The sequence below is a fragment of the Streptomyces sp. NPDC088261 genome, assembly GCF_044740805.1.
Taxonomy (GTDB): Bacteria; Actinomycetota; Actinomycetes; order Streptomycetales; family Streptomycetaceae; genus Streptomyces.
Genome location: NZ_JBIURL010000013.1, coordinates 115514 through 172808 on the forward strand (window position 1 = coordinate 115514; position 57295 = coordinate 172808).

At 71.9% G+C, this 57295-nt stretch carries 47 protein-coding genes, 1 pseudogene and 1 riboswitch; of the genes and pseudogenes, 23 read left to right on the top strand and 25 right to left on the bottom strand.

What is annotated here, in order from left to right; all coding sequences use genetic code 11:
* Positions 1–135: 135 nt before the first annotated feature.
* The 3 genes from ACIODU_RS24105 to otsB all read left to right on the top strand — a co-directional run bounded on the left by ACIODU_RS24105 (position 136) and on the right by otsB (position 3338).
* Positions 136–1362 (top strand): ABC transporter substrate-binding protein, encoded by a 1227-nt coding sequence (locus tag ACIODU_RS24105; RefSeq protein WP_401769899.1) that lies wholly within the window; start codon positions 136–138, stop codon positions 1360–1362.
* Position 1363: 1 nt separating this feature from the next.
* Positions 1364–1651 (top strand): DUF3263 domain-containing protein, encoded by a 288-nt coding sequence (locus tag ACIODU_RS24110; RefSeq protein WP_401769847.1) that lies wholly within the window; start codon positions 1364–1366, stop codon positions 1649–1651.
* Positions 1652–2459: 808 nt separating this feature from the next.
* On the top strand, positions 2460–3338 hold the full coding sequence (gene otsB, locus ACIODU_RS24115; protein WP_401769848.1) for a trehalose-phosphatase: 879 nt from the start codon (positions 2460–2462) through the stop codon (positions 3336–3338).
* Between the two features lie 83 nt (positions 3339–3421).
* On the opposite strand, the gene ACIODU_RS24120 is transcribed toward otsB, so the two are convergent.
* The 3 genes from ACIODU_RS24120 to ACIODU_RS24130 all read right to left on the bottom strand — a co-directional run bounded on the left by ACIODU_RS24120 (position 3422) and on the right by ACIODU_RS24130 (position 6074).
* Complete coding sequence (locus tag ACIODU_RS24120) at positions 3422–4834, bottom strand: trehalose-6-phosphate synthase (RefSeq protein WP_401769849.1); 1413 nt, start codon at positions 4832–4834, stop codon at positions 3422–3424.
* Between the two features lie 62 nt (positions 4835–4896).
* On the bottom strand, positions 4897–5046 hold the full coding sequence (locus ACIODU_RS24125; RefSeq protein WP_401769850.1) for a hypothetical protein: 150 nt from the start codon (positions 5044–5046) through the stop codon (positions 4897–4899).
* Positions 5047–5084: 38 nt separating this feature from the next.
* Positions 5085–6074, bottom strand: a complete 990-nt coding sequence (locus ACIODU_RS24130; RefSeq protein WP_401769851.1) for a glucosyl-3-phosphoglycerate synthase — start codon at positions 6072–6074, stop codon at positions 5085–5087.
* 166 nt (positions 6075–6240) lie between these two features.
* A riboswitch (SAM riboswitch) is annotated at positions 6241–6368 on the top strand.
* 15 nt (positions 6369–6383) lie between these two features.
* On the opposite strand from ACIODU_RS24130, the gene thrC reads away from it, so the two are divergent.
* From thrC to groL, 4 genes are all read left to right on the top strand, one after another.
* On the top strand, positions 6384–7679 hold the full coding sequence (gene thrC / locus ACIODU_RS24135) for a threonine synthase (protein WP_401769852.1): 1296 nt from the start codon (positions 6384–6386) through the stop codon (positions 7677–7679).
* Between the two features lie 48 nt (positions 7680–7727).
* Positions 7728–8006 (top strand): ubiquitin-like small modifier protein 1, encoded by a 279-nt coding sequence (locus ACIODU_RS24140; RefSeq protein WP_356431534.1) that lies wholly within the window; start codon positions 7728–7730, stop codon positions 8004–8006.
* Positions 8007–8369: 363 nt separating this feature from the next.
* A complete protein-coding gene (locus ACIODU_RS24145; RefSeq protein WP_005315736.1) occupies positions 8370–8573 on the top strand; it encodes a cold-shock protein in 204 nt (67 codons plus the stop codon).
* Between the two features lie 309 nt (positions 8574–8882).
* Entirely contained in the window at positions 8883–10508 is a 1626-nt protein-coding gene (groL, locus tag ACIODU_RS24150; RefSeq protein ID WP_356431536.1) for a chaperonin GroEL, read from the top strand.
* 109 nt (positions 10509–10617) lie between these two features.
* Here the strand turns inward: groL and ACIODU_RS24155 are convergent, their stop codons facing one another.
* The 4 genes from ACIODU_RS24155 to ACIODU_RS24170 all read right to left on the bottom strand — a co-directional run bounded on the left by ACIODU_RS24155 (position 10618) and on the right by ACIODU_RS24170 (position 16049).
* Positions 10618–11199, bottom strand: coding sequence for a Uma2 family endonuclease (locus ACIODU_RS24155; RefSeq protein WP_401769853.1), 582 nt, complete (start codon positions 11197–11199; stop codon positions 10618–10620).
* Between the two features lie 194 nt (positions 11200–11393).
* Positions 11394–13973 (bottom strand): SpoIIE family protein phosphatase, encoded by a 2580-nt coding sequence (locus tag ACIODU_RS24160; protein ID WP_401769854.1) that lies wholly within the window; start codon positions 13971–13973, stop codon positions 11394–11396.
* A 154-nt stretch (positions 13974–14127) separates the two neighbouring features.
* Entirely contained in the window at positions 14128–15069 is a 942-nt protein-coding gene (gene murQ / locus ACIODU_RS24165; protein WP_356431541.1) for an N-acetylmuramic acid 6-phosphate etherase, read from the bottom strand.
* 47 nt (positions 15070–15116) lie between these two features.
* Positions 15117–16049, bottom strand: a complete 933-nt coding sequence (locus ACIODU_RS24170) for a MurR/RpiR family transcriptional regulator (protein ID WP_401769855.1) — start codon at positions 16047–16049, stop codon at positions 15117–15119.
* A gap of 58 nt (positions 16050–16107) precedes the next feature.
* Here ACIODU_RS24170 and ACIODU_RS24175 point away from each other — a divergent pair, with 58 nt between their 5' ends.
* Together ACIODU_RS24175 and ACIODU_RS24180 are read left to right on the top strand one after the other, a co-directional pair.
* Positions 16108–16581, top strand: a complete 474-nt coding sequence (locus ACIODU_RS24175; protein WP_401769856.1) for a hypothetical protein — start codon at positions 16108–16110, stop codon at positions 16579–16581.
* Positions 16578–16847 (top strand): DUF4031 domain-containing protein, encoded by a 270-nt coding sequence (locus tag ACIODU_RS24180; protein WP_356431545.1) that lies wholly within the window; start codon positions 16578–16580, stop codon positions 16845–16847. The genes ACIODU_RS24175 and ACIODU_RS24180 overlap by 4 nt, the downstream gene beginning before the upstream one ends.
* Positions 16848–17809: 962 nt before the next feature.
* On the opposite strand, the gene ACIODU_RS24185 is transcribed toward ACIODU_RS24180, so the two are convergent.
* From ACIODU_RS24185 to ACIODU_RS24200, 4 genes are all read right to left on the bottom strand, one after another.
* Positions 17810–18874: a thaumatin family protein gene (locus ACIODU_RS24185; RefSeq protein WP_401769857.1), complete on the bottom strand. Its 1065-nt coding sequence runs from the start codon at positions 18872–18874 to the stop codon at positions 17810–17812.
* Positions 18875–18984: 110 nt separating this feature from the next.
* Positions 18985–20202 carry a Cmx/CmrA family chloramphenicol efflux MFS transporter gene (locus tag ACIODU_RS24190; RefSeq protein ID WP_356431581.1) on the bottom strand — a complete coding sequence of 406 codons (1218 nt, stop codon included), beginning with the start codon at positions 20200–20202 and terminating at the stop codon, positions 18985–18987.
* A 69-nt stretch (positions 20203–20271) separates the two neighbouring features.
* Positions 20272–20943 carry a hypothetical protein gene (locus ACIODU_RS24195; protein WP_401769858.1) on the bottom strand — a complete coding sequence of 224 codons (672 nt, stop codon included), beginning with the start codon at positions 20941–20943 and terminating at the stop codon, positions 20272–20274.
* 38 nt (positions 20944–20981) lie between these two features.
* Positions 20982–23279, bottom strand: coding sequence for a heavy metal translocating P-type ATPase (locus tag ACIODU_RS24200; protein ID WP_401769859.1), 2298 nt, complete (start codon positions 23277–23279; stop codon positions 20982–20984).
* 375 nt (positions 23280–23654) lie between these two features.
* Here ACIODU_RS24200 and ACIODU_RS24205 point away from each other — a divergent pair, with 375 nt between their 5' ends.
* Positions 23655–24359, top strand: a complete 705-nt coding sequence (locus tag ACIODU_RS24205) for a copper homeostasis protein CutC (protein ID WP_401769860.1) — start codon at positions 23655–23657, stop codon at positions 24357–24359.
* Between the two features lie 1084 nt (positions 24360–25443).
* On the opposite strand, the gene ACIODU_RS24210 is transcribed toward ACIODU_RS24205, so the two are convergent.
* Entirely contained in the window at positions 25444–27474 is a 2031-nt protein-coding gene (locus ACIODU_RS24210; protein ID WP_401769900.1) for a HelD family protein, read from the bottom strand.
* A 567-nt stretch (positions 27475–28041) separates the two neighbouring features.
* Between ACIODU_RS24210 and ACIODU_RS24215 the strand changes: the two genes are divergently transcribed.
* Positions 28042–28245 carry a hypothetical protein gene (locus tag ACIODU_RS24215; protein ID WP_356431556.1) on the top strand — a complete coding sequence of 68 codons (204 nt, stop codon included), beginning with the start codon at positions 28042–28044 and terminating at the stop codon, positions 28243–28245.
* 19 nt (positions 28246–28264) lie between these two features.
* Here ACIODU_RS24215 and ACIODU_RS24220 read toward each other — a convergent pair whose 3' ends face one another.
* On the bottom strand, positions 28265–29908 hold the full coding sequence (locus ACIODU_RS24220; RefSeq protein ID WP_356431558.1) for a DNA repair helicase XPB: 1644 nt from the start codon (positions 29906–29908) through the stop codon (positions 28265–28267).
* A 166-nt stretch (positions 29909–30074) separates the two neighbouring features.
* Between ACIODU_RS24220 and ACIODU_RS24225 the strand changes: the two genes are divergently transcribed.
* Complete coding sequence (locus tag ACIODU_RS24225) at positions 30075–30776, top strand: VanZ family protein (RefSeq protein WP_356431559.1); 702 nt, start codon at positions 30075–30077, stop codon at positions 30774–30776.
* A 134-nt stretch (positions 30777–30910) separates the two neighbouring features.
* On the opposite strand, the gene ACIODU_RS24230 is transcribed toward ACIODU_RS24225, so the two are convergent.
* Complete coding sequence (locus tag ACIODU_RS24230; RefSeq protein ID WP_401769861.1) at positions 30911–33466, bottom strand: helicase-associated domain-containing protein; 2556 nt, start codon at positions 33464–33466, stop codon at positions 30911–30913.
* Between the two features lie 395 nt (positions 33467–33861).
* Between ACIODU_RS24230 and ACIODU_RS24235 the strand changes: the two genes are divergently transcribed.
* Positions 33862–34980 (top strand): hypothetical protein, encoded by a 1119-nt coding sequence (locus tag ACIODU_RS24235; RefSeq protein ID WP_401769862.1) that lies wholly within the window; start codon positions 33862–33864, stop codon positions 34978–34980.
* Between the two features lie 102 nt (positions 34981–35082).
* On the opposite strand, the gene ACIODU_RS24240 is transcribed toward ACIODU_RS24235, so the two are convergent.
* Genes ACIODU_RS24240 through ACIODU_RS24250 form a run of 3 tightly spaced genes read right to left on the bottom strand, consistent with a single transcriptional unit; the run spans position 35083 to position 38110 of the window.
* Complete coding sequence (locus ACIODU_RS24240; protein WP_401769863.1) at positions 35083–35997, bottom strand: ABC transporter ATP-binding protein; 915 nt, start codon at positions 35995–35997, stop codon at positions 35083–35085.
* Positions 35994–37076, bottom strand: coding sequence for a FecCD family ABC transporter permease (locus ACIODU_RS24245; RefSeq protein WP_401769864.1), 1083 nt, complete (start codon positions 37074–37076; stop codon positions 35994–35996). Before ACIODU_RS24245 ends, ACIODU_RS24240 begins: the two co-directional genes overlap by 4 nt.
* A complete protein-coding gene (locus ACIODU_RS24250) occupies positions 37073–38110 on the bottom strand; it encodes a FecCD family ABC transporter permease (RefSeq protein ID WP_401769865.1) in 1038 nt (345 codons plus the stop codon). Before ACIODU_RS24250 ends, ACIODU_RS24245 begins: the two co-directional genes overlap by 4 nt.
* A gap of 126 nt (positions 38111–38236) precedes the next feature.
* Between ACIODU_RS24250 and ACIODU_RS24255 the strand changes: the two genes are divergently transcribed.
* Positions 38237–38944, top strand: a complete 708-nt coding sequence (locus ACIODU_RS24255; protein WP_401769866.1) for an HAD family hydrolase — start codon at positions 38237–38239, stop codon at positions 38942–38944.
* Here ACIODU_RS24255 and ACIODU_RS24260 read toward each other — a convergent pair.
* A complete protein-coding gene (locus ACIODU_RS24260) occupies positions 38887–39201 on the bottom strand; it encodes a hypothetical protein (protein WP_356431569.1) in 315 nt (104 codons plus the stop codon). The genes ACIODU_RS24255 and ACIODU_RS24260 overlap by 58 nt on opposite strands.
* A gap of 177 nt (positions 39202–39378) precedes the next feature.
* On the opposite strand from ACIODU_RS24260, the gene ACIODU_RS24265 reads away from it, so the two are divergent.
* On the top strand, positions 39379–39762 hold the full coding sequence (locus ACIODU_RS24265) for a cold-shock protein (protein WP_161312687.1): 384 nt from the start codon (positions 39379–39381) through the stop codon (positions 39760–39762).
* A 34-nt stretch (positions 39763–39796) separates the two neighbouring features.
* Here ACIODU_RS24265 and ACIODU_RS24270 read toward each other — a convergent pair whose 3' ends face one another.
* From ACIODU_RS24270 to ACIODU_RS24285, 4 genes are all read right to left on the bottom strand, one after another.
* Positions 39797–40726 (bottom strand): 1,4-dihydroxy-6-naphthoate synthase, encoded by a 930-nt coding sequence (locus tag ACIODU_RS24270; RefSeq protein WP_401769867.1) that lies wholly within the window; start codon positions 40724–40726, stop codon positions 39797–39799.
* Positions 40723–41475, bottom strand: a complete 753-nt coding sequence (locus ACIODU_RS24275; RefSeq protein WP_356431571.1) for a futalosine hydrolase — start codon at positions 41473–41475, stop codon at positions 40723–40725. The genes ACIODU_RS24270 and ACIODU_RS24275 overlap by 4 nt, the downstream gene beginning before the upstream one ends.
* Positions 41476–41556: 81 nt before the next feature.
* Positions 41557–42045 (bottom strand): DUF2771 domain-containing protein, encoded by a 489-nt coding sequence (locus tag ACIODU_RS24280; RefSeq protein WP_401769868.1) that lies wholly within the window; start codon positions 42043–42045, stop codon positions 41557–41559.
* 136 nt (positions 42046–42181) lie between these two features.
* Positions 42182–43534: an MFS transporter gene (locus tag ACIODU_RS24285; RefSeq protein WP_356431575.1), complete on the bottom strand. Its 1353-nt coding sequence runs from the start codon at positions 43532–43534 to the stop codon at positions 42182–42184.
* Between the two features lie 554 nt (positions 43535–44088).
* Here ACIODU_RS24285 and ACIODU_RS24290 point away from each other — a divergent pair.
* From ACIODU_RS24290 to ACIODU_RS24325, 8 genes and pseudogenes are all read left to right on the top strand, one after another.
* Positions 44089–45036 (top strand): DUF3027 domain-containing protein, encoded by a 948-nt coding sequence (locus tag ACIODU_RS24290; RefSeq protein WP_401769869.1) that lies wholly within the window; start codon positions 44089–44091, stop codon positions 45034–45036.
* A gap of 951 nt (positions 45037–45987) precedes the next feature.
* Complete coding sequence (locus tag ACIODU_RS24295) at positions 45988–46839, top strand: helix-turn-helix transcriptional regulator (RefSeq protein ID WP_356432914.1); 852 nt, start codon at positions 45988–45990, stop codon at positions 46837–46839.
* Between the two features lie 6 nt (positions 46840–46845).
* Complete coding sequence (locus tag ACIODU_RS24300; protein WP_401769870.1) at positions 46846–47043, top strand: DUF397 domain-containing protein; 198 nt, start codon at positions 46846–46848, stop codon at positions 47041–47043.
* A 36-nt stretch (positions 47044–47079) separates the two neighbouring features.
* Positions 47080–47613 (top strand): annotated as a pseudogene (locus ACIODU_RS24305) (UTRA domain-containing protein); the annotation flags it as partial.
* Between the two features lie 156 nt (positions 47614–47769).
* A complete protein-coding gene (locus tag ACIODU_RS24310) occupies positions 47770–50916 on the top strand; it encodes a sacsin N-terminal ATP-binding-like domain-containing protein (protein WP_401769871.1) in 3147 nt (1048 codons plus the stop codon).
* A 127-nt stretch (positions 50917–51043) separates the two neighbouring features.
* The gene (locus ACIODU_RS24315; protein ID WP_401769872.1) at positions 51044–51940 is read left to right on the top strand and encodes a calcium-binding protein; all 897 of its coding nucleotides are present in this window, start codon (positions 51044–51046) and stop codon (positions 51938–51940) included.
* A gap of 137 nt (positions 51941–52077) precedes the next feature.
* Positions 52078–52950, top strand: a complete 873-nt coding sequence (locus tag ACIODU_RS24320) for a DUF5707 domain-containing protein (RefSeq protein WP_401769873.1) — start codon at positions 52078–52080, stop codon at positions 52948–52950.
* Positions 52951–53094: 144 nt separating this feature from the next.
* The gene (locus tag ACIODU_RS24325; RefSeq protein ID WP_401769874.1) at positions 53095–53961 is read left to right on the top strand and encodes a DUF5707 domain-containing protein; all 867 of its coding nucleotides are present in this window, start codon (positions 53095–53097) and stop codon (positions 53959–53961) included.
* Between the two features lie 87 nt (positions 53962–54048).
* On the opposite strand, the gene ACIODU_RS24330 is transcribed toward ACIODU_RS24325, so the two are convergent.
* The 3 genes from ACIODU_RS24330 to ACIODU_RS24340 all read right to left on the bottom strand — a co-directional run bounded on the left by ACIODU_RS24330 (position 54049) and on the right by ACIODU_RS24340 (position 57260).
* Entirely contained in the window at positions 54049–56541 is a 2493-nt protein-coding gene (locus ACIODU_RS24330; RefSeq protein ID WP_401769875.1) for an HAD-IC family P-type ATPase, read from the bottom strand.
* Between the two features lie 161 nt (positions 56542–56702).
* Entirely contained in the window at positions 56703–56975 is a 273-nt protein-coding gene (locus tag ACIODU_RS24335) for a DUF2530 domain-containing protein (protein ID WP_356432927.1), read from the bottom strand.
* A 102-nt stretch (positions 56976–57077) separates the two neighbouring features.
* Positions 57078–57260 carry a ribbon-helix-helix protein, CopG family gene (locus ACIODU_RS24340; protein ID WP_161309965.1) on the bottom strand — a complete coding sequence of 61 codons (183 nt, stop codon included), beginning with the start codon at positions 57258–57260 and terminating at the stop codon, positions 57078–57080.
* Positions 57261–57295: the final 35 nt, after the last annotated feature.

Sequence of the window (57295 nt, forward strand, 5' to 3'; positions counted from 1 at the left end):
GGATAGGGGAAAATCACTGCCTTGTAACAGGGCGCCACAGGGGACCGACTGGGACCTTACGTACACCGGAAGAACAAGGGTGGGGACAGAGCTGTGCAGCAGCGCTACCTGGCAGTGACCGCGGCGATAGCCGCGATGGGCATGACAATGGCGCTGGCGGGTTGCGGTGCTACCGGGTCGTCGGGCGACGTCACCCTCAAACTCGTCGCCGCCGATTACGGGAACAGCCCGGCCAACAGCTCAGAGAAGTACTGGTCCGCGCTGGCCAAGGACTTCGAGACCAAGAACCCCGGGATCAAGATCGACGTCGATGTCCGCTCCTGGAAGACGGTCGACGCGGACGTCGCCTCGATGGTCAAGCGGGGAGAGGCCCCCGACATCGCGCAGATCGGGGCCTACGCCGACTACGTCAAGCAGGACGCCCTCTACAGCGCCGACGAACTCCTCAACATCCCCACCCAGGCGAACTTCCTGACGCAGCTGTCCGACGCGGGGAAGGTCAACCGCGTCCAGTACGGGCTGCCGTTCGTCGCGTCCACGCGGCTGCTGTTCTACAACGAGAAGCTCTTTGACGAGGCCGGTCTGAGCGCTCCGAAGACCTGGGCCGACCTCGAGTCGGACGCCAAGGCGCTGAAGGAGAAGGGCGTCACCACGCCGTTCGCGCTGCCGCTGGGCACCGAGGAGGCGCAGGCCGAGACGATGATGTGGCTGCTGAGCGGCGGGGGCGGCTACACGGAGACCGCCGACGACTCGTACAGCATCGACTCGGCGCAGAACGTGGCCACCTTCAGGTGGCTCCAGAAGAACATGGTCGAGGCCGGGCTGACCGGTCCCGTGGCGCCGGAGAAGCTGGACCGCGCGGCCGCGTTCACGGCGTTCAACGCGGGCAAGGTCGGCATGCTGAACGGGCACCCGACGCTGATGCAGGAGGCCGAGAAGGCCGGCATCAAGGTCGGGATGGTGCCGCTGCCGGGCATCAACGGCACGTCGAAGTCGTCCATGGGTGTCGCCGACTGGATGATGGCGTTCAAGCAGCCCGGCCACCGCGAGGCGGCGGGCAAGTTCCTGGACTTCGTGTTCAGCGACAAGAACGTGCTGGACTTCGTGGGGCAGTACGACCTCCTGCCCGTCACCTACAGCGCGAACGAGGCGATGGCCGCGGATCCGGAGTACGCGGCGCTGAGCAAGTTCCAGGAGGCGCTGCCGACGTCGCAGCTGCCGCCCGTGGGCAAGACGTCGTGGGCGAAGGTCAGCGAGAGCATCAAGAAGAACATCGGCAAGGCCGTCGAGCCGGGCGTGAACCCGTCCACGGTGCTGGGCGAGATCGCGCGGGACGCGGTCACGGCGGAGGCCGCGGAGTAGCGTGCCGGATCCCGAGCCCGAAGAGGCCGCGCCGCCGTCGGCGCCGCCGCCGGTGCCGCCCGCGTCCGATCTCTCCGAACGGGACAGGGCGGTGCTGGCGATGGAGCGGCGCGGGTGGCCGGGGCCGGGCGCGAAGGAGCGGGCGATCCGGGAGGACCTGGGTCTCTCGCCGACCCGGTACTACCAGGTCCTGAGCGCCCTGCTGGACGACCCTCGGGCCCTGGCCCATGACCCGATCACGGTGAATCGCCTACGCCGAGTCAGAACGGCGCGCCGGGACCGGCGTTGACGACGACTTGTCCTCGCGCCGGACGGGCGTCTGCGCGGCGGTGGTGGGCGCGCCTTACCGATGTCCTCAATCGCCGGACGGGCTGGGTTTGTCGTGGTGCCGGGGGGCGGGGCCTGCGGAGGCACGTATGTCCGGACTGCATGTTTTACGGCGCGTGCAAGGTCTTGTCTTGTTAACGGTAGTCATGCGCCACAAAACACGCTTTACGTCCGGACACACGCACCTCCTCCGACCCCACCCCCCTCACGCCGAGGGTGAACTGAACGACCCCGCCCGCCCCCGGGGGTGGTTGTGGCCCGGCACGCGGGCGCGGCTCACTGATGTCCTCAAACGCCGGACGGGCTGGGGGTGCGTACGGCCGGGGTGGGTCTTGGCGCCCGGTGCCGGGTGCGGTTACCGATGTCCTCAATCGCCGGACGGGCTTAAAGACCCGGAGCGGGCCGGGTAGTGACGCGGGCCTGGAAGGGGGACGGGCAGGGGTCGTGTCCGGAACGTAAAGCGTGTTTTGTGTCGCATGGCTACCGTCAAACAAAACAAGGGCGCGCACGCGACGTAAAACATGCAGTGCAGGACACGACCCCTGACCGGCCCCCGGCAACCGACCCGCAGACAACGAACCCGCCCGCAGCGGGCACCACCAAGCCCGTCCGGCGATTGAGGACATCAGTAAGCCGCGCCCGCGCTCCGGGCAGACGCCACAAACAGAGCCCGTCCGGCGCTTGAGGACAATCAGGAAGCCGCGCCGCCCACCGGGCCGCAGACGCCCGTCCGGCGCGAGGACAAATCAGTAACCGATAAGGTCGGAGACATGGGCAGCCCCCCGACCCCCCTGCCAAGTCCCTCCACCCCCGCCGGCACCCACGGCCTCACCGCACTCCTCGCGCACCCCGCCACCGCCACCATCGCGCTCGACTTCGACGGCACCCTCGCCGAAATCGTTCCCGACCCCGAACAGGCCCGCGCCCACCCCCGCGCCGTCCCCGCCCTCGCGGCCCTCGCGCCGCACGTCGCCTCGATCGTCGTGATCACCGGGCGGCCGGCCGAACTCGCCGTGAAGTTCGGCGGCTTCGCGGGCGTGCCGGGCCTCGACCACCTCGTGGTCCTCGGCCACTACGGGGCCGAACGCTGGGACGCCGCCACCGGCGCCGTACGCGCCCCCGCCCCGCACCCGGGCGTGGCGGCGGCCCGCGCCGAACTCCCCGCCCTCCTCGACGCAGCCGGACACGCCGCCGCGCAAGGATCCGCGCAAGGCACCGCGCAGGGCACGTGGATCGAGGACAAGGGCCAGGCGTTCGCGGTCCACACCCGCCGGGCCACCGACCCCCAGGCCGCCTTCGACACCCTGCGCACCCCCCTCGCCGCCCTGGCGACCCGTCACGGCCTGGTCCTGGAACCGGGCCGCATGGTCCTGGAACTGCGCCCGCCCGGCGTGGACAAGGGCGTGGCGCTGACGAAGTACGTACAGGAATCAGGCGCCGAGACCGTCCTGTACGCGGGCGACGACCTGGGCGACCTCCCCGCCTACGCGGCGGTCGACACCCTCCGCGCGAACGGCCACCCGGGCCTCCTGGTGTGCAGCGGCACCGAGGTCCCCGAACTGTCCACCCGAGCCGACCTCACCCTCCCGGGCCCCGCCGCCGTCGCCGACTTCCTGGCAGCCCTGGCGCAGGCCGTGTCCCGGACCTGACCCGGCCGGCCGGACAGAGCGCGTCCCCGCCCGGGCACGCCTGACACCGCGCCCCCGCCCGGACACGCCCGACCCCCGCGCCCTCAGGCGCGCAGCGCCTCCAGTTGGTCCAGGAACCACTGGGACGGGGGGAGGGCCGTGGCGGCCGCCGTCAGGCGTTTGGTGCGTTCCGCCCGGTCTTCCTGGGGCATCGTCAGGGCCTCGTGGAGCGCTGTCGCCGTCGCCGTGATGTCGTACGGGTTCACCACCAGCGCGTCCTCGCCCAGCTCCTCGTACGCGCCCGCCTCGCGGGACAGGACCAGGACGCAGCCGTTCTCGGAGACCACCGGGATCTCCTTCGCGACCAGGTTCATGCCGTCGCGGATCGGGTTGACCAGGGCCACGTCCGCCAGGCGGTATGCCGCCAGGGAGCGGGCGAAGTCGTCCTTGACGTGCAGGACGACCGGGAGCCAGCCGTCCGTGCCGAAGTCCTCGTTGATCGCGTCCGCCACGCGCTGGACCTCGGCCGTGTAGTCGCGGTAGACCGACAGGTCCTGGCGGGAGGGGTACGCGAAGGCCACGTGGACCACCCGTTCGCGCCACTCCGGGTGGTCGGTCAGCAGCTGGCGGTACGCGAGCAGGCCGCGGACGATGTTCTTGGACAGTTCCGTACGGTCCACCCGGACGATCGTCCGCCGGTCCGTCCCGCCGATCTCCTCGCGCAGGGACACGATCCGCTCGTCCACGTCGGGGCGGTGCGCCCGCTCGCGCAGGAAGTCCGCGTCCGCGCCCAGGCCGTGCACGCCGATCCTGGTGTTGCCGGTGCCGCCCAGCAGCTCCGTACAGCAGGCCGTGAAGGCGTCCGCCCAGCGGTGGGTCAGGAACGCCGCGCGGTCCGCGCCCAGGATGCCCCGGAGCAGCTGGCGCGCGATGTCGTCGGGGAGCAGCCGGAAGTAGTCCACCGGCGCCCAGGGGGTGTGCGAGAAGTGGCCGATCCGCAGGTCGGGACGGAGGGCGCGGAGCATGCCGGGGACCAGCGCCAGGTGGTAGTCCTGGATCAGGACGGACGCGCCGTCGCCCGCCTCGTCCGCCAGAGCCTCGGCGAACGCGCGGTTGTACGCCTCGTACGACGCCCACTGCGCCCGGAACTCCGCGCCGAAGGACGGTTCCAGCGGGGTCTGGTAGAGCAGGTGGTGGACGAACCAGAGCGTGGAGTTGGCCACCCCGTTGTACGCGTCCGCGTAGACGTCGGGGGCGATGCCCAGCATCCGTACCCGCTGCCCGCCCGTGTCCTCCGGGTCCAGCCGGCCGCCGGTACGCCGTACCGCCTCGCGGTCGCCGTCGCCGAGCGCCGCGCACACCCACACCGCGTCCGTGTCGGGGCCGATGGCGGAGAGGCCGGAGACCAGCCCGCCGCCGCCGCGCCGGGCCTCCAGCGCTCCGTCGTCGCGGAGTGTGTACGAGACGGGGCCGCGGTTGGACGCGACGAGGACCTGGGCGGCCTGCTCGGAAACCATGTGCCGAAATCTAGCCCGTACGGGAAACGCTCAAACGTACGGAGAGCGACCGCGCGGGGGAATCAGTCGCCCCCGCGTCCCCGTACCGCCGCCAGCGCCACCACGCCCGCCCCCGTCAGCGCGACCGCCATCCCGCCCAGCAGCCACAGCCGCTCGGCCGTGACGCCGCCGTGTGCCGCCGCGAGGAACCACAAGCCCAGAGGAGTCTCCATAAGCCTGCAATATAGGTAAATAGGACTAGAAGGGTGCGTTACGCCGCGCGGCCGGCCGTGTACTCCGCGATCTCCCGCATCGGCGGCCGCTCCACCGTGTCCACGGCGTACGTACGCGGTTCAAAGCCGCTCTCGCCCCGCTCGAACTGCGTCAGCTCGGGCCGTACCAGCTGCGCGCCCGGATGGGCCCCGAGCTGCGCCCCCAGCTGCGCCCGCGGCATACGCAGCTGCGCCGTCCGGTAGATCGCCGCCGCCATCCGCCCCAGCGCCCGGTCGTCCTGGTGCCGGTGCAGCCGCGTGCCCACGTCCACCTGGCCCAGCGCGTCCAGCCCCACACAGTGCAGCGCGTCCACCAGCAGCCCCAGCTCCACCCCGTACCCGACCGGGAACGGCAACCGCTCCAGCAGGCTCCGCCGGGCCGCGTACTCCCCGCCGAGCGGCTGCACGAACCCCGCCAGGCGCGGCCAGTGCAGGTTCAGCAGCGGACGCGCCACCAGCTCCGTCACCCGCCCGCCCTGGCCCGCGGAGGCCCCCGGCGCCGTCAGCGGCCTGTCGTACATCGCCTTCACCAGCTGCACGTCAGGCTCCGTCAGCAGCGGCCCCACGATCCCCGTCACGAAGTCCGCCGAGAACTCGCGCAGATCCGCGTCCACGAAACACACCACGTCCCCGCCCGTCACCAGCAGCGACCGCCACAGCACCTCGCCCTTCCCGGGCAGCGCCGGCAGCCTCGGCAGGATGTCGTCCCGGCGCACCACCCGCGCGCCCGCTTCCTCCGCCACCTTCGCCGTCGCGTCGGACGAACCGGAATCAATCACCACCAGTTCATCCACCAGCGGCGCCTTCCCCATCAGCTCGCGCCGGATCACCGAGACGATCCCGCCGACCGTCTCCTCCTCGTCCAGCGCGGGCAGCACCACGCTGACGGTCGTGCCACGCGCGGCCTTCGCCGCCAGGAGCCGGTCGGGCGTACGGTCGGCCACGGACCAGGAACGCCTGGTCAGCCAGCGTTCCACCTCTTCCAGCACGGTCGGTTCTCCCTGAAAGTGATCCATCTCGCGGTACGGACCCCTCTCTCCACGGTCCGCTCCTTCGGTTACAGTCTTGAACAACGCGAATGACCACCGCATGTCGGGGGTCGTCCGCCGGACAAACGCTCGGATCGCGGGACCGACCCCGGATCCGATGCCATACCGCTCATCCAGAGGGGCAGAGGGAACGGCCCGTTGAAGCCCCGGCAACCCTCCCGCCGACCGCGAGGTCATGGTGGGGAAGGTGCCAATTCCGTCTTGCGGCGAAGTACGTCGTGAGGAAGATGAGGAAAGGGCCTCGCCTCCATGTCTGTGCAGACCGTCCCCACGCCCGGTGTCACCCCCGGTGCCGTCGACCTCGGACCCGCCGCCGCCCTCTCGTGCCGCGAATGCGGCGAGCGCTTCGACCTCGGCCCGATCTTCGCCTGCGCGTCCTGTTTCGGGCCGCTCGAAGTGGCGTACGACCTGCCGAGCGGCACCCCTGACGAGCTGAAGAAGCGCATCGCCGAGGGCCCCGACAACATCTGGCGCTACGCGCCGCTGCTGCCCGTCCCGGCCGACGTGGCGTCCAAGCCCAACATCAACCCCGGCTTCACCAAGCTCGTCAAGGCCGACAACCTCGCCCGTGAACTGGGTGTCACCGGCGGCCTGTACGTGAAGGACGACTCCGGCAACCCGACGCACTCCTTCAAGGACCGCGTCGTCGCCATCGCCGTCGAGGCCGCCCGTGCCTTCGGCTTCACGACGCTCTCCTGCTCCTCCACCGGCAACCTGGCCGGCGCCGTCGGCGCCGCCGCCGCCCGGGCCGGCTTCCGCTCCTGCGTGTTCATCCCGAGCGACCTGGAGCAGGGCAAGGTCGTCATGGCCGCGGTGTACGGCGGTGAACTCGTCGGCATCGAGGGCAACTACGACGACGTCAACCGCTTCTGCTCCGAACTGATCGGCGACCCGCTCGGCGAGGGCTGGGGCTTCGTGAACGTCAACCTCCGCCCGTACTACGGCGAGGGCTCCAAGACACTCGCGTACGAGATCTGCGAACAGCTCGGCTGGGAGCTGCCCGACCAGCTCGTCATCCCCATCGCCTCGGGATCGCAGCTCACGAAGATCGACAAGGGCCTCCAGGAACTCATCAGGCTGGGCCTCGTGGCGGACAAGCCGTACAAGATCTTCGGCGCCCAGGCCGAGGGCTGCTCCCCGGTCTCCACCGCCTTCAAGGCGGGCCACGACGTCGTACGGCCCCAGAAGCCGAACACCATCGCCAAGTCCCTGGCGATCGGCAACCCGGCCGACGGCCCGTACGTCCTCGACATCGCCCGCCGCACCGGCGGCGCGGTGGACGACGTGACCGACGAGCAGATCGTGGACGCGATCAAGCTGCTGGCCCGCACCGAGGGGATCTTCGCGGAGACCGCGGGCGGGGTGACCGTCGGCGTGACGAAGAAACTCATCGACGCCGGCCTGCTCGACCCGGCGCTGACGACGGTCGTGCTCAACACGGGCGACGGCCTCAAGACGCTGGACGCCGTGGCCCCGACCACCGGGCCCACCGCCACGATCCGCCCGAGCCTCGACGCGTTCCGCGCCGCCGGCCTGGCCCACTGAGCGCCGCGCCCCCGCGTCCCGCCCATCACTGAAGGAAGGCACCCCACCATGAGCGTCAAGGTCCGCATCCCCACCATCCTCCGTACGTACACCGGTGGCGAGGCCGAGGTTCCGGCGGAGGGCGAGACCCTCTCCGAGGTCATCCAGTCGCTGGAGGCCAGCCACCCCGGCATCGCCGCGCGCGTCCTGGACGACGAGGGCAAGCTGCGCCGCTTCGTCAACGTGTACGTGAACGACGACGACGTCCGGTTCGAGCAGGGCCTCCAGACGGCGACCCCCGCGGGCGCCGGCATCTCGATCATCCCGGCGGTCGCGGGCGGCTGCTGACGCCGGATCACGGGGACGCCCCGGCATACGCGCACGGCCCCCTCCGGCCTGGACGGCCCCCTCCGCACAGGAAGCGGAGGGGGCCATTCTTTATGGTTGAGCGCGGTAGAGTTGGGAACCCCCCCTCGCGGCCGGTGCCGAGCGCATACGAGAACGCGACAACCTGGGGTCGAACTCCCGGTGACTTTTGCGGGCACATGTGTGGTTTGCCCGGCCCGACTTGCCCCGGAACGCAGTCAATCCGTCGCTATGTGTGTTCGGTCGTGCCCAGATTTCTCGTCCGATTGACCTGTTGCAGAGGGCAGTTGGGCAGATACATTCAGCCGCGGTCGAAGCGTTCCGGCAGTAATAGGGGAGTAAGGCATGGCTCAGGGCACCGTCAAATGGTTCAACGCGGAGAAGGGCTACGGCTTCATCGCGGTCGACGGTGGTGCGGATGTTTTCGTCCACTACAGCGCGATCCAGATGGACGGCTACCGCACCCTTGAAGAAGGTCAGCGAGTCGAGTTCGAGATCTCGCAGGGCCAGAAGGGTCCGCAGGCGGACATGGTCAAGCTCGCCGTCTGATCCCGGCGCGATCGGCCACCGACGCACTCGCGCCGAGGGGCCCGTATCCCATACAGGGATACGGGCCCCTCGTGCGTGTACGGCACCCCCGCGCGAGGGGGCCGGGCCGGAGGAGGAGCTTGCACTCTCGGGGGTCGAGTGCTAATCATTGGCGTTAGCACTCTGCAAGTGAGAGTGACAACTTATGGACCGGGTCAGTGAGGCCCGGAGGGACCGGTGGAGCAAGGAACCGCCGGACTCTCAGGCCGTCCGTCGCGGGCGCGGGCGCGGTCCGGAGCAATCCACCCCAGTCCGGGAGGACCACTTCACATGGCCAAGATCATCGCGTTCGACGAGGAGGCACGGCGCGGTCTCGAGCGCGGGATGAACCAGCTCGCCGACGCCGTCAAGGTCACCCTTGGTCCCAAGGGTCGCAACGTCGTCCTCGAGAAGAAGTGGGGCGCCCCCACGATCACCAACGATGGTGTTTCCATCGCCAAGGAGATCGAGCTCGAGGACCCGTACGAGAAGATCGGCGCAGAGCTGGTCAAGGAAGTCGCCAAGAAGACGGACGACGTCGCCGGTGACGGTACGACCACCGCGACCGTCCTCGCCCAGGCACTCGTCCGCGAGGGCCTGCGCAACGTGGCGGCCGGCGCCAACCCGATGGCCCTCAAGCGCGGGATCGAGAAGGCCGTCGAGGCCGTCTCCGGTGCCCTGCTGGAGCAGGCCAAGGACGTGGAGACCAAGGAGCAGATCGCTTCGACGGCCTCCATCTCCGCCGCCGACACCCAGATCGGCGAGCTCATCGCCGAGGCGATGGACAAGGTCGGCAAGGAAGGCGTCATCACCGTCGAGGAGTCGCAGACCTTCGGTCTGGAGCTTGAGCTCACCGAGGGCATGCGCTTCGACAAGGGCTACATCTCGGCGTACTTCGCCACCGACATGGAGCGCATGGAGTCGTCCCTGGACGACCCGTACATCCTGATCGTCAACTCCAAGATCGGCAACGTGAAGGACCTCCTTCCGCTGCTGGAGAAGGTCATGCAGTCGGGCAAGCCCCTGCTGATCATCGCGGAGGACGTCGAGGGCGAGGCGCTGTCGACCCTGGTCGTCAACAAGATCCGCGGCACCTTCAAGTCCGTCGCCGTCAAGGCCCCGGGCTTCGGTGACCGCCGCAAGGCGATGCTGAACGACATCGCCATCCTCACCGGCGGCACGGTCATCTCCGAAGAGGTCGGCCTCAAGCTGGAGAACGCCGGTCTCGACCTGCTGGGCCGCGCCCGCAAGGTCGTCATCACCAAGGACGAGACCACCATCGTCGACGGTGCGGGCGAGAGCGACCAGGTCGCCGGCCGCGTGAACCAGATCCGCGCCGAGATCGAGAACAGCGACTCGGACTACGACCGCGAGAAGCTCCAGGAGCGCCTCGCGAAGCTGGCCGGCGGCGTGGCCGTCATCAAGGCCGGCGCCGCGACCGAGGTCGAGCTCAAGGAGCGCAAGCACCGCATCGAGGACGCGGTGCGCAACGCCAAGGCCGCCGTCGAGGAGGGCATCGTCGCCGGTGGTGGCGTGGCTCTGCTCCAGGCTTCCTCGGTGTTCGAGAAGCTGGAACTCGAAGGTGACGAGGCGACGGGCGCGAACATCGTCAAGCTCGCGCTGGAGGCTCCGCTCAAGCAGATCGCCGTCAACGGTGGTCTCGAAGGCGGCGTCATCGTCGAGAAGGTCCGCAACCTGCCGATCGGTCACGGCCTCAACGCCGCGACCGGCGAGTACGTGGACATGATCGCCGAGGGCATCATCGACCCCGCGAAGGTCACCCGTTCCGCTCTCCAGAACGCGGCCTCCATCGCGGCGCTGTTCCTCACCACCGAGGCCGTCATCGCCGACAAGCCGGAGAAGGCCGCCGCGGGCGGCGCGCCGGGCGGCATGCCGGGCGGCGACATGGACTTCTGAGCCCGCCGCCGTACGCCCGTACGGCACCGGCTCGGAGCGTTCCAGAACCGAGGGCGGTACCCCTTCCGGGGGGTACCGCCCTCGGGCGTTTCCGGAGCGGGGGTCCGGGTCAGCGGGTGTAGTCCTTGAGCTTTTCCGTCTCCAGGGTGAGGGCGACCGGGTCGGGCAGCTTCACGGTGGCACCGTACGGAAAGGACGTACGGGTCTGGTACTCGCCCTCGCGGGGGTCGGTGTAGACCACGACCTTCTCCGCGTTCCGGTCGATGAGGAGGTAGACGGGGATGTCGGCCGCCGCGTAGCCGTCCCGCTTGTGGACGTGGTCGCGCAGGCCGGTGTCGTAGTCGTGCGAGGTGACCTCGACCGTCATGAGGACACCGTCGGGATCGGCCCACTCGCCTTCCTGCCGCACGAAATGGTCGAGCGGCGCGAGCGCCCCGTCCGCCCGGGCCCGGCCCTTGCGGTAGCTCTCCACCTTCAGGCCCTGCTCCGGATACAGGCGCAGGTCGGGACGCTGTTGGAGGCAACGCTCCAGCAGCCACATGACGATGGCCCCGTGGAGCTGGTCGGGCAACGGCTTGACCTCGAGTTTTCCGTCGATGAATTGGAGCGTGACGCTCTCCGGGGCATTGCGGGCGAGTTCCTCGAAGTCGTCGATGGACATCTGCGGCTCTGCCTCGGGGCTGGTGGTCATGGCGTCGCCTCCTCCCCTCCATGGTGCCCCGGTCCGGTGTCGGCGGATGGACTGAAGTGTCATACGGGCGTCCTTTCAGGTGGGCGGTTTTTCACACGCTAGAGCGAGATCGCTGTGCGCGGCAATCCGATCACGGTGGGTGAACGTCCGTCCGATTCGGGACTCAACTGCCCAGGTGCGAAGGGCCTCTACCGCTACGGCCCCGCCGCGCCGAGCGGCAGTTCCAGTTCCGCCCAGACGATCTTGCCGCCCGGGGCCGTGCGGGTGCCCCAGCGGTGGGAGAGTTTGGCGACCAGGAACAGGCCCCAGCCCTTCTCGTCCTCCGCGCGGGCGTGGCGCAGGCGCGGGGAGCGGTCGTCGGAGTCGAAGACCTCGCAGACCAGGGCGCCGTGACGGATCAGGCGGAGGCGGATGGGGCCGGCGCCGTACCGGACGGCGTTCGTGACCAGTTCGCTGACGATGAGTTCCACGGTGGCCGCCAGCTGGTCCAGACCCCACGACGAGAGCTTCGCGACGGCCAGAGCGCGGGCATTCGCCACCAGCGCGGGGTCGGTGGGCAGCACCCAGGTGACCACGTGGTCCGGGGGCAGTGAGCGGGTACGGGCCAGCAGCAGCGCCACGTCGTCCTGCGACGCGGCCGTCGACACCATCGTGCCGACCACCTCCGCGCAGACCTCCTCCAGCGGACGGCCCGCCCCACCGGTCCTGGCCAGGGCCGCGCCCAGCCGCCCCAGCCCGACGTCGATGTCCGCCTCGCGGGTCTCGACCAGGCCGTCCGTGTAGAGGGCGATGACGCTTCCCTCCGGCAGCTCCATCTCGACCGACTGGAAGGACAGCAGCCCCAGGCCGATCGGCGATCCGGCGGGCAGTTCGGGGAACGTGACCGTGCCGTCCGGGAAGACGATCGCCGGGGGCGGGTGGCCGGCGCGCGCCATGGTGCACCGCCGCGTGACGGGGTCGTACACCGCGTACACGCAGGTCGCCCCCATCACGGGCGTGCTGTAGTCCTCGGCGTCGGGCTCCGCGTCCTCCTCGGTGAGCCGGACGACCAGGTCGTCCAGGTGGGCGAGCAGTTCGTCCGGCGGCAGGTCCATGTCCGCCAGGGTGTGGACGGCCGTGTGGAGCTGCCCCATCGTCGCCGCCGCGTTGATCCCGTGCCCGACGACGTCGCCCACCACCAGGGCCACCCGCCCGCCGGACAGCGGGATCACGTCGAACCAGTCGCCCCCGACCCCGTCGTGCAGATCCGCCGGGAGGTACCGCGCGGCGACGTCCACGGCGTGGCCGCCCGACAGGTGGCGGGGCAGCAGGTTGCGCTGGAGGGCGAGGGACGCCGTGCGCTCGCGGGTGTAGCGCAGGGCGTTGTCCAGGCTGAGGGACGCCCGCGCCGCGAGTTCCTCGGCCAGCAGGAGGTCGTCCCTGCTGAAGGGCGCCTTGGTGTCGTTACGGGTGAAGACGGCGACGCCCAGGACCGCCCCGCGGGCGCGCAGCGGGACCACGATGATGGAGTGGACCCCGGTCTCCTCGATGACCCTGCGCCGGCCGGGGTCGTTGTCGACCCAGGTGCCGGGGCCCGTCCTGATGATGGGCTCGAACTGCGACTTCCCCGTGGTCATGGCGGACATGAAGGGCGACACCCTGGGGACGTACACGGCCTCCCCGATCGACCACAGGGACTCCGGGTTGCCCTCGTGGATGGACGCGACTCCGCCGCGCCGGAAGACGGGGATCGTGCCGTCTCCGGACTCCAGCCGTTCGAGGGGCTCCCCGCCGAGGTGCAGGGCCTCGGCGAGATCGACGCTGGTGTAGTCGGCGAGGAGGGGGACGGCGACGTCGGCCAGCTCCTGGGCGGTGTTCATGACGTCGAGCGTCGTGCCGATCCGCGTACCCGCCTCGCTGAGGACGGACAGCCGCTCGCGCGCCCAGCTGCTGGTGATGTCCACCGCGATGGAACACACCCCCAGCGGCCTGCCGTCCGTCCCGTCGAGCCGGAAGAAGGAGGACGAGAAGACCCGTTCCTGGTGGAGGTCCTGGGCGATCCAGCGGAACTCGTGGTCGATCACCGGGGTGCCGGTCCTGAGGACCTGGAGCATCGCCGCCTCGACCGCGTCCGTGTCGAACCCCGGCAGCGATTCCGTCACCCGGCGGCCGAGGCGCTCGTGGCGCAGGACGCCGCTCTGGCGCTCGACCGTGCTGTTGAGCCAGACGCAGCGCAGGTCGGCGTCCCAGATGGACAGGCCGATGGGGGCGCCCTCGAGGAGGGACCTGACCACCACGCCGTCCATCGTGGGCCGTGCGGAGGACTCGGAGAGCGGGGCCGCGGAGAGGAACCAGTCGGTACGGCCGCCGGGGCCGGCCAGCGGGGAGGCCTGGAGGGTGACGTGGACGCCGTGCCCCTCCCGGTGGCGCAGCTCGGCCAGCTCCGACCAGGGTGCGCCGGCCCGGACGCGGGCGGGCCAGGCGGGGACGAGGGGGGAGGGGGCGGTTCCGGGGGTGGTGGGGGTGTCCGGGTCGGCGTCGGCGTCGGGGGCTTCGCGGGAGTGGAGCAGACGGGTGGCGGAACGGTCCACCACGTCGGCCGCCCGGTACCCGAGCAGTTCCTCCGCGGTACGGGTCCAGCCGATGACGGTCCCGCGCGCGTCGATCACGGCCACGGCCGCGCCGGCCACGTCGAGGGCGGCCTGTGCGGAGCCGGCCGGCGGGCGGCCGGACGGTGCCGGGCGGCCTTCGGCGCCGGGCACCGCTGCTCCGGCATCGCCCTCGGCATCGACCATCAGTGAGATCCCATCCGCACGCGCATGTCCCTTATGGCATGGTTTCACACTTCCCAAGGCGGGGGCGGGCGTCCGGGGCGGGGCGTCAGGGGCGGTGCCTCCGGGGCGAGGCGCGGGTACGGGGCCCCAGGTGCCGCGCCTCGGATCCCGGACCTCAGGAGGCGCGGGCGGCCTTCAGGGCCGCGCGCAGATGGCCCCCCGACTCCGCGAGGAGCGAGCCGGCGCGCGGGCCGTCCACCTCGCCCAGGATGGTGAGGATGGCGGGCTTCACCTCACCGTCGGTGGCGGCCAGTGCCGCCTCGATCTCCGGGTCGGACGCCCCGGTCGCCAGGGAGACGATCCGGCGCGAGCGGGCCCGCAGCTTCTCGTTCGAGGCGCGGACGTCGACCATCAGGTTCCCGTACGTCTTGCCGAGCCGGATCATCGTGATCGTCGAGATCATGTTGAGGACGAGCTTCTGCGCCGTACCGGCCTTGAGGCGGGTCGAGCCCGTGAGCAGTTCGGGGCCGACGACCACCTCGATCCCGTGTTCGGCGGCGGCCGCCAGCGCGCTGTCCGCGTTGCACGACAGGCCGACGGTGAGGGCGCCGAGACCGCGGGCGTACTCGACGGCGCCGACGGCGTACGGGGTCCTGCCCGACGCCGACACCCCCACCACCGTGTCGTCCGCGGTGAGCTTGAGCGCGGTCAGGTCGGCGGCGGCCAGCTCCTTGGAGTCCTCCGCGCCCTCGACGGACGTCACCATCGCGCCGGGCCCGCCCGCGATCAGGCCGACGACCTGCTCCGGGGCGGTGTTGAACGTGGGAGGGCACTCACTGGCGTCCAGGACACCCAGCCGTCCCGCCGTCCCCGCGCCCGCGTAGATCAGCCGGCCGCCGCGCGCGGCCCGCTCGGCCACCGCGTCCACCGCGGCGGCGATCAGGGGGAGCTGGGCGGCGACGGCGTCGGGGACGGTGCTGTCCTCGCGGTTCATGATCCGGGCGATGTCGAGCGTGGGCAGCTGGTCGATCTCGGCCAGCTCGGGGCGGAACGCCTCGGTGGTGAGGGCGTCGAGCTGCGCGCGGAGCTCGCCGTACATGCCGGGGGTCGAGGTCATGAAGAAGCGGCTTTCTTCGGGGGAGTACGGGAGTGGGGGTGCGGGGGTCAGCGGGCGGTGCGGGGGCTGTGGCGGTGCGCGAGGGCTTCGTACGACGCGGACAGCGCGGGCGCCGCCGTTTCGTACGTACGCTGCGCCACGCCTATGAACAGGCAGTCGACGACGAGCAGTTGGCTCGTACGGCTGGACATCGCCGCCGGGCGCAGCTCGCTCTCGCGGGCCGTGGAGGTGGTGAGGACGTGGTCGGCGTACTGCGAGACGGGGCCGTCCGGGCGGCCGGTGATCGCGACCGTCGTGGCGCCGCGGTCGAAGGCGACCCGCAGCGGCTCGATCGCGTCCCACGTGGAGCCCGAGTGGGTGATCGCGACGGCCACGTCGCCCGCGCGGAGCTGGACGGCGTGGGTGACGGCGAGGTGGGGATCGCTGTGCGCCTGGGCGATCACGCCGATACGGGAGAGCTTCTGGGCGAGGTCCATGCCGACGAGCGCGGAGGCGCCGACCCCGTAGATGTCGACGCGGCGGGCGGCGGCGGCCGCGGTGACGACGGCGCCGAGCTGGACGGTGTCGAGGGCGGCGGCGGTGTCCGCGAGGGTCTGCTGCTCGTCGTAGGCGAGCTTCGCGACGACGTCGGCGAGGGGATCGTCCACGGCTATGTCGGCGGTGACGGCGGGCGCCCGGCCCGACTGCTGCTGGGCGGCGAGGCCGGCGAGGGCGAGGCGCAGGTCGCGGTAGCCGGGGTAGCCGAGGAGGCGGGCGGTACGGACGACGGTCGCCTCGCTCGTCCCGGTCAGCTCCGCGAGACCGGTGACGGTCAGCGCCGCGCAGCCGGCCGGGTCGCCCGCCACGGCCTCGGCGACGAGCTGCATGGACCGGGTCATGGAGGGCGCGAGGGTCCGTACCTTGGCGGCGAGGGCGGCGGGCGCGGGCGGGGCGCTCGTTCCCGCGGCCACGCTGAAACTTTCCTTCACGTCCTGGGTCATGGCTGAAAGATATTTTCGGACGGGTCGGGGGTCAAGCCCGGGGAGGGACAATGTGGGGATGGACGAAGTGAACGACGACAACGCGCTGGAGCAGGCGCTGCACGGCGCCAGGGCCCTGGTCCTGGCCGACCTCGCCGCGTCCGGGGTCGCGGAGGCGGAGATCGTGTCGCTGGTGGAGGACGCGGTGTCGCACCGCCGCTGGTGGGTCGGCCAGTGGCCGGAGGGCGTGGGCTTTGTCGCCGGGCTGGTGGCGCAGGACGTCCAGGACGCGCTGCTGGAACGTTACGGCCGCTGGCCGCTGTGCCCGGTCTGCGCGACGGTCGAGCCGCACGCGCTGGAGGTGGAGCCGGAGCTGGGCGCGGATCCGCACTGGGTGTGCGCGAAGGAGGCGGTGGTGGTGGGGCCGGTGGGGGGGCTGCGCGGTGCGGACGGGGGTCCTGGCGGTTTTGGCGCGGGTCCCGCGGGAGGTCCTGGCGCGGGTCCCGACGGGGGGCCGTTCGGCGGCCCCGCCGGCGGGGGCGACGTCCTGTGACCGTCTACATCGACCCGCCCACGTGGCCCGGGCACGGGCGGATGTGGTCGCACCTGGTCAGCGACGTGTCGTTCGAGGAGCTGCACGCGTTCGCCGCGTCGATCGGGTGCCCGGCGCGGGCGTTCGAACGGGACCACTACGACGTGCCCGCGCACCGGTATGAGGACGCGGTGGGGGCGGGGGCGGTGCGGGTGGGCTCGAAGGAACTGGTCCGCCGCCTCACGCAGGCGGGCCTGCGCCGCCCAAAGGGCCGCGCGTCGCCCTGACGGGCCCGTTTGTGGCGTGTGCCCGGGGCGCGGGTGCGGCTTACTGATGTCCTCAATCGCCGGACGGGCTCTGTTTGTGGCGTCTACCCGGTGCCGGGTGCGGGTTACTGATGTCCTCAATCGCCGGACGGGCTTGGTGGTGCCCGCTGCGGGCGGGGGCTTTGTCTGCGGGTCGGTTGCCGGGGGCCGGGCAGGGGTCGTGTCCTGCACTGCATGTTTTACGTCGCGTGCGGCCGGTCGTATTGGTTGACGTTCGCCATGCGACACAAAACACGCTTTACGTTCCGGACACGACCCCTGCCCGTCCCCCTTCCAGGCCCGCGTCACTACCCGGCCCGCTCCGGGGCGGGGCGGGAGGCAGCCGGGGCCCGCACCGGGGCATTTCAAGCCCGTCCGGCGATTGAGGACATCGGTGACCCGCGCTGTCGGCACCCCAGGCTCGCCCGGACGCCCCCCAAGCCCGTCCGGCGTTTGAGGACATCGGTAACCCGCACCCATCACCGGCGCGGAGGCCACCATCCACCCGGCCCCGACGCTCCCCCGGCCCGCCCGGACGCCCTCTCCAGCCCGTCCGGCGCTTGAGGACAATCAGTGAGCCGCGCCCGCGTCCCGGGCAGCAGGGACCCCGGAGCGGCGGGGCCGTTCACTTGACCCTCGGCGTGAGGGGGGTGGGGTCGGAGGAGGTGCGTGTGGCCGGACGTAAAGCGTGTTTTGTGGCGCATGGCTACCGTTAATCAAGACGAGACCTTGCACGCGCCGTAAAACATGCAGTCCGGACATACGTACCTCCGCAGGCCCCGCCCCCCGTCACCACGACAAACCCAGCCCGTCCGGCGATTGAGGACATCAGTAACCCGCGCCCACCGCCGACAGGCAGACGCCCGTCCGGCGATTGAGGACAAGCGAGGAAGCCGCGCCCACCACCGAGGCGCACACGCTCGCCCCGCGCATCGCCCGCCGTCTCACGGCGTAACGCCAAAGGTCACGCGATAGTCGCAGGCCCCCCTGCACGGCATCGTCGCCGCGTCGTCGAAAGCGTACGAGTACGCATACGGCTCCGCCCGCTTGAACACCTGCGTATAGTCGACCGGCCACCGCGCCGGCACGCAGTTCTCGCGCCCCGCCCACTCCTCCTCGCAGCAGTACGTCTTGCCGCCGAACGCCGTGCACGGGTTGGTGCACCCGACCACCCGCCCGCCCGCCGTGAACCGCATCTTGTCCGGGCACGCGACCCGCTTCGTACAGCCGCCCGCCGAGCATCCGGAGGCGCTGACGGGGTCGGTCGTGTCGCCGCGGGTGATGTTGATGTACATCGGCAGGTTCGAGCCGTCCACCATGCTCACGTCGTAGAAGTCCATCGCCCCGGGCTTGGGCGCGCTGAGCGCGAACTCGGCGAGCGTGGCGGGGGTCGCGCCGCTGCCGGTGCACTGGAAGCCGCCCGCACAGTCGCCGGTCTCGCAGTGACCGTTCCCGGCGGAGTCGAAGGAGCAGCCGGTCCGCCCCCAGAACCGCCCGACCCAGCCGCTCGGCACCTCGACCGCGACCCGCTGCCCGGGGGTGAGCTTCCAGCCGGTGGCGGCGAGGGGGTGTTCGGGGCTGCCGAGGGCGGCGACCCAGACGGTCTGGCTCTCGTTGTTGACGAACGAGACGATCCGGATGTCGGCGGTGCCGTGCCGGTCGGTGACGCCCGCGCTCGTCGTCCCTCCGGAGGCAGCGGCCTCGCTCTTCCGGGTGGCCGGCTGCTTGTCCCTCTTCGCCGCGGCCGTCTTCTTCGGCTTCGGCTTGCTCGACGCGGACGGCGAGGGACTCGCCGAGGGAGTGGGCGCCGGGACGGAGGGCCGGACGGTGGCTGTCGGGGACGTCTCGGGCACACCCGCGGTCCGTACGGAGTCCACGTCCGCCGCGGCCCCGAAGAGCGAGGGCCACACCAGCGCCACCACCGCGGCCGCCGCCACAACCCCGGCCGCCCCCGCCCACCAGCCCCGCCCGCCCCGGGTCCGCTTCGCCCGGTGCCGCGTTCTCGCCATCGCCGTACCTTCCACCACTCGCCGATACGGGGGCCCGGTGGAGTCCCCGTATCGGAGACGGCCCGGACCCCCGCCCCGACAACAAGAACCGGAACACCGGTTTCCGGCGGTCAGCCGGCGAGGTTCGTACGCACGCTCTCCTCGGCCGGGGTCGGAAGCGAGCCCGCGACGACCTTGCCGGCCGTACGGCGGTGGTGGCGCAGGGACACGACCGTCAGGGCGGCCGCCAGGGCGGTCATGGAGGCGCCCGCCCAGGCCGTCGCGGCGTAGCCGAGGTCCGCGTCGATCACTCGGCCGCCGAGCCAGGGGCCGCTGGTGTTGCCCAGGTTGAAGGCGGCCGTCGAGGTGGCGCCGGCCAAGGTGGGGGCGGCCGCCGCGAGGTTGAACATGCGGGCGCTGAGGGCCGGGGCCGTGATGAAGGCCGAGAAGCCGAGGAAGAACGCCAGGGGGACGACGACGGCGGGGTGCGAGGCGGTGAGGGCCAGGGTGATGAGGAGGATGGTGGATGCGCCTATGCCGCCGAGGAGGACACCGAAGGGGTGCGCGTCGGCGAGGCGGCCGCCGGACGTCGTACCGGCCAGCGCGCCGATGCCGAAGAGCGCCAGCACGGTCGGGACCCAGCCGCTGTCCAGGCCGGAGACGTCGGTGAGGAGTGGGGCGAGGTACGAGAACGTACAGAAGATGCCCCCGCCCGCGAGCGCCGTCAGGACGATCGCGAGCCAGATCTGGCGGTCGGCGTAGAGGGACAACTCCCGCCGGACCAGCGGCTTCTCGGCGGGGAGGGGGATGCGGGGGATCAGGGTCAGTACGCCGGCGAGCGCGACGGCGGAGGCTGCGGCGACCGCCCAGAACGCCGAGCGCCAGCCCAGGTGTTCGCCGAGGAACGCGCCGGCGGGGACGCCGAGCACGTTGGCGATGGAGAGCCCGCCGATCATCACCGACATGGCGCGGGCGCGCGCGGTGACCGGGACCATCGCGATGGCCACCCCGGCGCCGACCGCCCAGAACCCGGCGCACGCGAGGGCGCTCACGACCCGTGACGCGAAGAGGACCTCGTACGTCGGGGCCACGGCGCCCGCGACCTGGCCGAGGCCGAAGACCGAGATCAGCGCGACGAGGGTGGCGCGGCGCGGCAGCCGGAGGGTCACCACCGCCAGCAGGGGCGCGCCGACGACCATGCCGATCGCGAAGGCGGAGATGAGGAGTCCGGCCGTGGGGATGGACACGTCCATGTCGTCGGCGAGGTCCGGCAGGAGGCCGGAGAGCATGAACTCACTCGTCCCGAGGGCGAAGACGGACAGACCCAGGGTGTGGACGGCTATCGGCATACGGGGCTTGGGCACGGCAGGTGACAACGCGAAAACGGTCCGTCGCATTCCCGCGCGGCGTCCCGGGGACTAGGCGGTGAGGGTGCGCAGCTCCGCCGCCAGGTTCCTGCGGGCGCGGGCCTCCCACTCCAGTTCGCCGTGCGGGGTACGGAACAGGCGTGGCAGGTCCAGGAGTTGCTCCAGGATCGCGGCCCGGCCCGACCGGAAGTCGTCCTCGGGGACAAAGCCGTACTCCTCGCGCACCGCGGCGGCGTACGCGTCGTACGCGTCCGGGGCCGAGCCGAGGACGGCGAGGTCCGCGTCGCACAGGACGGCGCCGTTGCGGTCGTCGTCGGTGGCGGCGTGGGTGGTGGTGAGGCGGACGAGCCGGGCGACCTCGTCCGTACCCTCCTGGCTCAACCCGGCCTCGGGGAGGGCGAGTTCGGCGAGGCGGGCGGAACGCTCCTCGTTCTCGGAGCGGTCGGGGCGGTAGACGGCGTCGTGGAACCACGCGGCGAGCCGGACGAGGTCCGGATCGTCGGCGTACCGCACCAGCGTGTCGATGTGGTCGAGGACCGCGCGGAGGTGGTCGACGGTGTGGTAGCGCCGCTGGGGCTCGGACCAGCGGGTGAGGAGCTGGTCGGCGTACGGGTACGGGTCGCGGATCTCCGCCTCCGGCGCCGCGTCGCGCAGGGCGGTGGCGAAGCGGTCGCGGAGGGCGGGGCCCGGCGCGGAGTCCGGGCCGTGGTCGAGGTCGGGCATGGGGCCGACGATACGGGCCGGACACGCCCTCGGGGGTGTCACAGGGTCTTGAAGTTGCGCAGCCGCAGGCTGTTGCCGACGACGAAGACCGACGAGAACGCCATCGCCGCGCCCGCGATCATCGGGCTGAGGAGTCCGGCGGCGGCCAGCGGCAGCGCGGCGAGGTTGTAGGCGAAGGCCCAGAACAGGTTGCCCTTGATCGTGCCGAGGGTGCGGCGGGCGAGGCGGACGGCGTCGGCGGTGGCCCGCAGGTCTCCCCGTACGAGAGTGAGGTCGGCGGCCTCGATGGCCGCGTCGGTGCCCGTGCCCATGGCGAGGCCGAGGTCGGCCTGGGCGAGCGCGGCGGCGTCGTTGACCCCGTCGCCGGCCATGGCGACGGTCCTGCCCTCCGCCTGGAGCCGCTTGACGACGTCGACCTTGTCCTCCGGCATCACCTCGGCGATGACCTGGTCGATGCCGACCTGGGCGGCGACCGATTCCGCGACGGCCCGGTTGTCGCCGGTGAGCAGGATCGGGGTCAGGCCGAGGGCGCGGAGCTGCCGTACCGCCTCGGGGCTGGACTCCTTGACCGCGTCGGCGATCTCCAGGAGGCCGCGCGCCTCGCCGTCCCAGGCCACCGCGATCGCCGTACGGCCCGCCGCCTCGGCCGATTTCCCGGCCGCCGCAAGCTCCTCGGGGAGGTGGATCTCCCATTCGGCGAGGAGCTTCACCCGGCCCACGAGGACGGCGTGGCCCTCGACGACACCCTGGACGCCGAGGCCGGGGAGGTTGGCGAAGTCCTCGGGGGTGGGGAGCGTACCGGCGCGTGCGGTGGCGGCCTCGGCGACGGCCCGGGCCAGCGGGTGCTCGGAGGCGTGCTCCAGCGCGCCCGCGAGACGCAGGACGTCGCGTTCGTCCGTACCGTCCGCCGAGTGGGTGGCGAGGAGGGTCATCCGGCCGGTGGTGACCGTACCGGTCTTGTCGAGCACGATCGTGTCGACGCGGCGGGTCGACTCCAGCACCTCGGGGCCCTTGATGAGGATGCCGAGCTGGGCGCCGCGGCCCGTACCGACCATGAGGGCGGTCGGGGTGGCCAGGCCCAGCGCGCAGGGGCAGGCGATGATCAGCACGGCGACGGCGGCGGTGAAGGCGGCGGTCGCGCCGGCCCCGGCGCCGAGCCAGAAGCCGAGCGTGGCGAGCGCGAGGCCCATGACGACCGGGACGAACACGGCGGAGATCCTGTCGGCGAGGCGCTGCGCGGCGGCCTTGCCGTTCTGGGCGTCCTCCACCATCCGTGCCATACGGGCGAGCTGGGTGTCGGAGCCGACCTTCGTGGCCGCCACGACCAGCCGTCCCCCGGCGTTGAGCGTCGCGCCGGTGACGGGGTCGCCGGCGGAGACCTCCACCGGGACGGACTCGCCGGTCAGCATCGAGGCGTCCACGGCCGAGGAGCCCTCGACCACCGTGCCGTCGGTGGCGATCTTCTCGCCGGGCCGTACGAGGAAGTGGTCGCCGACCCTCAACTGCCGGGTGGGGACGACACTTTCGCGGCCGTCGCGCAGGACGGTGACTTCCTTGGCACCCAGTTCCATCAGGGTACGGAGGGCCGCCCCGGCCTTGCGCTTGGCGCGGGCCTCGAAGTAGCGGCCGGCCAGGAGGAACGCGGTGACACCGGCGGCGGCTTCGAGATAGATGTTCCCGGCGCCGTCGGAGCGGGAGATGGTGAACTCGAAGGCGTGGGTCATCCCCGGCATGCCCGCCGTACCGAAGAACAGGGCCCACACCGACCAGAGGAACGCGGCCGAGGTGCCGAGCGAGATGAGCGTGTCCATCGTGGCGGCGCCGTGCCGGGCGTTGGTCCAGGCGGCACGGTGGAAGGGCCAGGCGGCGTAGGTGACGACGGGGGCGGTGAGGGTGAGGGAGAGCCACTGCCAGTTGGTGAACTGGAGCGCGGGGATCATCGCCATGGCGATGACGGGGAGGGCGAGGAGGACGGCGGTGATCAGGCGGGCGCGGAGGGGGCGGAGGACGTGGTCGTCGGGGTCCCTGCTTTCCTCAGTTCCCTCCGTGCCGTCGTCCGGGCCTCCGGTGTCGGCCGAGGTCTCGGGCGCGGGCTCCTGGGCGGTGTAGCCGGTGGCCTCGACGGTGGCGATGAGATCGCGGACGGAGAGGCCGGCGCCCACGTAGCTGACCTTGGCCTTTTCGGTGGCGTAATTGACCGTGGCCTCGACGCCGTCCATGCGGTTGAGCTTCTTCTCGACGCGGGCGGCGCAGGAGGCGCAGGTCATGCCGCCGATGAGGAGTTCGACGGAGGAGGTGGTCGCCGTGTCCGTGTTCCTGCCCTGGGCGAGGCTCATGAGGGCGGCTCCTTGGTCGTCGGCGGACTCACGTCCATCTCTTTCGTCTCTTTTCATGTATACCCCCTACCCCTATCCACGGGATACCCCTGAGGGGTATTTTCTCGGTCATGGGCATCACGATGAGTACCAAGGTGAGGGTGGCCGCGTTCGCGCTGGCGCTGGCTGTGTCGTTCGGGGTGGCGTACGGGGTCGGGGCGGCGGTGGGTCCGCTGGGGGGCGGGGCGCGGGAATCGCACGAGCCCGCGCCGCATGGGGGCCACGATGCGGGAGATACGGGTGCGGATGGCGTGATGCGGTGATGCGCGGAGGAGGGGACGCCCCTTAGGCTGGCGATTGGACTAGACCTGTCCACCTACCTAGGAATGGGGCCCGATGAGCAAGCGTGCAGTCCTGGAGGTGATCGCTCTCGACGCGGAGGACGCGGTCGCCGCGCGGAGCGGGGGCGCGGACCGGCTCGAACTCGTCACCGACATGGCGGCCGACGGCCTGACCCCGCCCCGGGAGACCTTCGCGAAGATCCGGGACGCCGTCGACATCCCCCTCCGGGTGATGCTGCGGCTGTCCGACGGCTTCTCGGCGGGTGGCGCGGACGGGGTGGACGCGCTCGTGGAGGCGGCGCGGGGGCTGCGGGCGGAGGGCGCGGACGAGTTCGTCTTCGGCTTCCTCGACGCGGACGGGACGCCGGACCTGGTGACCGTCGAACGGCTGGTGGCGGAGCTGGACGGGTGCCGGTGGACGTTCCACCGCGCGATCGACCGCGCGGCGGACCGTGACGCGCTCCGCAAGCAGCTCGCGGACCTGCCGGGCCTGGACACGTTTCTCACGGCGGGGTCGCCGGACGGGGTGGACAGCGGCCTGCCGACGCTTCTGGCCGAGTCCTCGGCGTCTGGGCGGGGGGAGGCGGGCTACGGGGCGTGCCTGCTGGTGGGGGGTGGGTTGCGGCTGGACCACGTGCCGGCGCTGCGCGCGGGTGGCCTGGACGCGTTTCATATCGGCGGCGCGGCGAGGCCCTTCGGGTGGGCGGGGCCGGTCTCGCCTTCGGCGGTGAGGTCGTGGCGCGCGGCGCTTGACGCGTAGCGTGTGGCTGGGTGTTCGTTGCGCTTACTGGGCGTCTGCGGCGCGGTGGTGGGCGCGGCTTCCTTCTTTGTCCTCAATCGCCGGACGGGCTTCTGCGGCCCGGTGGTGGGCGCGCCCTACTGATGTCCTCAATCGCCGGACGGGCTGGGTGTGTCGTGGTGACGGGGGGCGGGGCCTCCGGAGGCACGTATGTCCGGACTGCATGTTTTACGGCGCGTGCACGGTCTTGTCTTGATTAACGGTAGCCATGCGCCACAAAACACGCTTTACGTCCGGCCACACGCACCTCCTCCGACCCCACCCCCCTCACGCCGGGGGTGAAGTGAACGGCCCCGCCGGTCCGGGGTCCCTGCTGCCCGTTGCGCGGGCGCGGATCACTGATTGTCCTCAAGCGCCGGACGGGCTGGATGGGCCGGATGGTGCCCCTGCGCGGTGCGCGGGCGCGGGTTACGGATGTCCTCAATCGCCGGACGGGCTGGGGGTGCGTCCGGAGGGGCTTGGGGGAGTGTCCCGGGCGGGCTGGGAGTACGTCGGGGGCCGACTGGATTGCGGCCTCCGCGCTGGTGATGGCTGCGGGTTACCGATGTCCTCAAACGCCGGACGGGCTGGATGCTGCCCCTGCGCGATGCGCCGGTGCGGGTCAGGGTCGTCCTCAAGCGCCGGACGGGCTTGAAATGCCCCGGTGCGGGTCCTGGCTGCCTGCCGCCCCGCCCCGGGGTGGGCCGGGTAGTGACGCGGGCCGGGAAGGGGGACGGGCAGGGGTCGTGTCCGGAACGTAAAGCGTGTTTTGTGTCGCATGGCGAACGTCAACCAATACGACCGGTCGCACGCGACGTAAAACATGCAGTGCAGGACACGACCCCTGACCGGCCCCCGGCAACAACCCGCACCCCGCCCACCGGGCCGCAGCGGGAAAAATCAAGCCCGTCCGGCGATTGAGGACATCAGTAAGCCGCGCCCACCACATGGGCGCAGACGCCCGTCCGGCGTGAGGACAGGCAAGACGCCGCGCCCACCGCCGGGAGGCCGGCGCCCGTCCGGCGCGAGGACATGAGACGGCCGCCAGAGCCAACGCGCCGCGCCCTCAGGACAGCGGCCCCGGCAACCGCAGCGCGTGCACGATCGTCAGGCCCGAGACCGCTCGCGTCAACGCCACGTACAACCGCCTCAGCCCGGTACGTTCGTCCGGCTCCCCCGACACCACCGCCGACGGCTCGTCCAGCACCACGTAGTCGTACTCCAAGCCCTTCGCCAGCGACGCCGGCACCAGCGTCAGCCGCGCCTCCGCCGTCGTTTCCTCGCCCGGCGAGAGGAAACGCAACCCCGCCCCGGACAACGCGGCCGCCAGCACCGGAATCCGCGCGTCCGCCGCGATCAGGCCCGTCGACCCCTCGTGCGCCAGCGACTCCTCGCACGCCGAGACCACCGCCGCCGCCCGCTCGTCCTCGGCGACGCACCGTACCGACAGGGACCCCGGCGACTCCCGTACCGACTCCACCTCCGCCAGCCCCGGCGAGATCAGCGGCAGCAGCCGCGACGCGTACGCGATCACCTCGCGCGGCACGCGGAAACCGGCCGTCAGCTCCTCCACCACCGCGTCCGGCTTGCCCAAGTGGTGGAGCGCGTCCGCCCAACTCGCCGTCGCCCACGGCGTCGTACCCTGCGCCAGATCGCCCAGCACCGTCGCCGACCCCGTCGAGCAGCGCCGCCCCACCGCGCGGTACTGCATGGGCGAGAGGTCCTGCGCCTCGTCGAGCACCACGTGCCCCAACGAGTGCGTACGGGCCACGAGATCGCCCGCCTCGTCGATCAACACCGCGTCCGCCGCCGACCACTTGACCGACTTCACGCTCCGCGCCGGCTTCGCCCACAGGATCGTCGCCTGCTCCTCCGGCGTGAGCAGCCCCTCCGCGTGCGCCGCCAGGAACTCCGCGTCCGACAGCAGCCGCAGCACCAGCTTCGCCGGATCGACCGGCGGCCACATCGCCTTCACGGCCGCCTTCACCGCGGGAGTGCGCGCGACCGCGTCCTGCACGCGGTCGTCGGGCGCCTCGCCCGCCTCCTCCATCCGTACGAGCACGGCGTGCGCGATCCGCTGCGGCAACGCGTCGTGCGCGGCGCCGTACCGCATGTCGCGCTCCAGCAACTGCCGTACCAGCTCCTCCAGTTCGTACACCGGCACCCGCCACCGCCGCGAACCGCGCACGACCACCACCGGTTCGGCCGGCAGCGTCACATGGGAGCGGACCGCCCGCCGCAGCACCTCCGCCATCCGCGCGTCGCCCTTGATGACGGCGGCGTCGGCCGGGTCCGTGCCCCGTACCGCCACCGTCGCCGAGGTGACCAGGCTCTCCACCGTCGCCTGCTTCACCTCCAGCTCGCCCAGCGCGGGCAGCACCTGCTCGATGTACTGGAGGAAGGACGCGTTCGGCCCGATGACCAGCGTGCCGGTGCGGGCTAGCCGTTCCCGGTGCGCGTAGAGGAGGTACGCGACCCGGTGCAGGCCGACGGCGGTCTTCCCGGTGCCGGGGCCGCCCTGCACACACACCGTGCCGCCGAGCCCGCTCCGTACGATCTCGTCCTGCTCCGGCTGGATCGTCGCCACGATGTCGCGCATCGGGCCGACGCGCGGACGCTCGATCTCGGTCTGGAGCAGCTTGCTGGTCTTCGCGGCCTCGGTGGGGTCGGAGAGGTGTTCGTCCTCGTACGCCGTGAGCTCACCGGCCGTGTAACCGAAGCGGCGGCGCAGCCCCACGTCGTGGGGGTCCTTCTTCGAGGCCCGGTAGAAGGGCTGGGAGACGGGCGCGCGCCAGTCGATGACCATCGGGTCGCCGTCGGCGTCGTGGACGTGGCGGCGGCCGATGTAGAAGCGCTCGCCCTCGGCACCCTCGGCCTGGTCCGCGCCGACGACGTGCAGGTAGTCGAGCCGGCCGAAGAAGAGCGGGGTGTGGGAGAGGTCGGCGAGCGACTTGATGCGCTCCTGGATCTGGGCCTCCAGGACGGCGGCGTTGACCCAGTTCGCGGTGACGTCGCGGATGTCGAGCGACTGGACGTCCTCGCGCATGGCCCGCAGGGCGGCCCACGAGGAGCTGAGGTGGGCCCGCTCGCGGGCCAGCGGGTCGGCGGGGGAGCCGGATTCCCCGGGGTCGGCGCGGTCGGCGTCGGGTGCGGTGCCTTCGGCAGCCGGTGCGGCGCGGTCGGCGTCCGCCGCGGTGACGGCGGTGGGGGTGGTGTCGGGTTCGGTGAGGGCGGTGTCTGGTTCGGGGTCGTGCGCGGACACGGTGTTGCCTCCGGGCTGTACGCAGGCCGACGGGCCGCAAGCCCTTGGTCCTACGGGGCGGCGGTGTCCGGTCGGCGTGGATCAACGTCATGGCGGCCGCCCGGTTTCCGTCCGGGTGGCGGCGCTCCGCGAGGGAGGCGGAGGCGGGCAAGAGGGGAGAGTGTAGCCAGCGGGTGGCGGCGGGGCGAATGCTTTTCGCCCCGGAGTGGGCCGCGGGGTGGTGACGGAGCGGGTACGGGACGGGCACAGGGCGCTCCCGGAGCGGCCGCGGGGCGTACGTACCGTAGTCCCCCGGTCGTCCCCCGTAGGGGATCCCCTATATTCCGGGTCGTACGTGACCTCGCCCAGGATTCCGTCCGGAGAGCGACGCGTTTCGGGGGGCCGGCGCGCGACCATGGACATATGAGTACAGCGACCTTCATCCCGCCCCGCGCCCCACGCGGCGCCTCACTCTCCGGCGCGACCGCCACCGGCGCCGTGCCCCACCCCGCTCACCACCTCGGCAACGCCCTGCGCGCCGCCAAGGTGTACGTGTCGACCGCGTTCAACGTCGCCGTCCTCGGTGAGTACTGGGAGGAGGCGGGCGTCGTCAGACGACACCTCTGAGCCACGGCCCGCTCCCGTCTCAGCTCTCCGCCAGCAGCTCGTCCGCGTCCACGATCCGGTACGCGTACCCCTGCTCCGCCAGGAACCGCTGCCGGTGCGCCGCGAAGTCCTGGTCGATCGTGTCCCGCGCCACCACCGAGTAGAAGCGCGCCTCGTGCCCGTCCGCCTTCGGCCGCAGCACCCGCCCGAGCCGCTGCGCCTCCTCCTGGCGCGACCCGAACGTCCCCGACACCTGGATCGCGACCGTCGCCTCCGGCAGGTCGATCGAGAAGTTCGCCACCTTCGACACCACCAGCACCGAGATCTCGCCCTGCCGGAACGCCTCGAACAGCTTCTCGCGCTGGGCGTTGCTGGTCTCGCCCTTGATGACCGGCGCGTCCAGGTGCTCGCCCAGCTCGTCGAGCTGGTCGATGTACTGGCCGATGACCAGGGTCTGTTCGCCCTTGTGCTTCCGTACGAGCGCCTCCGTCACCTTCCGCTTCGTGGCGGTCGTCGCGCAGAACCGGTACTTCTCCTCCGTCTCGGCGGTGGCGTACGCGAGCCGCTCGCTGTCGGTGAGGTTGACCCGTACCTCCACACAGTCCGCGGGCGCGATGTACCCCTGCGCCTCGATCTCCTTCCACGGCGCGTCGAACCGCTTCGGCCCGATCAGCGAGAAGACGTCCGACTCGCGGCCGTCCTCCCGTACGAGCGTCGCGGTCAGCCCGAGGCGGCGGCGCGCCTGGAGGTCGGCGGTGAACTTGAAGACGGGCGCGGGCAGCAGGTGCACCTCGTCGTAGAGGATCAGCCCCCAGTCGCGGGAGTCGAACAGCTCCAGGTGCGGATAGACGCCCTTACGGCGGGTCGTGAGCACCTGGTACGTGGCGATCGTGACCGGGCGGATCTCCTTGCGCGTACCGCTGTACTCGCCGATCTCCTCCTCGGTCAGCGTCGTGCGCCTCACCAGCTCGTGCTTCCACTGGCGGGCGGAGACGGTGTTCGTGACCAGGATCAGCGTGGTCGCCTTGGCCTGCGCCATCGCCCCCGCGCCGACCAGGGTCTTGCCCGCCCCGCAGGGCAGCACGACGACCCCCGAGCCGCCGTGCCAGAAGCCCTCGACCGCCTGCTTCTGGTACGGGCGCAGGGCCCAGCCGTCCTCGACCAGCTCGATGGCGTGCGCCTCACCGTCCACGTACCCGGCGAGATCCTCGGCCGGCCAGCCGAGCTTGAGGAGCGTCTGCTTGATCTGGCCGCGCTCGGAGGGGTGTACGGCGACGGTGTCCGGGTCGAGCCGCGCGCCCACCAGCGGCGCGACCTTCTTCGACCGCAGGATCTCCTCCAGGACGGGACGGTCCGTGGAGGTCAGGACCAGACCGTGGGTGGGGTGCTTGGACAGCGTGAGACGCCCGTACCGGGCCATCGTCTCGGCGACGTCGACGAGCAGGGCGTGCGGCACGGGGTAGCGGGAGAACTCCACCAGCGCGTCGACCACCTGCTCGGCGTCGTGCCCGGCGGCACGCGCGTTCCACAGGCCGAGCGGGGTCAGGCGGTACGTGTGGATGTGCTCGGGCGCGCGCTCCAGTTCGGCGAAGGGCGCGATGGCCCGCCGACAGGCCCCGGCCTGTTCGTGGTCGACTTCGAGCAGCAAGGTCTTGTCGCTCTGGACGATGAGAGGTCCGTTCACAGCTGCGCCCTTTCGGTCTTTCCTTGGGCCGTCACTCGTTGTGCCAAACGACCAGTGTCGCTCATATCGGGCTGATCCGGGGGCGGGGCGGGGTCGGGCCGATGGAGAAGCACGATCCGGAGGGTCTGGGGGGACTGTCCGGGCCAGGGCTGGGCACCTGGCTCCTATGACCGCTGAGACGCGCAAGGCAGAACCGGACAGAGCCGCCCCGCGACGGATTTCCTGGGGCCGGGCCCTGTTGCGGGTGATCATTCTGGTGGTCGCCTTCCTGGCCCTCGTGGCCTTCTCGGCGGTGCTGGCCGACCTGACGCTCACGCCGTCCCCCGCCTCGGCCGACATCGCGGGGTCCAACCTGCGGCCGGGGCACTCGCTGCGGCAGTACGCGGAGGACTACACGTTCCTCGCCGCGTGCAAGCAGATCGGCGGGAACATCGTGATGGGCATGCCGTTCGGGCTGATCCTGCCGGTGCTCATGCCGCGCCGGCTGCCGATGCTGCGGGTCGTCGTGCTGACCGCCGTGGTCATGGCGCTGGTGGAGCTGGCGCAGGGTTCGATCGTCCAGGGCCGTGCCTTCGACGTGGACGATGTGATCCTGAACACCTCGGGCGCGCTGCTCGGTTACCTGCTGCTGGGCCGGAAGATCGGGCGGCGGTTCCACGCGCTGGGAGTACCGCAGCCGGTGCCGGCCGCCGAGACCGCCCCCGAGCCCGTGGTGGCCGAGCCGGCCCCCGCGCGGACGGCCGACACCCGCCCCTCGGTGAGGAAGCGGACGTTGACCAAGCCCAAGCTGACGCCCATGACGAGTTCGGGGGAGAAGCCCCGGGCCAACTGGAGCGAGCGGCTGGTGCGGCTCGGGCGCCGGAGCTAGACCGGAGTCGGAACGGAACGGACCGGCTGGTCTCCCTCGCCGGACGGGCTTTCGCAGGACAGGCTTTCGCCGGACGGGCTTCGCGGCCCGTCCGGCGTTTTGCCATCCCGCCCCCGTTTGCCGTCCCGCCCCCGTCACGCCGTGTCGTCCGCCAGTTCCGCCACCCCCGTGATCCGGTGCAGCGGGTACGTACGGACCTCGTCCGCCGTGTGGTCGTACGCGGTCACGAAGCCGCCCTCGACCCGCACCGGCGCGATCACCCGCTGACTCGCCGCGCCCTCCGCGTTGACGTACCCGATCCAGAGCGCCGAACCGGTCATGGCGGCCGCCTGGACCGTGGCCAGGGTCTCCGCCGACGTCGTACGCGGCAGGTCACCCGACCTCGACGGTCCGGCCGCCTTTCCCGACGAGGACGACACCGCCCGCGCACGGGACCGTGAACCCGCCGGTTCCGGAACGGTCTTGTGTACGACGGTCGACGCCAGGTCCCCCGCCCGGATCGCCCGTACCGCCGCCCCCAGCAGCGTCGGGTCCGGCACCGGCGGACCGTCCGGCACCGGCGCGGGCGCCGTACGCGGAGGCGTCCGGTGCGCGTGCGCCCGGGTGATCAGGACGTCCCCGTCGGCGGACTCCGCCGCCGGCGCGAAGCCCATCGCCCGCAACCCCTCCAGCAGCGACGACGGATCCGCCTGTGCCGAGAGGACCGTCGGCGCCAGCCGCCGCAGCCGCATCCCCTGCGACCGCCGGTCGGCGACGATCTCGTCCAGCACCGCCTCGTCGTCGCAGCGCACGTACGCGTTGGCCGAACCGACCCGCAGATGACCGTGCTTGCGGGCCACGTCGTCCACCAGGTACGTGAGCGGCTGCGGCACCGGCGTACGGCTGTGCGCCCGGAGGAAGTCGTGCAGGCCGGTCGCCGACTGCCCGGCGTCCAGGGCCCGCCGTACGGACGCGGGGGTGAAGCGGTAGACCGTCGCCCCGCCCGTCGACTCCACCTCGGCGGCGACGGACAGCAGTTCGGCGAGAGGTCTCAGGAGAGGACCGGGCGCCACGGCCGTCAGGTCCGCCTGGAGCAGCACGTGGTCCAGCGGCTCGGGCAGCAGCGGCCTCAGGGCCGCGGCCGCGCGCAGACCGGCGGCGGCCAGGTCGGCGGGCGTGGGGATGATCCCCTCGGCGGGGTCGCCCAGCGCGTCGAGCAGTGCCCGGCCGTGGGTGGAGAGCGCGCCCCGGCCGGTGAGGCCGAGCATCTCCGCCTCGTTCAGCGTCCAGGCGGCGAGCCGCCCGCGCAGGTCGTCGGGGCGGCCGGCTGCCGAGGCGCCGCGCAGCGGGCGCTCCCAGCGCAGCCGGGCCATCAGTGACTCCGGGTCGGGCGGGGTGCCCTCGGGGAGCGTGGCGAGGAGGTCGAGGATCCGGCGGCGGACCTCGGGCGCGGGGCCCCGGTCCAGGTCCGGGCCGAGGGCCGCGAGCGTACGGCCCTTGGCGTCCTGGCCGCCGACCAGACCCGCCGTACGGGTCGCGGTCAGCCACGCGACGGCGAGCCGCGCCCAGCGCTCGGGGGAGGGCAGCTCCTCCCACTCGTCGTACGCGGGGGTCGGCGCGTACCGCTCGTCGGCCTCGCCGTCCGCCGCCAACAGCCCCGCCGCGTAGGCCAGTTCGACCCAGAAGGCGGCGATCGGCTCGGTGACGCCGAGGGCGGCGGCGGTGCGCTTCAGATCCCGTACGGACAGACCGCCGGCCCGCAGGACGTTCGGGCCGCCCTCGTTCCAGTCCTTGGCCAGCTCCTCGACGGTGGCGAGCGCGGTGTACGCCTGCCCCGCCGCCGTACTGTCCACAAGCTGGGGACGGGAACCGGAACCCGGCTCGCTCGTCCGGGGCGCGACGGGCGGCGCGACCGGCTCGATCACGCGGTGCGCCCGCCCGGCGCGCAGGTGCAGCGCCACCTCGCGGGGCAGGACGACGGTCCGGGTCGTCGCGGGCAGCAGCAGGCCCCGGTCGCGCAGCCACTGCACGGGCGGGGTGGGGCTGGACGTGACCTCGCCGTACGGCGGCCCCCACACCAGCCGGTCCAGCACGGACAGCGCCTCCATGGGGGCGGTGTCCAGCAGGGCGGCCATGCGGGTGCGGTCCGTGAACAGCTCGGTCAGGGACGCGACGGCGGAGACCGGGTCGTGGGTCGACGGCAGCCAGGCGGCCGTCAGGATCTCCTGGATCCGGCCCGGCGACATCCCGGCGGTCGCCTCGGCGACGGTCGGGCCGAGGCCGGTGGGGGACGGGTGCGTCGGCGAGGGCGCGAGCAGTTCGCGGGCGGTACGGACCAGCCGCAGCCGGGTGTCACCGCCCCAGATCAGCGCCTGGTCGCGCAGCCGTCCGACGGCGCCGGGCAGGGCGCGCTCGATGCGCGGGTCGCCCTCGTCGCCGGTGAGGAGCGCGCGGAGCGTGTCGTACGGCGCGGGCTCGGGGGCGACGGCGAGCGCTTCCGCCGTCTGGAGCGTGAAGCGGTCGAGCCGCTCCAGCGCCCGGACGACGGAGGCGCGGGTGCCCGCGCGGGTCGCGAGCTGCGAGAGGTCGTTGGGCACGGGGTTGAGCAGATCGGGTCGGGCGCGGAGGAGCGCGGTGAGGGAGTCGTCGCCCCGGGTGCGCAGGGCCTCCGCGAGGGTGCGCGGTGGCGTACCGCCGGTTCCATCTGGCACGTGCGCCTCCTGCTCAGGCTTCGCGGGTCCCCATCCGTCCCACGTTAGCCCCTGAGGAGCGGTCTGCCGCGCCCCCGGGCGGAGGAGGACGGGCGGGGAGGGGCGGGGGAGGCTTTCTTCGTACCGGGTGTACGGCTCGTTCGTACGGGGCGCGCGGCTTGTTCGCACGGGGCGTGCGGTTTGTTCGTACGGCGTGCGCGGGCTCGTTCGTACGGTTCCGGCGGACGTGTTCGGCCCGTACCGGCGGCTCGTTCCGGACGATACGGGCGGACCGTCGCGTACCGCCCCCGACGCGGGCGCGGAGGCGGCCGGGCGGGCTTGTCCGTACTGGACGTACGGGTATGACTCCGACAGCATCGCGTGCGTGCACCTGCGTGTACCTGTGGGAGGAACGTGTGGGGATCGAGAGCGACCAGCTCGTCTACGACTACCTGAGCCGGGTCGGCGACGCGGCGCGGCAGCAGCAGCTCGCGTCCGGGGACCGGATGAGACTGGTCTCGACGCTGCGCAACGAGATCGACCGGCAGCGCGGGAAGTTCGGCGGCGACAGCCCGGCGGCGGTACGGCGCATCCTCGGCCGCATGGGGGAGCCGAACGCGGTGGTGCGGGCGGCGTCGAGCGGGACGGACGGGTCCGGCGACACGGGGGGCGGGTACGCGCCGCCGCCGCCCCCGGCACCGGTGGTGCCGGAGCAGCGGGCGCGGCGCGGCGGCGGGTGGCTGGGCAAGGGAGGCGGCCGGGGCGGCAAGGGCACGGACTCGGGTACGGGGACAGGTATGGGCGCCCAGATCCCGGCCCAGTCGTCCGGCGCCCCCGCCTCCTCCACCTCCTCCACCTCCTTCGGATCCCGCGGACCGCACCTGGCGGGGATGGACGAGGTGGGGTCCTCGAACGGCAGGACCGACTGGTGGCGCGTCGAACCGGGCCCGATGGGCAACGGCCCGATGGGCGGCGGGATCGGGGTGCCGGGTTTTGTGGGCGGGGTGGAGATCCCCGAGATACTCGTCCCGCCGCCGAAGCCCGAGGACGAGGCGGCCGACGAGGCCGGTGACGCGACCGAGGCGGAGACCAGGGGCCGCCGCGCCTGGCGGGCACTGACGAAACGGCGAACCGGCCCCGAGGCCGGTGCCGAGCCCGTCGTGGAGGCGGCCGAACCCGAGGCGCCCGGCAGGCCCGTCCGCCGCTCCCACCCCCTGCTGCTGCTCGCCGCCGGGCTCCTGCTCGTGGGCGCGTTCCTCGGCTCCTGGCTGGCCCTCGCGGGCGGCTGGCTCCTCGCGTACGCCTCCCGTGCCCTCTCCCCCGCGGCGACGAAGTGGGCGGTCTTCGGCCTCCCGGGCGTCACGGTGGCCGGCGGCCTGCTCTGGCTCTGGGGGCGCGCGAACGGCCGCTGGGGCGAGGCGATCCCGGAGGGCGGCTGGAACGCCGCGATCTCGGACGCGGCCCCGGTGGTGATACGCACGGCGGCGATCGCCTCGGCCCTGTACCTGCTGTGGCGCTCCCGCAGACGGGCGTGACGGCGGCCCCTCGCTCTCCGCCCCGGACCCCGGCCCACTCCCGGCCCTGCGCCCGGCCCCCCGCCCGGTCCCGGGATGTCCCGTCGTCCTAGGCCTGAGGCCTCAGGCCCGGTACCGGGTCTCCTGAGATTCCCCAGGCTCAACGGCCCCCGGTGCCCCTGGGGTCTCCGTCGCCGCCCCGGCCTCAAAGCCCTCAGCGGCCTCAGCGGCTTCCCGCGCCCCCGGCCCCTCCGGCCGGTACGGCGCCCCCGGCACCACCAGGGGCGACCCCGTCACCGGGTCCGGGACCACCACCGACTCCAGGCCGAAGACCTCCCGTACCAGCTCCGCCGTCACCACCGCGCCCGGCTCGCCCTCCGCCACCACGCGGCCCTCCTTCATCGCCACCAGGTGGTCCGCGTACCGGGCCGCCTGGTTCAGGTCGTGCAGGACGATCACCACCGTGCGGCCCTGTTCGTGGTTGAGGCGGCGTACCAGGTCCAGGACCTCCACCTGGTGCGCGATGTCCAGGAACGTCGTCGGTTCGTCCAGGAGCAGCAGGTCCGTCTCCTGCGCCAGCGCCATCGCGATCCACACCCGCTGCCGCTGGCCGCCCGACAGCTCGTCCACCGACCGGTCCGCGAGCGCCGTCACGTCCGTACGTTCCATCGCGTCCGTCACCGCGCGCTCGTCCGCGTCCGACCACTGCCGCCACCACGCCTGGTGCGGCTGCCGGCCGCGCGACACCAGGTCCGCGACCGTGATCGCCTCCGGCGCGACCGGCGACTGCGGCAGCAGGCCGATCGACCGCGCGATCCGCTTCGTCGGGATACGGGACAGCTCCTCGCCGTCCAGCAGCACCGCCCCGCCCTGGGGCTTCAACAGCCGCCCCAGCGCCCGCAGCGTCGTGGACTTGCCGCACGCGTTCGGGCCGACGATCACCGTCACCCGCCCGTCGGGGACGGCCAGTTCCAGCTCGTGGACGACCGTACGGTCCTCGTACGCGAGCGTCAGATCCCGGGCGACGAGCCTGCTCATGCGGTGCCTCCTGCGGTACGGCTTCGAACGATCAACCAGATCAAGTACGGCGCCCCCACGGCCGCCGTCAGCACCCCCACCGGCAGCTCCGTCGGCGAGAACAGCTTGCGGGCCAGCAGATCCGCCAGGACGACGATCACCGCGCCCATCAGCGCCGAGCACAGCAGCGGGATCTGCGCGGTACGGGTCGTCCGCCGCGCGATCTGCGGCGCCAGCAGCGCCACGAAGTCCACCGGACCCGCCGCCCCCGTCGCCACCGACGCCAGGACCACGCCCAGCAGCACCAACCCGAGCCGGGTGCCCCCGAGCCGTACCCCCAGCGCCGTCGCCGTGTCGTCGTCCAGGGACACCGACCGCTGTGCGTACGCCGCCCACGCCACGGCGGGCAGCAGCGCCAGCAGCACCCAGCCCAGCGGCGCGGCCTCCTCCCAGCCCCGGCCGTTGAGCGAACCGGTCATCCACACCTGCGCCTGCTGGGCGACCAGATAGTCGCCCTTCGTCAGGAACAGCGTCGTCACCGACCGCAGCGCGATCGCGAACCCGATGCCGATCAGCACAAAACGCGTCGCGTGCAGCCCGCCGCGCCACGCGAAGACGTACACCAGCGCCGCCGCCGCGATCCCGCCGGCGACCGACAGGTAGGGGAGAGCCGTGTACGACGTGACGCCGAACGTCATCGCGCCGACGGTCAGCGCGCCCGCGCCCTGGCTGATGCCGATGATGTCCGGACTGGCCAGCGGATTGCGCGCGACCGTCTGGATCAGCGCGCCCGCGACCCCGAACGCGAGCCCCACGAACAGCCCGGTCACCATGCGCGGCAACCGCAGCGTCCCGACGACCAGTTCGTTCGGCGACGGCTGCCCGAGGATCACCTTCAGGACCTCGGACGGCGGTACGAAGCTCTCGCCGACGCTCAGATACGTCACGCACACGACCGCCAGCAGCACGGCCAGCCCCGCCGCCGCCCCGGCCGCCCGGCGGTGCAGGAGGAACGATCCGCGACCGGCCCGTACGACCGCATACCCCGCCGGGCCGACCCGGGGGCGGGCCGGGCGGGCCTTCTCCACGACCGCCGTCATGCCGGCACCGCCTTCCGGCGTACGAGAGCGACCAGGAACGGCACGCCGAGCAGCGCCGTCATCACCCCCGCCGGGACCTCGCCCGGCGGGAACACGATCCGCCCGATCACGTCCGACACCAGCAGCATCACCGGGCCGATCAGCGCGGCCATCGGCAGCAGCCAGCGGTGGTCGGTCCCGACGATCGCGCGAGCGATGTGCGGTACGGCGAGGCCCACGAACGCGATCGGACCGGCCGCCGCCACCCCCGCGCCGGTGAGCACGGTCGCGCCGAGCCCGCCCAGGATCCGTACCGCCGCGACGTTCTGGCCCAGGCCCTTCGCCACGTCCTCGCCCAGCGCCAGCGCGTCCAGGCCACGGGCCACGGACACCACCAGCACGGCGCCGAGCAGCAGGAACGGCCAGATCTGGTGGACCACGTCGGTGTCCCGCCCGGCGAGCGACCCGACCTGCCAGAAGCGGAACTCGTCCAGCGTCGACGCGTCCGTGGTCAGCACCCCCTGGGTCACCGACACCAGCAGCGCGTTGATCGCCGCGCCCCCGAGGGCGAGCTTGATCGGCGTGGCGCCGCCCCGGCCGCTGGAGGCGATCGCGTACACCGCCACCGACGCCAGCGCCGCGCCGGCGAAGGCGAACCACACGTACCCGGAGAGGGTGTGCACGCCGACGACCGAGATGGCCAGGACCACACCCACCGAGGAGCCCTGGCTGATCCCGAGGATGCCCGGGTCGGCGATGGGGTTGCGGGTGATGCCCTGGAGGACGGTGCCCGCGAGGGCGAGCGCGGCGCCCACCATGAGCCCGATCAGCGTGCGCGGCACGCGCAGGTGCCGTACGACCTCGGCGTCGTCGCCGTGCCCGCCGTGCAGGAGCGCGTCGAGCACGGTGGAGGGGGCGATGGCGCGGGCGCCGACCGCGAGGCTCAGCAGGACCGCGACGAGGAGCGCGACGACGGCGGCGGCCGTCCAGCCGATACGGCGGGTGACCAGGGCGTGTCTGGTACGGGGGGTCGGCGGGGCGGCGGCGGCCGGCATCGGAACCAATCGGGAGGTCGGGGTGTCAGCGGGAGACGTGAGCGGTGGGCGGTGGGCGCGGGCGTAAGGATGGTTAGGCTTGGCTAAGTCTAAGCAGCCCTTTCCGGCCATCCGCCGCCGGGCACAATGGCACCCATGGCCTCCCTCACCCCGCCGCCCGCGCTCACCGTCGGCTTCGACCTCGACATGACCCTGGTCGACTCCCGCCCCGGCATCCGCGCCGCGTTCCTGGCGCTCACCGCCGAGACCGGCGTCCCGATCGACGCCGACCTCGCGATCACCCGGCTCGGGCCGCCGCTCGAACAGGAGTTGGCGCACTGGTTCCCCCAGGACCGCGTCGCCGAAGTGGGGGACCGTTACCGGGAGATCTATCCCGCCTTCGCCATCACCCCCTCGACGGCCCTGCCCGGCGCGCGGGAGTCCGTCGCCGCCGTCCAGGCGTCGGGCGGCCGGGCGATCGTCGTCACCGCGAAGTTCCAGCCGAACGCCGAGCTCCACCTCGCCCATCTCGGCATCGAGCCCGATGTCGTCGTCGGCTCGCTGTGGGCGGAGGCCAAGGCGGAGGCGCTGCGCGCGCACGGGGCGGCGGTCTACGTGGGCGACCACACGGGTGATGTACGGGGCGCGCGGGCGGCGGGCGCGCTGTCCGTCGCCGTACCGACCGGGCCGTGCGACGAGGCGGAGCTGCGGGCGGCGGGGGCGGATGTGGTCCTGGCGGACCTCACGGCGTTCCCCGCGTGGCTGCGTACCTACGCGGCGAGGGTGGCGGAGGGTACCTACGCGGCGGGCGTGGCGGAGGCCGGGGACGCCTCGGCGGCCGCCGACCGCGCCTGACGGCGCTGGGCCGCCACGGAACGCAGGACGCCCGCGCCCGCGATGAGGAACCCGACGCCCATCAGCATGCTGACGAGGTACGCGGCGGTCGGGAACGGGCGGGTGTCGAAGAACAGGGGTGCCACGGTGGCCAGCGTGGCCACGGCGCCGACGATGAAGACGATCGCGCCGATCCGGACCAGGCCGTCGCCGGGGCCGGCCTCGTCCGCCGCGCTGGACGCGGGAGCAGCCGTGCGGGGTGCAGGAGTAGCAGTCACGGCACCAGGGTAGTTCCCTGCGGAACAGGAGCTGACAGGAACCGACCGGCAACGTCTTGTCACCGGCGCCTGGACCATTAGCCTTGGGGGTGGCGGGTCAGGCGACCCGCTGTAGTGCTATTCAGACCCTTTTTCGCGCGCGGCAGCGCATCGATGAGTACGAGGACGAGGACAGACGTGCCTACCGGCAAGGTGAAGTGGTTCAACAGCGAGAAGGGCTTCGGCTTTCTCTCCCGTGACGACGGCGGCGACGTCTTCGTCCACTCGTCGGTCCTCCCTGCCGGAGTCGACGCACTCAAGCCCGGCCAGCGCGTGGAGTTCGGAGTTGTCGCCGGTCAACGCGGGGACCAGGCGCTGTCGGTGACGGTCCTCGACCCGACGCCCTCGGTCGCCGCGGCCCAGCGCCGCAAGCCCGACGAACTGGCCTCGATCGTCCAGGACCTGACGACGGTTCTGGAGAACATCACGCCGATGCTGGAGCGCGGCAGGTACCCCGACAAGGCCAACGGGTCGAAGATCGCGGGCCTGTTGCGGGCGGTGGCGGACCAACTGGACGTGTGACGGGCCGGGGCCGTACCGGCTGAGGGCTGAGGGCTCAGACGAACCGCAGCGCGTCGTGGCGGAGGGGCGGTACGAGCCCCTCGGCCGCGGCGCGTGTGAGCAGCCCGCGCACCGCCGCGTACCCGTCCTCGCCGAGGTCGGCGGTGAACTCGTTGACGTACAGGCCGATGTGCTGGTCGGCGACCGCCGGGTCCATCTCCTGGGAGTGCTCCAGGACGTAGGGCCGTGACACCTCGGGATCGTCCCACGCCATCCGTACGGACGTACGCGCCGCGTCCGCGAGCAGACGCAGGGTCCCGGCGCCCAGCGAGCGCTTCGCGATGATCGCGCCGAGCGGGATCGGCAGCCCCGTCGTGGACTCCCAGTGCGCGCCCATGTCGGCGAGGCAGTGCAGCCCGTAGTTCTGGTACGTGAAGCGCGCCTCGTGGATGACCAGGCCCGCGTCCACCTTGCCGTCCCGTACCGCCGGCATGATCTCGTGGAACGGCAGGACGACGATCTCGCCCACCCCGCCGGGGACCACCTCGGCCGCCCACAGCCGGAACAGCAGGTAGGCGGTGGAGCGTTCGCTCGGTACGGCGACGGTCTTCCCGGTGAGGTCGGTGCCCGCCTCCTTCGTCAGCACGAGCGGACCGCAGCCCCGGCCCAGCGCGCCGCCGCAGGGCAGGAGCGCGTACTCGTCGAGGACGTACGGGAGGACGGCGTACGAGACCTTGAGGAGGTCGAACTCGCCGCGTTCCGCCATGCCGTTGGTGATGTCGATGTCGGCGAAGGTGACGTCGAGCGCGGGCGCGCCGGGCACCCGGCCGTGGGCCCAGGCCTCGAAGACGAAGGTGTCGTTGGGGCAGGGCGAGTACGCGATGTCGAGCGGGCGGGCGGGCACGGGCGCGGGTCCGGACGTGCCCCCGGCCTCGGGTCCGGACGCGGGTCCGGCTTCGGTGGCGGGCTGAGGCTGTGACGTCATGACGACTCCTCGAAGACGGGGGTGAGCGCCGCGAACGCGTACCGCAGCGCGTCCATCGCCGGGCCGATCCGCCAGGCGCCCCGGTCGCGCGGGCCGACCGCGTTCGAGACGGCCCGGATCTCCAGACAGGGGATCTCGTGCCCCGACGCCGCCTCCGCGACACCGAACCCCTCCATCGCCTCGGCGGCGGCGCGCGGGTGACGGCGGGTCAGTTCGGCCGCGCGGGCGGCCGTCCCGGTCACGGTGGAGACGGTCAGGACCGGCGCGAGGACCACCCGGACCGCGGGGTCGGCGGCCAGCAGCTTCGCCACCCGGCCGGACAGCGCGGGGGCGGGGCGGTGGACCGTACGGCCAAAGCCCAGTTCGTCCACCGGCACGTAACCGTCGGGGGTGTCGGCGCCCAGGTCGGCGGCGACGATCGCGTCGGAGACGACGAGCGAGCCGAGGGGCGCGTGGGGCGCGAAACCGCCGGCGATGCCGGTCGAGACGACCAGGTCGTACGGCGGGTCGTACGTGGAGAACGCCAGCGCGGTCGCCGTGGCCGCGGCGGAGGCGGCGGGGCCGACCCCGCCCACCAGGACGTCGACGACCGGTATCCGCACGGACGCCGGGCGCGGCATGTACTGGGCGTGGCCCCGCAACTCGTACCCGCCCGTCATCTCCCGCAGCCCGAGGGCGGTGAATCCGGCGAGTCCGGCGACGACGGCGTCCGCCTCGGCCGCCACCGCCGTCACTACGAGCACGTGCATGGCGGGGGCCTCCGGCGGGTCGGCTTCGGGGTCCTGGACGGGGTGAGGAGGGTTGCCTGATTCAGGAGGTCTTCCCGGGACTCAGGAGGTCTTCTCGAAGGTGAAGTTCCACACGCCGCTGAACGACTTGCCGTCGATCTTGAGGAAGCTGACCTGGCGCGTCTTGGGCGCGGGCTGGCCGGTCTGCGGGTCGGGGGCGAAGAACGCGGCGGCCGTCATCGTGCGGTACGTCTTCTTGGTCGGCTCGTCGAAGACCGGCGTGCCGTCCACGATGACGGCCCAGCTGTGGTCCGCGATGGACGGCTCGACCCCGAGGTGCACCTCGTCGGTGGAGTTCACCTTGACGGTGTTCTCCGCCTTCTTCTTGACGCAGTTCAGGAGGTCCTTCTGCGCGATGGTCTTGCCGTCGTTGTAGCAGTTCGCCCCGCTGTTCCACGAGTCGTCGCCGACGGTCACGGTCGCGAGCGGCGTCGGCTTGTCACAGGCGGCGAGGACGAGGAGTCCGGCGGACACAGCGCCGAGGGCGACGCCGGCCCGGCGGCCCCTACCAGAGAAGAACGCAACGGTCATGGGCCGAAGGTTATCGGTCGCCGGAGTCCGCGCCGCGCCGGGGGCGGGCATGCGGGGTGGGGCGTGGTCCCTCGTGGACGTCCCCGGATGTCTGGACGTGCCTGGGTGTCCGGGCGTCCGGACGTCGGCTCTCCGGTCAGCCGTGCTGCCCCAGGTGCTGGGACGGCGCGGGGCGCGAGGTGCGGATCAGCCCCCGTACGGCCGCCAGCGCGCCGAGCCCCATGATGCCCGCGGCGACGGACATGCCCAGCGAGCCGTTCAGCGGCAGGGCGATCCCGATCGCGCCGCCCACCACCCAGGACATCTGGAGCAGTGTCTCGGAGCGCGCGAAGGCGGACGTACGGACCTCTTCCGGTACGTCCCGCTGGATCGTCGCGTCCAGCGACAGCTTCGACAGGGCCTGGGTGAGCCCCGCCACCGCGCCCAGCACGGCCACCGCGAGCCCGCCGAAGAAGACGGCCGCGAAGATCGCCGCCGTCAGGGCGAGCCCCAGCATCGTGGCGATGATCAGCTCGGGGCCGCGCGACTTGAGCAGCGAGCCCACGGCCGTACCGAGGGCGTTGCCCACCCCGGCGGAGACCCCCACGATGCCCAGGGAGACGGCGGCGCTCTGCCCCGCGAGGGGGTGCTCCCGCAGCAGGAAGGCGAGGAAGAAGGTCAGGAAGCCGGACAACGCGCGGTGGGAGGCGTTCGCCTGGAGCCCGTGCAGGACGGAGGGCCCCACGGACCGCAGGCTGGGCCGCTTCTCGCCGTGCCGTACGAGCTGCGCCTTCCGCTCGCCCTTCGCCGAGTCGACCTTGGGCGGCAGGGTGAACGCGAGGATCGTGCCGCCGGTGAAGATCAGGCACGCGCCGTACAGCGGCCACTGCGGGCCGACGATCTGGAGGCCCGCGCCGATCGGCGCCGCGACACCGGTGGCCAGCAGTCCGGCGAGGGTGACCCGGGAGTTGGCCCGTACGAGGGAGAAGTTCGGCGGCAGGAGACGCGGTACGACGGCGCTGCGGACCACTCCGTACGCCTTGGACGCCACGAGCACGCCCAGGGCCGCCGGATACAGCTGGAGGCCGCCGGTCGCCACGAACGTGGACATGGCGATGGCGAGGATGGCCCGGGTCAGCATGGCGGCGGCCATCGCGGCGCGCCGACCGTGCGGGACCCGGTCGAGGAGGGGGCCGATGACGGGGGCGAGCAGGGTGAAGGGCGCCATGGTGACGGCGAGGTAGAGGGCGACGCGGCCGCGTGCCTCGTCGGTCGGTACGGAGAAGAAGACGGTCGAGGCGAGGGCGACGGTGATCATGACGTCGCCGGCGCCGTTCACGGCGTGCAGCTCGATCAGCTTGCCGAGCCCGGACTCGCCGGCGCCGTGGGCGTGGGTGGCCTTGCGGATGCCGCGCGCGGAGGCGGTGAACGGCAGGCGCAGGGCGTGCCCGACAGCCCGCCCCGTCCTGCGGAGCGGGCCGGCGTCGTCGGACGACCTTGCGGCTGCCACCCCGTCATAGTGCCCCACCCACAGGGGATGCGAACCGATCCCGTCCATGACGGGGCCGTGACAGTGCCATGACGGAGGAGCGGGGGGTGTCAGCGCGGGGGTCACCGGGACGGCGGACGGTGTTCATCCGGTCACGCGCGCGTGCCCGGTCGCGCGCGTGCTCCGCCGGGGCGGGGCGGCGTGGGTCACGCCGAACCGGGGATTCCGGGCTGACGCGCCGGAAACTCTCGGAGTGGGCCGAAATTCGCCGCAACCCGCCTCTCACCCGGCCTCACCAGGGTTACGGCATTGTTGCGGTGTGGCCGGAAGTGCGGGAAAGACGGCGTGCAGGTGGGCGGGGGGCGAGAGAGGGGGTAGCGTGCGTAGCGCGCCACCGGCGGTTGTTCTCGGCCGCGCGCCTCTTTGTCATCCCGCAGAATGGATGACGGTAGGTGTGCCCGGGAAGAGGTCGGGCGTGGACGTCGATGCGGCCCTCTGGTCCGCTCCGCCCTCGGCTCGTACATCGCTACTCGGCCGGCGCACCCGTGAGACGGCGTAGGAGAGAAGCGAGACCTGTGAGTGCTGCGACGACGCGAAGCCGAACCCCTGACCGTCTGTGCGCCGAGGCGGTAGACCTCGCCCGGTCGGCTGCCGAGGAGGCGGCCTACCCCGGTGTTGTCGGGGAACATGTCACGGCGGTGGCGGACGGGGACAGGGTCGTCACCCACTTCTTCGAGTGCAAGGAGCCCGGCTACCGCGGCTGGCGCTGGGCGGTGACGGTCACCCGCGCGTCCCGCGCGAAGCTCGTCACGCTGGACGAGACGGTGCTGCTGCCGGGCCCGGACTCCCTGCTGGCACCCGAATGGGTGCCGTGGAGCGAACGGCTCCGTCCCGGCGACATGGGCCCCGGGGATCTGCTGCCGACCGAGGCGGAGGACCTGCGGCTGGAGCCCGGGTACAACGCGGAGGAGTCGGCGCCGCCGAACTCGGTGGTGGCGTCGGCGGTGACGCCGCAGAACCTGGCGGACCTGGTGGAGGCGGAGGCGGCGGACGCGGTGGACGCGTCGGGCGCGTCGGGGGCGTCGGAGGCGTCGGGCGCGTCGGCCTCGGAATGGTCGCCGGAGTCCTCTCCCGGGTCGGCGTCCGGTACGGCGCGGGGGACGATCGCCGCGGTGGCGGAGGAGCTCGGGATGCGCCGGGCGCGGGTGCTGTCCCGGTACGGGCTGCACCTGGCGGCGGACCGCTGGGACGAGGGTTTCGGCGCGAGGACCCCGATGGCGCAGGCGGCGCCGGCGCCGTGCGTGTCGTGCGGGTTTTTGCTGCCGCTGGCGGGGTCGCTGAGACAGGCGTTCGGGGTCTGCGCGAACGAGTTCTCGCCGGCGGACGGGCACGTGGTGTCGCTGGCGTACGGGTGCGGGGGGCACTCGGAGGCGGCGGTGATGCCGCCACCGCTGAGGCCGTTGCCGCCGGTGATGGACTCGATGGCGACGGACGCGTTCCCCCTGGGCCCGACGGACGCGTAGCCCGCCCTGGGGCGGGCCCTTCTTGTCCTCAATCGCCGGACGGGCTTGTTTGTGGCGTCTGCCCGGGGCGCGGGTGCGGGTTACTGATGTCCTCAATCGCCGGACGGGCTTGATTGTGCCCGCTGCGGGCGAGTTCCTTGTCCGCGGGTCGGTTGCCGGGGGCCGGGCAGGGGTCGTGTCCTGCACTGCATGTTTTACGTCGCGTGCGCGCCCTCGTTTTGCGTAACGGTAGTCATGCGACACAAAACACGCTTTACGTTCCGGACACGACCCCTGCCCGTCCCCCTTCCAGGCCCGCGCACAAGACAACCCCGGCCCACCCCGGCGCGGGGCGGCAGGCAGCCTCCTCAAGCCGTCCGGCGCTTGAGGACATCTTTGACCCGCACGGGCGGCGCAACCCGCGCACAATCCAGCCTGTCCGGCGCTTGAGGACATCAGTAAGCGCCACCACTCACCGGCGCACCCCGGCCGCCCCATGCGCTGCGTACCGATGCCGGCGCAGCAAGACGCGACAGTCCGTCGCCTCACTCAATGCGCCGACGTCTAAGGCGAGTTGTTCCGCCCACCACCAGTCGTCGCACTCACGACAGTCGGCGAGTGGGAGAGGGGCCGACGTGGTGTCGACGGGCACACCCGTCAGCCGGACCCGTCCCGGGTCCGCGTCCCACGGCGCTCCGCCGAACTCGGGGCGCAGGAGCCAGCTACATCCCACCACCCCACAGAACTCCGCCAGCCTGCCCATCGCTGTGTCCAGAACCAGCGAACCTACCTTCGGTTGCGCCTTGGCGATCATGGATGGCTCCTCTGCCTGTGTACCCATGGCGTGCTGCGTCGACCATAGGGCACAACTGTGAGGTCTGTCTCAACAGTGAGGTGAGATGTGCGCGATGGAGTGGACCCCAGGCATCGTGGCGCGGGACAATCCGAGCGACGCCGACCAGGAGGGGGCCCATGCCGGCCAGGAGCTGTCCCACAGCGCGGCAGGTGCGACTGGGTACGGAGCTGCGCAAGCTCCGTGAAGCTGTAGGGATGTCGGGTGGTGCTGCCGCCGCCTTTCTTGGTGGAGAACGTTCCCAGATCAGCCACATCGAGGCCGGCCGGTGGGGCGTCAGTGGTGAGCGGATTCGTCGTCTTGCCGCGCACTACTCGTCCACGGACGCGCAGTTGATCGGTGCCCTCGTGGCGATGGCCTCGGAGCGAGGCAAGGGGTGGTGGGAGAAATATCGCGGCGCTCTGCCGCCCGGGTTGCTCGATCTTTCCGAGCTCGAACATCATGCGACGTACGTGCGTGCTGTCGAAATGCTGGCCGTTCCGGGCATCTTTCAGACGGAAGCCTATGCTCGGGCGATCTTCGAGAGCGGTAATCCCGGCATCGTCGATGATGACCTGGAAGTGAGGATCGAGCATCGCCTGGCACGGCGCAAGATCTTCGACGGGGAAGCTCCGCCCGAGTTTCATGTGGTGGTTCACGAGGCCGCCCTGCGGATGCGTTACGGGAGCCGTCAGATCGTGCGAGCGCAGTTGGAGTCTCTGCTGGAGGTCTGCGACTGGCCCCGCGTGACGATTCGTGTCATCCCGTTCAACATCGATGCTTTCATCGGCTCCGCGCAGTCGATGCTCTACGTGGGTGGGCCCGTGCCGCAGCTCGACACCGTGCATGTGGATGCCGTGGATGAAGGCGTGTTCCTGGACGCGGTGCCGTTGCTCGAGAAATACCGCTCGCTCTTCGGCATGGTGGAGAGTGTCTCGCTCGGTGCCGAGGATTCAAGAAAGTTCATTCACCGTCTCGTAGAGGAAATGTGAGTTGAAATGATGCCTGAAGAACTCGTCTGGCTGAAGTCCTCGTTCTCCAGCGGGAACACCAACTGTGTTGAGCTTGCTGTCGGGGATGATGGGATCCTCATCCGTGAGAGCGATTCGCCTGGGACGATAGTGAGAACAAGCCGCGAGAAGCTTCGCGCATTTGTTCTTGGGGTCAAGGCTGGCGAGTTCGACCACCTGATCTGATGTGTGGCCCGGGATGAGGGGGAGTTGTTCATGGCGGACCGTGATCCGTTACGGCGGCGGGGTGTTGAGCGGCTGGCTGCGGACCGGTGGGGCGGTGGGCGCTCGATCGGGGTTGCCGACACCGAGGGGCGGGAGCTGATCGTCGATCAGGTGGAGGTGGGGGAGGGGCCTGCGCCTGGAGGGGTTGCTGAGGTTCTTGGGGTTGAGGTGGGTGCGGGGGTGTGCGTGCGTCGGCGGCGGTATGTGGTCGACGGCAAGCCCGTTTCGCTGGCGACCTCGTATCTGCCCGCCGAGTTGGTGGCTGGTTCGGCTGTGGTGCGGGAGGACGCCGGGCCCGGTGGGATCTACGCGCGGCTCGGGGAGTTGGGCGTCGCGCCGGTGCACTTCCGCGAGGAGATTCGGTCGCGTATGCCGACTCAGGGTGAGGCCGAGCGGTTGGGGCTGTCCGTGGGGACCCCGGTGATTCTCGTGTGTCGTACCGCGTTCACCGCCGAGGGGCGGGCCGTTGAGGTCAACGAGATGACCCTCGACTCCGCGTCGTACGTTCTGGAGTACGACTTCGACGCGTAGCCAGTCGCGGGGGTCAGGAGTGGCTGGTCATTCGCGAGCTGCTGCCCTGAGCCCGGCCCCGGGGGCCCTCGTCGCTACCCCGCGACGACGTGGGGAGGGGTTCGCGCGGTACCTTCGGCCGCGTAGGTTCGGTCAGCCGAAGAGTGGAGTCATGCCGTGGGCGTCAGGACGACCGAGGGGGCCGACCCGTTCGGGACGGGGCGGTTGCGGCGTGGGGTGCTTGACGCGTGGGGGGCCAGTCCCGCGCGGTTCCGGGAGGACGCCAACGCCGAGGAGGACCTTGCCCTCGGCGGTTACCGCGACCGGTTGGTCGTCGAGCTTGCCCAGAATGCCGCCGATGCCGCCAGTAGGGGCAGCGGGGGTGGTGGGGTAGGGGGCGACGCACAGGGTCTTGGGCGGTTGCGGCTTCGGCTTGTGGCGGGTGACGGGGACGCGCCCGCCGTGCTCAGCGCCGCCAACACCGGCGCGCCCCTCGACGCCGCCGGTGTCGAGTCGCTCAGTACGCTCCGTGCCTCCGCCAAGCGCGAGGGGCACGAAGGGGCCGTCGGACGGTTCGGGGTCGGGTTCGCCGCCGTGCTCGCCGTCAGTGACGAGCCCGCCGTCCTCGGGCGCCACGGTGGCGTCCGGTGGTCGCTGGACGAGGCGCGGGAGCTGGCCGCCGAGGCCGCGCAGGGGAGTCCGGGGCTCGGCGACGAGCTGCGCCGCCGCGACGGGCACGTACCGCTGCTGCGTCTGCCCCTGCCCGCCGAGGGCGCGCCGCCCGAGGGGTACGACACCGTCGTCGTCCTGCCCCTGCGGGACGCCGCCGCGTTCGATCTGGTCGGGCGGCTGCTGGACGGGATTGACGATGCTTTGTTGCTCACCCTGCCTGGGCTCGCTGAGATTGTCGTGGAGACCCCTGGTGGGGAGCGCGTCCTGCGGCGGTCTGTCGAAGGGCCTTACGTGCATGTCGACGACAGCGCCGGCGGTGGGGACATCCACCGGTGGCGCGTCGTGACCCGCGACGGTGCCACCGCGCCGGAGCTGCTGGAGGGGCGGCCCGTCGAGGAGCGGCTCCGGCCGCACTGGGCCGTCACCTGGGCCGTGCCCGTGGACGAGGAAGGCGCGCCGGCCCGGCCCCGTACCGCCCCCGTCGTCCACGCGCCCACCCCCACCGACGAACCGCTGGGCGTGCCCGCGCTGCTCATCGCGTCGTTCCCGCTCGACCCGAGCCGCCGCCACACCGCCCCCGGCCCGCTCACCGACTTCGTCGTCGGCAAGGCCGCCGACGCGTACGCGGAACTGCTCGGCGCCTGGGAGCCCGTCTCCACCGGCACGATCGACCTCGTCCCCGGGCCCCTCGGCCAGGGGGAGTTGGACGGGCGGCTGCGCGCGGCGATCCTGGAGCGGCTGCCGCGCGTCGCCTTCCTCGCGCCCGCCGGGCCCAGCGAGGAGCTGACCGCGCTGCGGCCCTTCGAGGCGGAGGTCGTGGAGGGCGGGGGCGCCGACACCGTACGCGTACTGGCGGAGGTGCTGCCCACCCTGCTGCCCGCCGGGTTCGAGCGCCGCACCGAACTGCGCACGCTCGGCGTGGGGCGGCTGCCGCTCGGCGACGCCATCGACCGGATCGCCGGGGCGGAGCGCCCGCCCGAGTGGTGGCGGCGGCTGTACGAGACCCTCGCGGGCGTCGACCCCGACAGGCTGTCCGGGCTGCCCGTGCCGCTCGCCAACGGCCGTACGACGATCGGCCCCCGGCAGGTCCTGCTGCCGTTCCCCGACACCGAGGCGCCCGCCGATCTCGCCCGGCTCGGGTTGAAGGTCGCGCACCCCGACGCCGCGCATCCGCTGCTGGAGAAGCTGGGCGCGATGCCCGCGACCCCCCGGGCGGTCCTCACAACTCCCCAGGTACGCAACGCCGTTGCCGCGTCCATGGACGCCGGGGACATCTGGGACGAGGACGCGGACACCCTGGACGCCGAGGAGCTGGCGGAGACCGTCCTGCGGCTGGTGCGGGACGCCGGGCTCGAACCGGGCGACGAACCCTGGCTGGCCGCCCTCGCGTTGACCGACGAGGACGGCGAGCTGGCGCCCGCCGGTGAACTCGTCCTGCCGGGAAGCCCGTTCGCCGCCCTCATGCGGGAGGACGAACTCGCCCTGTGTGACGCGGACTTGGCCGCCAAGTGGGGTGAGCAGCCGCTCGCCGCCTGTGGTGTGCTCGCCACCTTCGCGCTCGTACGGGCCACGGACGTCGTCCTCGACCCCGACGAACTGGAGCCCCGCGAGGGCGACTTCGCCGAGCCGGACGACGCCGGGCTGCTCGACGCCGTGGACGTCTGGTGCGAGGACGTGCTCGACCGGCTGCCGGAGACGCCGGTGCCGCCGGTCGCCACCGAGATCGTGGCCGTACGGGACCTGGACCTGGTGGACGACGACGCCTGGCCGCAGGCCCTCGCGCTGCTCGCCCGCCCGCCGCTGCGGGACGCGCTGACGCAGTCCGTACGGGTCCTGCTGCCCGACGGCACGACGGAGTCCGTACGGTCCTACACGGCGTGGTGGCTCCGGGACCATCCCGTCCTCGACGGCCGCCGCCCGGCCGGTCTGCGCGCGGCCGGCGGCGACCCGCTGCTGGCCGGGCTGTACGACCCGGTGGACGCGTCCGGCTTTGACGACGCGCAGGTGTTGCACGCGCTGGGGGTACGGACCTCCGTCGCCGCCCTCCTGGACGAACCGGGCGGCGCGGCCGAGCTGTTGGGCCGCCTCGCCGACCCGGACAGGATGGTGGGCGCGCCGCAGCTCCACGCCCTGTACACCGCGCTGGCGGACCTCGACCCGGACCAGGTGACGCTGCCGGACGAGCTGCGGGTGGTGGTGGACGGTGAGGTACGGGTGGTCGACGCGGGGGACGCGGTGATCGCCGACGCGCCCGATCTGCTGCCGCTGGCGGGCGGGCTGGCGCTGCTGCCCGTATCCCCTTCGCAGGCGGGGGAGTTGGCGGAGCTGTTGCAGGTACGGCGACTGGGCGAGACGGTCCCGGCGGAGGTGACGACGGAGGGCGAGGAGCACGACGTACCGGAGCCGGTACGGGCCCTGCTGGGCGCGGGCACGCCGGAGACGTACGTCGAGCACGAGGAGCTGGTCGCCGGGGGCGTCGAACTCGACTGGCGGCGTACCCCGGACGGTGTGGTGCACGCGGCGACGCTGGAGGGCGTGGCGGCGGGGCTCGCGTGGGCGGCCGGGCAGTGGCCGCGGCGGTTCGAGGTGGCGGCGCTGCTGGAGGATCCGTCGCGGACGGAGGAGCTGGAGCGGGACCGCTGGTTCGACTGAGTTTTGGCCAGGTCTGGTGTGTTTCTGGTCTTCGTAAAGGAATGACCGTACGTACAACCATTGGCCAGAGCTTCCGGTCTGGTCCTGCGAGTCACCCAGACTCGCAGGACCAGTACTTGGGGAACACATGCGTATTCGTGCCACCGTCATCGCCGCGGCCTCCGGCGCACTGGCGCTCTCCGCCCTCGCCGTACCGGCCTCCCAGGCCGCGCAGCAGGGCGGCTCCCAGGCCGCGATCGCGCACCTGACCGGCGCCGTGCAGGACGTCGCGAAGGACCACACGGCCACGCCCGCGCCGTCGCTGAAGCGTTCGGCGCTCGCGGCGGCGGTCAACAAGCCCGCCGTGATCACCAAGGCCTCCGTGAACGGCGGCAAGCCGATCGTCGTCACCGCGACCGAGACCAAGAGCAGGAAGGTGCCGTTCTCGGTCACCGCCACCGACGCGTCGGGTGTCGCGGTCGCCGTGGCCGGCCTCTGGTCGGGGACGAACGCCGACTCGTTCGACCCGGACGCCGACTCCGTCACCTGCAAGGTGGTCAACAAGACCACGACGACCTGCACCGGCAGCGTCACGATCAAGCCCACCCAGCTGAAGAACGCCGACGCCACGTCCTGGCACGTCCTCGCGGTGGCGTACGGCAACGACGACGACATCGACGTGGACGAGCCCGGCCTGAACGAGTCCGCCTCCACGGTCGCGTTCCAGCGCGCCTCCCAGCTCACGGTCGACGCCACCCCGGAGCCCGTGAAGAAGGGCAAGACCGTCACGGTCACCGGCAAGCTGTCGCGCGCCAACTGGGAGACCAACAAGAACGCGGGCTACGCCACCCAGTCCGTGAAGCTCCAGTTCCGTAAGAAGACGAGCACCGCGTACACCACGGTGAAGACGGTCAAGACGTCCTCCACCGGCACCCTCAAGACCACGGTCACGGCCTCGGTCGACGGCTACTACCGCTGGAGCTTCGCCGGTACGGCCACGACCCCGGCGGTCAGCGCGGCGGGCGACGCGATCGACGTGAAGTAACCACGTCACCCTCGCGAACGACACGCCGGTCGGCGATCTTCGCGAAACCTTCGTACCTGTGTACAACCTTCGGTTCGGCTTGCGGGTCTGGTGTGTGGGTCACCAGGCCCGCACACCTCCCCGGGGAGTTCACACATATGCGTATTCGCACCACCGTAGCCGTCGTGTCCGGCGCCCTGGCCCTGTCCGCCCTCGCGATCCCGGCCTCGCAGGCCTCCCAGGCGTCGCCGTCCCGCGGCGACTTCCCGGTGAGCGACCGTTACGGGTTCCCGGCGGAGCAGCGCGCCGCGCTCCCGAAGGCGGGACAGCGCTCGCTCGCCGCGAAGGCCGCCGTCCCGGTCGTCAGCAAGATCGTCATCAACGGCGGCAAGCCGATCGTGGTCGGCACGACCAACAGCAAGAAGGTGACGATCTCCGTCACCGCGTCGGACGACTCCGGCATCGACGGGTTCTCCACCATCATCTGGCGGGGCACGTCCCCGGAGGACCCCATCTGGGCCTTCTACCAGAACGAGGAGTCCGCCACCTGCAAGGCGGCCACCGCCACCACGTCCACCTGCTCCCTCACGGTGACGGTCCCCTCCGAGCAGCTGATCAACGAGGACGCGACGACCTGGAAGGTCGGCGCCTGGGTGACCTCGAAGGACGGCGAGGACACCAAGATCGACGCCTCCGGCACCGTGAAGATCCAGCGTGCGTCGAAGCTGACGGTCGACGCGGCCCCCGAGCCGGTGAAGAAGAACGGCACCGTCACGATCACGGGCAAGCTGTCGCGTGCGAACTGGGACACCGGGCTGTACGCGGGCTACTCGACGCAGTCGGTGATCCTCCAGTTCCGTAAGCCGACCACCACCGCGTACACCAACGTCAAGGGTGTCAAGACGTCCACGACGGGTGCGCTGAAGACCACGAACAAGGCCACGGTCGACGGCTACTACCGGTGGAGCTTCGTCGGTACGGCCACGACCCCGGCGATCAACGTCGCTGGCGACTACGTCGACGTGAAGTAGTCCTCGCGCGGTAACGCCCGCGAACGACACAGCGGTTGGCGATCTTCGCGAAATATTCGTAAGTGTGTACAACCATCGGTGGGACCTGCGGGTCTGGTGTGTTGAGTCATCAGACTCGCAGATCTCCACGGGGAGTTAACACATATGCGTATTCGTGCCACCGTTGCCGTCGCGACCGGCGCCCTGGCCCTGTCCGCCCTCGTAGTGCCGGCCTCGCAGGCAGCGGACTCCCACAAGGAGCACCCGAGCCTCAGCGAGCACGGGTTCGCGTGGAAGGACCGCGCGCCGCAGGCGAACAAGCGGGCGCTGGCCTCGAAGGCAGCGACCCTGCCCGTCATCACCAAGACCGTCATCAACGGCGGCAAGCCGATCGTGCTCGGCACGACCGGTACCAAGAAGGTGACAGCCACCATCACGGCGTCCGACGACTCGGGCATCGAGGACGCCTTCGCGATCCTGTACACCGGCGGGACCGGCGTCGACGACGAGAACAGCTACGGCTACGCGCCCGACGGCGAGGCGGCGACGTGCAAGGCGGCCAGCGCCACCACGTCGACCTGCACGCTCACCTTCACGGTCAGCCCGCTGGACCTGTGGAACACGGACGCCAAGACGTGGCAGGTCTACGCCGCGGTGCTGGGGACCGACCTGGACATCACCGAGAAGGACAAGGCCACCTCGGTCAAGTTCCAGCGCGCGTCGCAGCTGACGGTCAACGCCGCGCCGGAGCCCGTGAAGAAGAACGGGACCGTCACGGTCACCGGCAAGCTCTCGCGTGCGAACTGGGACACCGGGAAGTACGCGGGCTACGCGACGCAGTCGGTCATCCTCCAGTTCCGTAAGAAGACCAGCACCGCGTACACCAACGTCAAGGGTGTCAAGACGTCCACGACCGGCACGCTCAAGACGACGACCAAGGCGACGGTCGACGGCTACTACCGGTGGAGCTTCGTCGGTACGGCCACGACCCCGGCGATCAACGTCGCCGGTGACTACGTCGACGTGAAGTAGTCCTCAGCGCGGTGAAGTGAGAGGCCCGTCCCGGACATCCGTCCGGGGTGGGCCTCTCGCCGTACCGCGCCTCCCGCGCTTCCTCCGTCACGCCGCCGCCGTCACCGCCTGGTGGAAGTGCCGGTCCACCCACCGCCACGCCACCTCCAGCAGCACCGCCCCCACCACCGCGATCGCCACCGCCGCCCACGGCAGCGTCGCGCCCACCAGCCTCAGCGCGAAGAAGTGCTGGAGCGACGGCACCCCGAGCACCACCAGGAACGCGACCACCATCGACACCACCAGCAACAGCCGCCACCACGTGTACGGGCGCGCGATGATCGCCAGCACCCAGATCGAGACCAGGAACAGGGTCAGCGTCGCCGCGCTCGTCTCCGCCTGGAGCGAGCCGGGCCCGCTGTAGTGGCTCCGCGCCAGCATGTACGTCGCGAACGTCGTCGCCGCCGCGATGACCCCGCTGGGCACCGAGTACCGCATGACCCGCCGTACGAAATGCCGTCTCGCGCGCTCCTTGTTCGGCGCCAGCGCCAGGAAGAACGCCGGGATGCCGATCGTCAGTGTCGACAGCAGCGTCAGGTGCCGGGGCAGGAACGGGTACTCCACCTGGAAGCACGCCACCAGGATCGCGATCAGCACGGAGTAGACCGTCTTCGTCAGGAAGAGCGTCGCCACCCGCGTGATGTTGCCGATCACCCGGCGCCCCTCCGCCACCACCGACGGCAGCGACGCGAAGCTGTTGTCCAGCAGCACGATCTGGGCCACCGCCCGCGTCGCCTCGGAGCCCGATCCCATCGCCACCCCGATGTCCGCGTCCTTCAGGGCGAGGACGTCGTTGACGCCGTCCCCCGTCATCGCGACCGTGTGGCCGCGCGCCTGGAGCGCGCCGACCATCTCCCGCTTCTGCCGCGGCGTGACCCGGCCGAACACCGTGCCCGCCTCGATCGCGTCGGCCATCTCCTCCGGGTCGGTGGGGAGTTGGCGGGCGTCGACCGTGTGCTCCGCGCCCGGGAGACCGAGCTTCGCGGCCACCGCGCCGACCGAGACCGCGTTGTCGCCCGAGATGACCTTGGCCGCGACCCGCTGGTCGGCGAAGTACCGGAGGGTGTCGGCCGCGTCCGGCCGCAGCCGCTGCTCCAGGACGACAAGAGCGGTCGCCTTCGCGCCGACCGCCACGTCGGGGGCGGTGAGCCCGGCCGCGGCCGCGTCCCCCGCCACCCGCGCCAGCAGCAGCACCCGTAGCCCCTGCTCGTTGAGCCGGTCGATCTCCGCCGGCGCCGGGTCCCCGTCCGGCAGCAGTACGTCCGGGGCGCCCAGCAGCCACCCCGAGACCCCGCCGTCCCCCTCGTCGAAGGTCGCCCCGCTGTACTTCCGCGCCGAGGAGAACGGCAGCGCCTCCGTCGCCCGCCACGGCGCCCGGCCGTCCTGGTACGCGTCCACGATCGCCTGGAGGCTGGCGTTGGGCCGGGGGTCGGACGCTCCGATCGCGCCGAGGACCCGCCGTACGTACGACTCGTCCGCGTCGCCCAGCGGCCGCAACTCGCTCACGAACATCCCGCCCTCGGTGAGCGTCCCCGTCTTGTCGAGGCAGACGACGTCCACGCGCGCGAGCCCCTCGATCGCGGGCAGTTCCTGTACGAGGGCCTGGCGGCGGCCGAGCCGTACGACCCCGATCGCGAAGGCGACCGACGTCAGCAGGACCAGACCCTCCGGGATCATCGGCACGATGCCGCCGATGGTCCTGGCCAGGGAGTCCTTGAAGTCGTTGCGGTTGACGACGAGTTGGCTGACGATCAGGCCGGCCGCGGTCGGGATCATCATCCACGTCACGTACTTGAGGATCGTGCTGATGCCGTTGCGCAGCTCCGAGTCGACCAGCGTGAACCGCGAGGCCTCCTCGGCGAGTTGGGCCGCGTACGCGTCCCGCCCGACCTTCGTGGCCCGGAACGCGCCGCCGCCCGCCACCACAAAACTGCCGGACATCACGGGATCGCCGGGCTGTTTCAGTACGGGATCGGCCTCGCCGGTCAGCAGCGACTCGTCGATCTCCAGACTGTCCGCCTCCACCATCTCCCCGTCGACCACGACCTTGTCACCGGGGCCCAGTTCGATGAGGTCGCCGAGGACGATCTCCGAGGTGGAGAGGGCGGCGGCGACCCCGGCCCGCCGGACGACGGGCTTGGCCTCGCCGATGACGGCGAGGCCGTCGAGGGTGCGCTTGGCCCGCATCTCCTGGACGATGCCGATGCCCGTGTTGGCGATGATCACGAAGCCGAAGAGTGTGTCCTGGATCGGCGCCACGAAGAACATGACCGCCCAGAGCACCCCGATGATCAGGTTGAAGCGGGTGAAGACGTTGGCGCGGACGATGTCGGCGGAGGAGCGGCTGCTGCGGACGGGGATGTCGTTGACCTCGCCACGGGTGACCCGTTCCGCGACCTCGGCGGCGGTCAGGCCGGTGGCACGGGCGCCGGCGCCCGCGCCGGGGGTGTCCGGCGTGGGGGTGTCCGGGGCGGGTGACGTACCGCCGCCCGGTTCCGGGCCATCGGTCTCACTTGTCGCCCGCCGGGCCCGCTGAGTCATGGTTCCGACGGTACGACCCGGGGGGCGCGTTTCCGTGGTGGGCAGGGCGAAGATCGGGGCCCGGTGGGCCAAGATCCGACCTTGGGAGGAGACGGATGGGCCTGTGGCGGTACGGATGCCCCCGACAGGCATCTTTCGCGGGTCGGTGAGGCTCGGACCCCTCAGGTCCCGGAGGTGCCTTCCGCCGCCGCGCGCTTGAGCGCCGCGTCCCGCCCCCGTACGTACCAGATGCCGATCAGACCGAGCCCGGCCCCGGCCAGGCACGTCCAGATCCACCATGCGTGCCCGTGATCGCTGAACCATCCGTAGAACGGCAGCTGTACGAGGAAGAGGACGAACCAGATGATCGTCCCGCCCACGACGGTGCCGACCACCGGCCCCTCCAGGGGCTCGGGCGCCTCACGCTGGGGGTATCTGGTCGGAGAACCGGTCATGGGGGCAGTGTAGGTCGGGGCCGTCCGGCCCGAGGCACCCGCCTGCCGCAGCTCCCCGCGACGCCCGCTCGCCACGCCCCCTGGCCTCCCCGGGACGTTTTCCTACGGCACCCCGTAGAACTTCTCCGTCTCGTCCACGGCCGCCTGGAAGCGTTCGTCGAAGTCGTCGCGGACGAGCGTCCTGACCACATAGTCCTGGACGCTCATCCCCCGTCTGGCGGCATGCCGCCTGAGCCGGTCGAGCAGCTCACCGTCTATCCGCAGGCTGAGCACTGTCGATCCCATGCGTTCCAGGGTCGGGGGCGGACACGCTTCCTCGT

Bases quoted from the DNA above. Each gene is read 5' to 3' on its own strand.
- ACIODU_RS24250 (WP_401769865.1), bottom strand. From the start codon at position 38,110: ATGCCGGCCGCCGCCGCCCCGCCGACCCCCCGTACCAGACACGCCCTG.
- ACIODU_RS24280 (WP_401769868.1), bottom strand. From the start codon at position 42,045: ATGACCGTTGCGTTCTTCTCTGGTAGGGGCCGCCGGGCCGGCGTCGCC.
- ACIODU_RS24125 (WP_401769850.1), bottom strand. From the start codon at position 5,046: ATGGAGACTCCTCTGGGCTTGTGGTTCCTCGCGGCGGCACACGGCGGC.
- groL (WP_356431536.1), top strand. From the start codon at position 8,883: ATGGCCAAGATCATCGCGTTCGACGAGGAGGCACGGCGCGGTCTCGAG.
- ACIODU_RS24185 (WP_401769857.1), bottom strand. From the start codon at position 18,874: ATGGCGAGAACGCGGCACCGGGCGAAGCGGACCCGGGGCGGGCGGGGC.
- ACIODU_RS24160 (WP_401769854.1), bottom strand. From the start codon at position 13,973: ATGGTCGATGCCGAGGGCGATGCCGGAGCAGCGGTGCCCGGCGCCGAA.
- ACIODU_RS24195 (WP_401769858.1), bottom strand. From the start codon at position 20,943: ATGCCCGACCTCGACCACGGCCCGGACTCCGCGCCGGGCCCCGCCCTC.
- ACIODU_RS24200 (WP_401769859.1), bottom strand. From the start codon at position 23,279: ATGAGCCTCGCCCAGGGCAGGAACACGGACACGGCGACCACCTCCTCC.
- ACIODU_RS24275 (WP_356431571.1), bottom strand. From the start codon at position 41,475: ATGCACGTGCTCGTAGTGACGGCGGTGGCGGCCGAGGCGGACGCCGTC.
- ACIODU_RS24105 (WP_401769899.1), top strand. From the start codon at position 136: ATGGGCATGACAATGGCGCTGGCGGGTTGCGGTGCTACCGGGTCGTCG.
- ACIODU_RS24325 (WP_401769874.1), top strand. From the start codon at position 53,095: ATGCGTATTCGTGCCACCGTTGCCGTCGCGACCGGCGCCCTGGCCCTG.
- ACIODU_RS24270 (WP_401769867.1), bottom strand. From the start codon at position 40,726: ATGACGTCACAGCCTCAGCCCGCCACCGAAGCCGGACCCGCGTCCGGA.
- ACIODU_RS24300 (WP_401769870.1), top strand. From the start codon at position 46,846: ATGATGCCTGAAGAACTCGTCTGGCTGAAGTCCTCGTTCTCCAGCGGG.
- ACIODU_RS24170 (WP_401769855.1), bottom strand. From the start codon at position 16,049: ATGACCCAGGACGTGAAGGAAAGTTTCAGCGTGGCCGCGGGAACGAGC.
- ACIODU_RS24120 (WP_401769849.1), bottom strand. From the start codon at position 4,834: ATGGTTTCCGAGCAGGCCGCCCAGGTCCTCGTCGCGTCCAACCGCGGC.
- ACIODU_RS24175 (WP_401769856.1), top strand. From the start codon at position 16,108: ATGGACGAAGTGAACGACGACAACGCGCTGGAGCAGGCGCTGCACGGC.
- otsB (WP_401769848.1), top strand. From the start codon at position 2,460: ATGGGCAGCCCCCCGACCCCCCTGCCAAGTCCCTCCACCCCCGCCGGC.
- ACIODU_RS24215 (WP_356431556.1), top strand. From the start codon at position 28,042: ATGAGTACAGCGACCTTCATCCCGCCCCGCGCCCCACGCGGCGCCTCA.
- ACIODU_RS24330 (WP_401769875.1), bottom strand. From the start codon at position 56,541: ATGACTCAGCGGGCCCGGCGGGCGACAAGTGAGACCGATGGCCCGGAA.
- ACIODU_RS24320 (WP_401769873.1), top strand. From the start codon at position 52,078: ATGCGTATTCGCACCACCGTAGCCGTCGTGTCCGGCGCCCTGGCCCTG.
- ACIODU_RS24240 (WP_401769863.1), bottom strand. From the start codon at position 35,997: ATGAGCAGGCTCGTCGCCCGGGATCTGACGCTCGCGTACGAGGACCGT.
- ACIODU_RS24340 (WP_161309965.1), bottom strand. From the start codon at position 57,260: ATGGGATCGACAGTGCTCAGCCTGCGGATAGACGGTGAGCTGCTCGAC.
- ACIODU_RS24255 (WP_401769866.1), top strand. From the start codon at position 38,237: ATGGCACCCATGGCCTCCCTCACCCCGCCGCCCGCGCTCACCGTCGGC.
- ACIODU_RS24335 (WP_356432927.1), bottom strand. From the start codon at position 56,975: ATGACCGGTTCTCCGACCAGATACCCCCAGCGTGAGGCGCCCGAGCCC.
- thrC (WP_401769852.1), top strand. From the start codon at position 6,384: ATGTCTGTGCAGACCGTCCCCACGCCCGGTGTCACCCCCGGTGCCGTC.
- ACIODU_RS24245 (WP_401769864.1), bottom strand. From the start codon at position 37,076: ATGACGGCGGTCGTGGAGAAGGCCCGCCCGGCCCGCCCCCGGGTCGGC.
- ACIODU_RS24225 (WP_356431559.1), top strand. From the start codon at position 30,075: ATGACCGCTGAGACGCGCAAGGCAGAACCGGACAGAGCCGCCCCGCGA.
- ACIODU_RS24315 (WP_401769872.1), top strand. From the start codon at position 51,044: ATGCGTATTCGTGCCACCGTCATCGCCGCGGCCTCCGGCGCACTGGCG.
- ACIODU_RS24155 (WP_401769853.1), bottom strand. From the start codon at position 11,199: ATGACCACCAGCCCCGAGGCAGAGCCGCAGATGTCCATCGACGACTTC.
- ACIODU_RS24190 (WP_356431581.1), bottom strand. From the start codon at position 20,202: ATGCCGATAGCCGTCCACACCCTGGGTCTGTCCGTCTTCGCCCTCGGG.
- ACIODU_RS24205 (WP_401769860.1), top strand. From the start codon at position 23,655: ATGAGCAAGCGTGCAGTCCTGGAGGTGATCGCTCTCGACGCGGAGGAC.
- murQ (WP_356431541.1), bottom strand. From the start codon at position 15,069: ATGACCTCGACCCCCGGCATGTACGGCGAGCTCCGCGCGCAGCTCGAC.
- ACIODU_RS24140 (WP_356431534.1), top strand. From the start codon at position 7,728: ATGAGCGTCAAGGTCCGCATCCCCACCATCCTCCGTACGTACACCGGT.
- ACIODU_RS24145 (WP_005315736.1), top strand. From the start codon at position 8,370: ATGGCTCAGGGCACCGTCAAATGGTTCAACGCGGAGAAGGGCTACGGC.
- ACIODU_RS24295 (WP_356432914.1), top strand. From the start codon at position 45,988: ATGCCGGCCAGGAGCTGTCCCACAGCGCGGCAGGTGCGACTGGGTACG.